At 51.7% G+C, this 57,671-nt stretch carries 54 protein-coding genes, 1 pseudogene and 1 other annotated feature (2 of these 56 only partly in view); of the genes and pseudogenes, 25 read left to right on the forward strand and 30 right to left on the reverse strand.

The window, feature by feature from the left end; translation table 11 throughout:
* The 5 genes in view from EC843_RS10760 to EC843_RS10780 are tightly spaced (at most 12 nt apart) and all read left to right on the forward strand, a layout consistent with a single transcriptional unit that may run on beyond the window.
* A protein-coding gene (locus tag EC843_RS10760) for a class I mannose-6-phosphate isomerase (RefSeq protein ID WP_133522236.1) crosses the window boundary here: on the forward strand, window positions 1-1,406 show its 3' portion. Its footprint begins 343 nt before the window's first position; 1,406 of the gene's 1,749 nt are visible here — the last part of the coding sequence; its start codon lies off the left edge, out of view; its stop codon occupies window positions 1,404-1,406.
* 4 nt (window positions 1,407-1,410) lie between these two features.
* On the forward strand, window positions 1,411-1,839 hold the full coding sequence (locus EC843_RS10765) for a PTS fructose transporter subunit IIA (protein ID WP_064543444.1): 429 nt from the start codon (window positions 1,411-1,413) through the stop codon (window positions 1,837-1,839).
* A gap of 9 nt (window positions 1,840-1,848) precedes the next feature.
* Window positions 1,849-2,343: a PTS sugar transporter subunit IIB gene (locus EC843_RS10770; protein WP_064543442.1), complete on the forward strand. Its 495-nt coding sequence runs from the start codon at window positions 1,849-1,851 to the stop codon at window positions 2,341-2,343.
* A 12-nt stretch (window positions 2,344-2,355) separates the two neighbouring features.
* Complete coding sequence (locus tag EC843_RS10775) at window positions 2,356-3,153, forward strand: PTS sugar transporter subunit IIC (protein ID WP_064513773.1); 798 nt, start codon at window positions 2,356-2,358, stop codon at window positions 3,151-3,153.
* Window positions 3,153-3,968 (forward strand): PTS system mannose/fructose/sorbose family transporter subunit IID, encoded by an 816-nt coding sequence (locus EC843_RS10780; protein ID WP_064543441.1) that lies wholly within the window; start codon window positions 3,153-3,155, stop codon window positions 3,966-3,968. Before EC843_RS10775 ends, EC843_RS10780 begins: the two co-directional genes overlap by 1 nt.
* An 80-nt stretch (window positions 3,969-4,048) precedes the next feature.
* Here the strand turns inward: EC843_RS10780 and EC843_RS10785 are convergent, their stop codons facing one another.
* Together EC843_RS10785 and EC843_RS10790 are read right to left on the reverse strand one after the other, a co-directional pair.
* Entirely contained in the window at window positions 4,049-4,831 is a 783-nt protein-coding gene (locus tag EC843_RS10785) for a glucose-6-phosphate isomerase family protein (protein ID WP_133522237.1), read from the reverse strand.
* A complete protein-coding gene (locus EC843_RS10790; RefSeq protein ID WP_064543439.1) occupies window positions 4,824-5,387 on the reverse strand; it encodes a glucose-6-phosphate isomerase family protein in 564 nt (187 codons plus the stop codon). The genes EC843_RS10785 and EC843_RS10790 overlap by 8 nt, the downstream gene beginning before the upstream one ends.
* Window positions 5,388-5,598: 211 nt before the next feature.
* Here EC843_RS10790 and EC843_RS10795 point away from each other — a divergent pair, with 211 nt between their 5' ends.
* From EC843_RS10795 to EC843_RS10835, 9 genes are all read left to right on the forward strand, one after another.
* Entirely contained in the window at window positions 5,599-6,330 is a 732-nt protein-coding gene (locus tag EC843_RS10795; protein WP_121814883.1) for a FadR/GntR family transcriptional regulator, read from the forward strand.
* 97 nt (window positions 6,331-6,427) lie between these two features.
* Entirely contained in the window at window positions 6,428-7,330 is a 903-nt protein-coding gene (locus EC843_RS10800) for a 2-dehydro-3-deoxygalactonokinase (protein ID WP_133522238.1), read from the forward strand.
* Window positions 7,327-7,974 (forward strand): 2-dehydro-3-deoxy-6-phosphogalactonate aldolase, encoded by a 648-nt coding sequence (locus tag EC843_RS10805; protein WP_133522239.1) that lies wholly within the window; start codon window positions 7,327-7,329, stop codon window positions 7,972-7,974. Before EC843_RS10800 ends, EC843_RS10805 begins: the two co-directional genes overlap by 4 nt.
* Window positions 7,975-7,977: 3 nt before the next feature.
* Entirely contained in the window at window positions 7,978-8,847 is an 870-nt protein-coding gene (locus EC843_RS10810; protein ID WP_133522240.1) for an SMP-30/gluconolactonase/LRE family protein, read from the forward strand.
* Between the two features lie 26 nt (window positions 8,848-8,873).
* On the forward strand, window positions 8,874-10,298 hold the full coding sequence (locus EC843_RS10815; protein ID WP_241939525.1) for a sugar porter family MFS transporter: 1,425 nt from the start codon (window positions 8,874-8,876) through the stop codon (window positions 10,296-10,298).
* A gap of 47 nt (window positions 10,299-10,345) precedes the next feature.
* Complete coding sequence (locus tag EC843_RS10820) at window positions 10,346-11,752, forward strand: MFS transporter (RefSeq protein WP_208111316.1); 1,407 nt, start codon at window positions 10,346-10,348, stop codon at window positions 11,750-11,752.
* Window positions 11,753-11,774: 22 nt separating this feature from the next.
* Window positions 11,775-13,481 carry a dihydroxy-acid dehydratase gene (ilvD, locus tag EC843_RS10825; protein ID WP_133522298.1) on the forward strand — a complete coding sequence of 569 codons (1,707 nt, stop codon included), beginning with the start codon at window positions 11,775-11,777 and terminating at the stop codon, window positions 13,479-13,481.
* Window positions 13,481-14,386 carry a dihydrodipicolinate synthase family protein gene (locus EC843_RS10830; protein ID WP_064543426.1) on the forward strand — a complete coding sequence of 302 codons (906 nt, stop codon included), beginning with the start codon at window positions 13,481-13,483 and terminating at the stop codon, window positions 14,384-14,386. Before ilvD ends, EC843_RS10830 begins: the two co-directional genes overlap by 1 nt.
* A 24-nt stretch (window positions 14,387-14,410) precedes the next feature.
* Entirely contained in the window at window positions 14,411-15,193 is a 783-nt protein-coding gene (locus EC843_RS10835; protein ID WP_133522241.1) for an SDR family oxidoreductase, read from the forward strand.
* Between the two features lie 133 nt (window positions 15,194-15,326).
* On the opposite strand, the gene ispH is transcribed toward EC843_RS10835, so the two are convergent.
* From ispH to ribF, 5 genes are read right to left on the reverse strand one after another with little or no spacing between them, the layout of a single operon-like run.
* On the reverse strand, window positions 15,327-16,274 hold the full coding sequence (gene ispH / locus EC843_RS10840) for a 4-hydroxy-3-methylbut-2-enyl diphosphate reductase (protein WP_133522242.1): 948 nt from the start codon (window positions 16,272-16,274) through the stop codon (window positions 15,327-15,329).
* Window positions 16,255-16,725 carry an FKBP-type peptidyl-prolyl cis-trans isomerase gene (gene fkpB / locus EC843_RS10845; RefSeq protein WP_064513795.1) on the reverse strand — a complete coding sequence of 157 codons (471 nt, stop codon included), beginning with the start codon at window positions 16,723-16,725 and terminating at the stop codon, window positions 16,255-16,257. Before fkpB ends, ispH begins: the two co-directional genes overlap by 20 nt.
* 3 nt (window positions 16,726-16,728) lie before the next feature.
* Complete coding sequence (lspA, locus tag EC843_RS10850) at window positions 16,729-17,235, reverse strand: signal peptidase II (protein ID WP_064543410.1); 507 nt, start codon at window positions 17,233-17,235, stop codon at window positions 16,729-16,731.
* Entirely contained in the window at window positions 17,235-20,051 is a 2,817-nt protein-coding gene (gene ileS, locus EC843_RS10855) for an isoleucine--tRNA ligase (protein ID WP_064543408.1), read from the reverse strand. The genes lspA and ileS overlap by 1 nt, the downstream gene beginning before the upstream one ends.
* A 28-nt stretch (window positions 20,052-20,079) precedes the next feature.
* A complete protein-coding gene (gene ribF / locus EC843_RS10860) occupies window positions 20,080-21,012 on the reverse strand; it encodes a bifunctional riboflavin kinase/FAD synthetase (RefSeq protein WP_133522243.1) in 933 nt (310 codons plus the stop codon).
* A 326-nt stretch (window positions 21,013-21,338) separates the two neighbouring features.
* Between ribF and rpsT the strand changes: the two genes are divergently transcribed.
* Entirely contained in the window at window positions 21,339-21,602 is a 264-nt protein-coding gene (rpsT, locus tag EC843_RS10865; RefSeq protein ID WP_034459390.1) for a 30S ribosomal protein S20, read from the forward strand.
* A 61-nt stretch (window positions 21,603-21,663) separates the two neighbouring features.
* Here the strand turns inward: rpsT and nhaR are convergent, their stop codons facing one another.
* The 4 genes from nhaR to dnaK all read right to left on the reverse strand — a co-directional run bounded on the left by nhaR (window position 21,664) and on the right by dnaK (window position 27,296).
* Window positions 21,664-22,557 carry a transcriptional activator NhaR gene (gene nhaR / locus EC843_RS10870; RefSeq protein WP_064543405.1) on the reverse strand — a complete coding sequence of 298 codons (894 nt, stop codon included), beginning with the start codon at window positions 22,555-22,557 and terminating at the stop codon, window positions 21,664-21,666.
* 66 nt (window positions 22,558-22,623) lie between these two features.
* Window positions 22,624-23,802, reverse strand: coding sequence for a Na+/H+ antiporter NhaA (gene nhaA, locus EC843_RS10875; RefSeq protein WP_064543403.1), 1,179 nt, complete (start codon window positions 23,800-23,802; stop codon window positions 22,624-22,626).
* 220 nt (window positions 23,803-24,022) lie between these two features.
* Window positions 24,023-25,162 (reverse strand): molecular chaperone DnaJ, encoded by a 1,140-nt coding sequence (gene dnaJ / locus EC843_RS10880; protein WP_064543401.1) that lies wholly within the window; start codon window positions 25,160-25,162, stop codon window positions 24,023-24,025.
* 214 nt (window positions 25,163-25,376) lie between these two features.
* The gene (gene dnaK / locus EC843_RS10885; protein WP_064543399.1) at window positions 25,377-27,296 is read right to left on the reverse strand and encodes a molecular chaperone DnaK; all 1,920 of its coding nucleotides are present in this window, start codon (window positions 27,294-27,296) and stop codon (window positions 25,377-25,379) included.
* 298 nt (window positions 27,297-27,594) lie between these two features.
* Between dnaK and satP the strand changes: the two genes are divergently transcribed.
* Window positions 27,595-28,161 carry an acetate uptake transporter gene (gene satP / locus EC843_RS10890; protein ID WP_064543398.1) on the forward strand — a complete coding sequence of 189 codons (567 nt, stop codon included), beginning with the start codon at window positions 27,595-27,597 and terminating at the stop codon, window positions 28,159-28,161.
* Between the two features lie 55 nt (window positions 28,162-28,216).
* Here the strand turns inward: satP and EC843_RS10895 are convergent, their stop codons facing one another.
* The 3 genes from EC843_RS10895 to tal form a co-directional block, all read right to left on the reverse strand.
* Window positions 28,217-29,542, reverse strand: a complete 1,326-nt coding sequence (locus EC843_RS10895) for an MFS transporter (RefSeq protein WP_064543560.1) — start codon at window positions 29,540-29,542, stop codon at window positions 28,217-28,219.
* A gap of 125 nt (window positions 29,543-29,667) precedes the next feature.
* Window positions 29,668-30,255, reverse strand: a complete 588-nt coding sequence (mog, locus tag EC843_RS10900; RefSeq protein ID WP_133522244.1) for a molybdopterin adenylyltransferase — start codon at window positions 30,253-30,255, stop codon at window positions 29,668-29,670.
* Window positions 30,256-30,365: 110 nt separating this feature from the next.
* Complete coding sequence (gene tal / locus EC843_RS10905) at window positions 30,366-31,319, reverse strand: transaldolase (RefSeq protein ID WP_133522245.1); 954 nt, start codon at window positions 31,317-31,319, stop codon at window positions 30,366-30,368.
* A gap of 216 nt (window positions 31,320-31,535) precedes the next feature.
* On the opposite strand from tal, the gene EC843_RS10910 reads away from it, so the two are divergent.
* Together EC843_RS10910 and yaaA are read left to right on the forward strand one after the other, a co-directional pair.
* Complete coding sequence (locus tag EC843_RS10910) at window positions 31,536-32,981, forward strand: alanine/glycine:cation symporter family protein (protein WP_064543394.1); 1,446 nt, start codon at window positions 31,536-31,538, stop codon at window positions 32,979-32,981.
* Between the two features lie 86 nt (window positions 32,982-33,067).
* On the forward strand, window positions 33,068-33,841 hold the full coding sequence (yaaA, locus tag EC843_RS10915; protein ID WP_064543393.1) for a peroxide stress protein YaaA: 774 nt from the start codon (window positions 33,068-33,070) through the stop codon (window positions 33,839-33,841).
* 92 nt (window positions 33,842-33,933) lie between these two features.
* Here yaaA and EC843_RS10920 read toward each other — a convergent pair whose 3' ends face one another.
* Window positions 33,934-34,224, reverse strand: a complete 291-nt coding sequence (locus EC843_RS10920) for a DUF2502 domain-containing protein (protein ID WP_121814875.1) — start codon at window positions 34,222-34,224, stop codon at window positions 33,934-33,936.
* 215 nt (window positions 34,225-34,439) lie between these two features.
* On the opposite strand from EC843_RS10920, the gene EC843_RS10925 reads away from it, so the two are divergent.
* The 3 genes from EC843_RS10925 to EC843_RS10935 all read left to right on the forward strand — a co-directional run bounded on the left by EC843_RS10925 (window position 34,440) and on the right by EC843_RS10935 (window position 37,996).
* Window positions 34,440-35,420, forward strand: a complete 981-nt coding sequence (locus EC843_RS10925) for a helix-turn-helix domain-containing protein (RefSeq protein WP_133522246.1) — start codon at window positions 34,440-34,442, stop codon at window positions 35,418-35,420.
* 78 nt (window positions 35,421-35,498) lie between these two features.
* Window positions 35,499-36,509: a type I glyceraldehyde-3-phosphate dehydrogenase gene (gap, locus tag EC843_RS10930; RefSeq protein WP_121814873.1), complete on the forward strand. Its 1,011-nt coding sequence runs from the start codon at window positions 35,499-35,501 to the stop codon at window positions 36,507-36,509.
* Window positions 36,510-36,655: 146 nt separating this feature from the next.
* Window positions 36,656-37,996: an AppA family phytase/histidine-type acid phosphatase gene (locus EC843_RS10935; RefSeq protein WP_133522247.1), complete on the forward strand. Its 1,341-nt coding sequence runs from the start codon at window positions 36,656-36,658 to the stop codon at window positions 37,994-37,996.
* A gap of 92 nt (window positions 37,997-38,088) precedes the next feature.
* Here the strand turns inward: EC843_RS10935 and thrC are convergent, their stop codons facing one another.
* The 6 genes and pseudogenes from thrC to yjjY all read right to left on the reverse strand — a co-directional run bounded on the left by thrC (window position 38,089) and on the right by yjjY (window position 44,352).
* Window positions 38,089-39,375, reverse strand: coding sequence for a threonine synthase (gene thrC, locus EC843_RS10940; protein WP_133522248.1), 1,287 nt, complete (start codon window positions 39,373-39,375; stop codon window positions 38,089-38,091).
* A gap of 3 nt (window positions 39,376-39,378) precedes the next feature.
* Complete coding sequence (gene thrB, locus EC843_RS10945) at window positions 39,379-40,308, reverse strand: homoserine kinase (RefSeq protein ID WP_133522249.1); 930 nt, start codon at window positions 40,306-40,308, stop codon at window positions 39,379-39,381.
* Window position 40,309: 1 nt separating this feature from the next.
* On the reverse strand, window positions 40,310-42,772 hold the full coding sequence (gene thrA / locus EC843_RS10950) for a bifunctional aspartate kinase/homoserine dehydrogenase I (RefSeq protein ID WP_064543385.1): 2,463 nt from the start codon (window positions 42,770-42,772) through the stop codon (window positions 40,310-40,312).
* Window positions 42,773-42,798: 26 nt separating this feature from the next.
* Window positions 42,799-42,915: a sequence feature (Thr leader region), on the reverse strand.
* Window positions 42,854-42,922, reverse strand: a complete 69-nt coding sequence (thrL, locus tag EC843_RS10955) for a thr operon leader peptide (protein WP_072009468.1) — start codon at window positions 42,920-42,922, stop codon at window positions 42,854-42,856. (Overlaps the previous feature by 62 nt.)
* A gap of 184 nt (window positions 42,923-43,106) precedes the next feature.
* Entirely contained in the window at window positions 43,107-43,808 is a 702-nt protein-coding gene (locus EC843_RS10960) for a tRNA/rRNA methyltransferase (protein ID WP_133522250.1), read from the reverse strand.
* Window positions 43,809-44,209: 401 nt separating this feature from the next.
* A pseudogene (gene yjjY / locus EC843_RS10965) lies at window positions 44,210-44,352 on the reverse strand (protein YjjY).
* 96 nt (window positions 44,353-44,448) lie between these two features.
* On the opposite strand from yjjY, the gene arcA reads away from it, so the two are divergent.
* Entirely contained in the window at window positions 44,449-45,165 is a 717-nt protein-coding gene (gene arcA / locus EC843_RS10970; RefSeq protein ID WP_034459438.1) for a two-component system response regulator ArcA, read from the forward strand.
* Between the two features lie 71 nt (window positions 45,166-45,236).
* Here the strand turns inward: arcA and creD are convergent, their stop codons facing one another.
* The 4 genes from creD to creA all read right to left on the reverse strand — a co-directional run bounded on the left by creD (window position 45,237) and on the right by creA (window position 49,292).
* Window positions 45,237-46,595: a cell envelope integrity protein CreD gene (creD, locus tag EC843_RS10975; RefSeq protein WP_133522251.1), complete on the reverse strand. Its 1,359-nt coding sequence runs from the start codon at window positions 46,593-46,595 to the stop codon at window positions 45,237-45,239.
* Window positions 46,596-46,685: 90 nt separating this feature from the next.
* Window positions 46,686-48,113, reverse strand: coding sequence for a two-component system sensor histidine kinase CreC (creC, locus tag EC843_RS10980; protein WP_133522252.1), 1,428 nt, complete (start codon window positions 48,111-48,113; stop codon window positions 46,686-46,688).
* The gene (gene creB, locus EC843_RS10985; RefSeq protein ID WP_064543377.1) at window positions 48,113-48,808 is read right to left on the reverse strand and encodes a two-component system response regulator CreB; all 696 of its coding nucleotides are present in this window, start codon (window positions 48,806-48,808) and stop codon (window positions 48,113-48,115) included. The genes creC and creB overlap by 1 nt, the downstream gene beginning before the upstream one ends.
* Window positions 48,809-48,821: 13 nt before the next feature.
* A complete protein-coding gene (gene creA / locus EC843_RS10990) occupies window positions 48,822-49,292 on the reverse strand; it encodes a protein CreA (RefSeq protein WP_064543375.1) in 471 nt (156 codons plus the stop codon).
* A gap of 207 nt (window positions 49,293-49,499) precedes the next feature.
* On the opposite strand from creA, the gene robA reads away from it, so the two are divergent.
* Entirely contained in the window at window positions 49,500-50,369 is an 870-nt protein-coding gene (robA, locus tag EC843_RS10995; RefSeq protein ID WP_064543373.1) for an MDR efflux pump AcrAB transcriptional activator RobA, read from the forward strand.
* Here robA and gpmB read toward each other — a convergent pair whose 3' ends face one another.
* Window positions 50,370-51,017, reverse strand: a complete 648-nt coding sequence (gene gpmB, locus EC843_RS11000) for a 2,3-diphosphoglycerate-dependent phosphoglycerate mutase GpmB (protein ID WP_133522253.1) — start codon at window positions 51,015-51,017, stop codon at window positions 50,370-50,372. It lies immediately after the preceding gene.
* A 51-nt stretch (window positions 51,018-51,068) separates the two neighbouring features.
* On the opposite strand from gpmB, the gene yjjX reads away from it, so the two are divergent.
* On the forward strand, window positions 51,069-51,584 hold the full coding sequence (yjjX, locus tag EC843_RS11005) for an inosine/xanthosine triphosphatase (protein WP_064543369.1): 516 nt from the start codon (window positions 51,069-51,071) through the stop codon (window positions 51,582-51,584).
* Here the strand turns inward: yjjX and trpR are convergent.
* The gene (trpR, locus tag EC843_RS11010; protein WP_133522254.1) at window positions 51,581-51,910 is read right to left on the reverse strand and encodes a trp operon repressor; all 330 of its coding nucleotides are present in this window, start codon (window positions 51,908-51,910) and stop codon (window positions 51,581-51,583) included. The two genes, yjjX and trpR, sit on opposite strands and share 4 nt — an antisense overlap.
* Before the next feature lie 53 nt (window positions 51,911-51,963).
* Window positions 51,964-53,898, reverse strand: coding sequence for a murein transglycosylase (sltY, locus tag EC843_RS11015; RefSeq protein WP_064543365.1), 1,935 nt, complete (start codon window positions 53,896-53,898; stop codon window positions 51,964-51,966).
* A 231-nt stretch (window positions 53,899-54,129) separates the two neighbouring features.
* On the opposite strand from sltY, the gene ettA reads away from it, so the two are divergent.
* Window positions 54,130-55,797: an energy-dependent translational throttle protein EttA gene (gene ettA, locus EC843_RS11020; protein WP_064543363.1), complete on the forward strand. Its 1,668-nt coding sequence runs from the start codon at window positions 54,130-54,132 to the stop codon at window positions 55,795-55,797.
* A gap of 91 nt (window positions 55,798-55,888) precedes the next feature.
* Here the strand turns inward: ettA and nadR are convergent, their stop codons facing one another.
* Together nadR and radA are read right to left on the reverse strand one after the other, a co-directional pair.
* The gene (gene nadR, locus EC843_RS11025) at window positions 55,889-57,121 is read right to left on the reverse strand and encodes a multifunctional transcriptional regulator/nicotinamide-nucleotide adenylyltransferase/ribosylnicotinamide kinase NadR (protein WP_064543361.1); all 1,233 of its coding nucleotides are present in this window, start codon (window positions 57,119-57,121) and stop codon (window positions 55,889-55,891) included.
* 31 nt (window positions 57,122-57,152) lie between these two features.
* A protein-coding gene (gene radA, locus EC843_RS11030; RefSeq protein WP_064543359.1) for a DNA repair protein RadA crosses the window boundary here: on the reverse strand, window positions 57,153-57,671 show its end. The gene runs 864 nt beyond the window's last position; the window shows 519 of its 1,383 coding nt (coding positions 865-1,383); the start codon falls outside the window, past its right edge — the gene reads right to left on this strand; it ends in the stop codon at window positions 57,153-57,155.

Here is a 57,671-nt window from a genome sequence, read left to right on the forward strand (position 1 = left end):
CACAAGCGCAGCGTGAAGTCGCTGACATCACATCAGGCCTGGTGGTGGTTTACGGCCCAGGAGCCGCACTAATTCATAGCGGTGATGTGCTGGTGTATGCGGACCTGGCGCGCTGGGAAATCCAGCAGCGTTTTCGCCGTGGCGAACTCGGCAACTGGGGTGCGAATAACACCGATGAAGATATTCTGCGCCGTTACAAGCGTGCCTTTTTCATTGAATGGCGCGTGTTTGACCGCCATAAAACACCGTTGCTGAAGCGTGCGGATTTCCTGCTCGATACCAATAACGCCGAACAACCGGCGATGGTCAGCGGCGAAGCGCTGCGCTGCGCGCTGCAACAAACCACGCAACAACCGTTCCGCGTGGTGCCATTCTTCGACCCAGGCGTCTGGGGCGGGCAATGGATGAAAGATAAATTCGATCTCGATCCCTCAAAACCAAATTACGCATGGTGTTTTGACTGTGTGCCCGAGGAGAACAGCCTGTTACTGCGTTTTGGTGATGTGCGGATCGAGATCCCCTCTCAGGATCTGGTGTTGCTTTACCCGCGTCCGCTGCTTGGCGAGCGCGTCCATGCCCGTTTTGGTGCGGAGTTCCCGATCCGTTTCGATTTCCTCGATACCATCGGCGGGCAGAATTTAAGCTTCCAGGTTCATCCGGTAACCGAATATATCCAGCAGCATTTCGGCATGCACTACACCCAGGATGAGAGCTATTACATGCTGGAAGCCGAACCGGGTGCCGAAGTGTATCTGGGGACCAAAACAGGTATCAGTCCACAAGAAATGCTCGACGATCTCGCGGCGGCCCAGCGTGGCGAAAAAGTGTTTGATGACGAGAAATTTGTGAATCGTTTTCCGGCGCGTAAACACGATCACTTCCTGATCCCGGCAGGTACCGTGCACTGTTCCGGATCCGGCGCGATGGTGCTGGAAATCAGCGCCACGCCGTACATTTTCACCTTCAAATTGTGGGACTGGGGGCGTTTGGGTCTGGATGGCCTGCCGCGCCCGGTGCATCTGGAACACGGCGCACAAGTGATTGACTGGCAACGCGATACGCAATGGGTGTCCGAACATCTGGTCAACCATTTTGAGTCGATTGCCGCAGGCGATGGCTGGAGTGAAGAACGCACCGGCCTGCATGAACGTGAATTTATCGAAACCCGTCGCCACTGGTTTACTCAACCGGTCACCCACCACACCCACGGCGGCGTCAACGTATTGAATCTGGTTGAAGGCGATGCCGCTCTGGTTGAAAGCCCGCACGGCGCATTCGAACCCTTTGTGGTGCATTACGCCGAAACCTTCATTGTGCCGGCGGCTGTCGGCGAATATCGCATTTCCCCATACGGTTGTGCTGCGGGTCAGCAACTCGCCACCATGAAAGCCTGGGTAAGAGGATAACAAGATGATCAACGTGATTCTGGCAACACATGGCTCGCTTGCCGAAGCATTACTGGCTGGCGGCAAAATGGTCTACGGCGAACTGCCGCATGTTTTCCCCGTGATGCTGACGGAAAACAAGGGCATCAATAGTTTTGGCGATGAGTTTGCCGAAGTGCTGAAACAGGCCGGTAAAGGTGCTGACGGCGTGCTGGTGTTATGCGATTTGCAAAGCGGCACGCCGTGGAATATCGCCTGCCATCATGCATTCGACCCGCAAACGCAGCCACCTATGGCGGTGTTAGGCGGGGTGAATTTCCCGATGGTATTGCTGAGCGATGAAATAAAAGACCTGACCGATGTCGCACAGGCGGCAGAGGTTTTACTGGCAGAAACACACGACACGCTGGTTCAGGCGCAACTGACTGAAACCACACAATCTGATGATTTCTAAGGGGCAACGATGAGTATTTCTTTTGTGCGCATTGACGATCGAGTGATCCACGGCCAGCTGATCACCCGCTGGGCAAAAGAGTTGCCGTGCGATGGGATCGTCGCCATTGATGATGCCGTTGCCGCCGATCCGCTGTTGTCATCGGTGATGAAAGGCGCTGTGCAGGACACCAAAGTCTGGCTGTTTGATACCGCCACCGCGATTGAAAAACTGCCAAAGATCATCGCCAGTGAGAAGCACTATTTTGTGATTGGTAAATCTCCGGTAACGCTAAAACGCATTGAGGAAGCGGGTATCAGCCTGCAAAACAGCAATAAGAAAATCAACGTTGGCCCGATGAGCGCGCGAGCCACCACCACCACCATTGGCCCGAATCAATCTGTGAACCCCGAAGAGATAGCGGCGTTCGACTATCTGCTGCTGCGCGGGCATCAGATTGAATTTCGACTGGTACCTGATGCCAGCAGTTACAGCTGGCAGGATGCTCGACAAAAACTCAAATAAAGGAGTGCATTTATGGCTTTCGAAGCAGCTCTAATCGGCATTCTCTGTTACCTCGGTGCACTTAGCAGCCCATGGCTGCTGGGGTTGACCGGCGGCTGGTATTTAATTACCCGCCCACTGGTTTCAGGGATGCTGGTAGGTTTTATTCTCGGCGATGTGCAAACCGGGATTATCATCGGCGTGGCGGTTCAGGCCGTGTATATCGCGATGGTCACTCCCGGCGGTTCGATGCCTGCGGATCTCAACTTTGTTGCTTTCCCGGCAATCGCACTCGGCATTCTTTCCAATAAAGGCCCGGAAGTGGCTGTGGCGCTGGCTGCGACCATCGGCATTGCGGGTACGGTGTTGTTTAACGCCATGATGGTGCTCAATTCCTGGTGGAACCACCGCGCGGATATCGCACTGGAGAAAGGCGACGAACGCGGCGTGTATCTCAACAGTGCTATCTGGCCGCAAGCCACCAATTTCCTGATGCGTTTTATTCCGACGTTTATCGCAGTCTATTTCGGCGCGCAGTACATCAACGCCTTTATGGACAGCCTGCCGCACATCGTTCTTTCCACCATGAACGTGTTGGGCGGGATTCTGCCTGCGGTAGGTATCGCGATTTTGCTTAAGCAAATTATCAAGAATTACAGCATGTTGATTTACTTTCTGGTGGGGTTTATCTGCATTGTTTTCCTGAAGCTAAACATGGTGGCGCTGGTGATTGTCGGCGCGTTGCTGGCACTGATTCACTACAACTACAAACCTGAGCCGCAGGCTGAACGCACAGCCTCCACGCCCGCTGATGATGAGGATGAATTCTGATGGAAGAACGTAAACTCACTCGCCAGGATTTGCGCCGTTGCTGGCGCAGTTGGATGATGTACAACCTTTCGTCCATGAGCTTTGAGCGCCTTGAGTCATTCGGCTTTTGTTTGAGTATGTTGCCGGTGGCGAAAAAGCTCTATCCCGATGACGAACAACGCAAAGAGATGCTCAAACGCCATGCGTCGTTCTACAACACCGAGCCGCAGCTGGGGGCGATTGTCAACGGCATGGTGCTGGGTCTTGAGGAGAAACGCGCCAACGGCGAGCCGATAGACGGCGAAACCATCAACACGCTGAAAGTTGGCCTGATGGGGCCAGTGGCGGGGATTGGTGATTCGATGATACCGGGCATGCTGATCCCGATTCTGCTCAGTATCGGCATGGCGCTGGCAGCGGGCGGCAACATTCTCGGGCCACTGTTTTATTGCGTGGCGTGGCTGGCGATTATTATTCCCGGCTCGTGGTTCCTGTTCCTGAAAGGCTACCGCATGGGGTCAACCTCGGTTGAGATGCTGGTAAGCAGCAAATCAACCCGCCTGCGTGAAGCGCTATCGTTATTAGGCGTGTTCGTGATGGGCGGCGTGGCGGCAAGTTACGTGAAACTCGGCACTGGGCTGGAGTTTGTCACCAAAGATGGCGTGAATATCCATGTGCAGCAGATGCTGGACGGAATTTTCCCTAATCTGCTGCCGCTGTTGGTGGTGATTGGCACCTGGTATTTGATGGCGAAACGCGGTGTGTCACCGGTGAAAGCAATGTTGTTGTTATTGGTGTTGGCGGCGGCGGGTGTGGCGGTGGGGCTGTTCTCGTAAAACATGGTGGATGACGCTGCGCTTATCCCCCTACGACACCAAACTCGTAGGTCGGGTAAGCGCAGCGTCACCCGACTTTTTTAAGGATGGAACCCCACCCACTTCCCGCTCACCATTCCCGGCTTTGAAATAAACTGAAAACGCGCCGGATCATCAATAAATTGTTGATACAGCGGCGCATCGGTAATCCCAAACTCGGTATATTGGCGCGGCGAGGTCACCTGTAAACGCCCCGGCATATAACGGCGATTATGCTGCCAGGCAATATGCTCATCCTGCAAAAGCGGATACCACGCCAGCCCCTTGTATGCCCGCACCGCATCGTATTCGAAACCATATTCCCGGTCGCACCAGGCACCAAACGTCAGCGGTTCATCCGGCGAGGCAGAAATCGTCGCGTGTGCCCAACCCGGTGGCACCAGCACTTTCTCACCAGGCCCCGCGCAAACCGCAAAACAGCGCCCTGGGTCGTCAGCTACATATTCCTGCATGTAGATAATCGCTTTGCCCTGCCAGATTTCATACAGCTCAGGCGGCGACCAACCGCTGTGTTCACTGATGCGGTGAATATGTCCCTGGCTGCGAATCGGCTCATCGCCCAGGCGGCCAGAAGCGTAAGTCACCACGCCAAACAGCAGCATGCGTTTTTTAAGCTCATCGGTGTCCTGCAAACGCGCCACATCCATCACGATGGCATACACGTCTTCCGGGCCATTGCATGCCGGATCGCGCAACGAGGCGCGGATCTGATCGAGTTTACGGATCTCCGGTACGGGGCCAATCACCTCTTCGCCATAGCTAAAGCCCATCGGCTGGTGGTGGATCACCATATCCAGCCCAAAATTCAGGTGCTGTTCAGCCATTTTGCACCTCTTTGCCGTGAATTTTTCCGCCTTGCAACACCACGCGCAGCGCAAAGCCTTGTGCCAGCGCCGCGTAATCATGCCCGGCGATAGTTGGCCAAACGGCAAGTGCGGAGAGAACTTCAGTTCCGGTGTTAATCAAACGGTGCGCTGTCGCACCTGGAATAATATGCACTGAACCAGGCGAAACCTGCTCAAAGCGCGCTTTTCCCTGCTCATCTTGCAGCAGCAATAAGCCCGTTCCGCGCAGGCCAAAATAGACTTCGCCCTGTTCGCGCCGCTGATGGAAATGCCCGCGCGTCATGTAAAACTCGTCGCCGATTCGCCCCGGATTCAGGTGCGTGGTGCCAGCATAAAGCTCACCTTCGCCCTGCGGAGATTTCAGCATTTCGACCTGATAGATTGCCGTTTCCGGCGGCAATGCTCGCCAGGCGTCGGTATCGTAAAAAACGCCAGCCAGATCGCCGCTACGGGTAACCTTAGTGATGAGATCTTCAGCCGTAAAATGGCCGTTGTGGAATGCCACGCAAGGCGGCATGTTGACAGAAATGTTCATTTTGTTTCTCCGGCCCAAGGAGAACTGCTTAATCAGCATAGCAAGGTTAATCGATTAACCCTAAGCCCAGGCCGGAGAATGTCGATCTGCGTCGCGTTAATTCATTACGGAGCCATGCTCTCTTATCTTTTAAGTACATACAGTGCGATCAAAGTGCGATTAGCTTATTATGTCGCTCATTACCAGGTTCAGACTTGATCGAGAAAGTGTAATGAAACTCCCACAGGCCAGCATTTCAGAATCCGTCACCCAGCATCTTGCGCGGCGAATTATGCACGGCGATCTTGCGCCAGGACTGTCATTGCCTGGCGAGAACGAATTGGCCGTTGAATACGAAGTCTCCCGGACTTCAGTGCGCAACGCACTTCAGGTATTAGCCGCCAAGGGGCTTATCTCGATTCAGGCCAAGAAACGCAGCACGGTGAATAGCCGCGAACTGTGGAGCCTGTTGGATATTGATGTGTTGGGCTGGCTGGCTGAAGGTGAACTTGACCTTAAACTGGTTGAGCAACTGATTGTGACGCGCCTGATTTTCGAGCCTAATGTGGCAACGCTTGCGGCGTTAAACGCCAACGGACACGATCTGGCGGCGATGGAAGATGCGCTCCAGTTAATGCGCAATGGCCAACTCGAAGCACAAAGATCGTTATTCGAAGAAGGCGATATGGCGTTTCACCATGCGTTATTACGCGCCACACATAATCCCTTTCTTTTAGCCCTTGGCAACGCGCTTTCCGCCGCCATGGCGCTCTCCTTTAAGCAAACGCTGGAAAAAGACGTGCGCCAGACCAAAGCCGCCGTCGACGAACACTACCTGCTATTCGATGCTATCCGCCTGAAAGAAGTCGATAAAGCCCGCCTGCAAATGCGTAATATTTTGCTCAATGCCGCTAAAAAACGCATCTGGCAGGATCGACCGGAAATGTTCGACCACATTATTTGATCCTCATCTGACGTAATTTCGATCTCCCTCACACACTGTGGGTGCTTTTTGTTCTAGCATTCTTGTATTACAAGATTGCATGGTTTGTATTACTTGAATGAAAACTCACTGGATTGCCATCGACTGGGGAACCACCAACTTCCGTGCATTTTTAATGTCCGGTTCGCAGCCTGTTTCCCGAATTAGCCAGCCTTGCGGGTTGTTATCCGTTGAAAAGGGGCAATTTGCCTCGACGCTGCAAACGTTGCTGCACGCGTGGTTAGAAGAGCTCGGCAACCTGCCGATTGTAATGGCAGGAATGGTTGGTTCGCAGCAAGGCTGGCATGAAGTGCCTTATGCACCGCTCCCCTGTCTTGCCGAAGATCTGGCTGCTCGTACGCTGGCTTTCACCACCGACTGGGGCAGCCCGGCGTGGATTATTCCCGGCGCGAACGGCAACAGTCGGTTCTCTCAGCCAGACGTAATGCGCGGTGAAGAAGTACAACTATTAGGCCTGGCGTTGCTGCATCCTGCCAGCCAGCACACCGCCTTGTTGCCCGGCACGCACAGCAAACATGCGCAAATGGTGAATGGTGAAATTACCTCGTTCGCCACCTTTATGAGCGGCGAAATATTCTCGCTGCTCAGTCAGCATTCCATTCTCGGGCGTGCGCTGCCAGAACAGCAGGAAGATACCGACGCTTTCTTGTCAGGTGTGAAAGCCGCCCGGCAAGGCGCGCCATTTACCCACTTAATCTTCTCAGCCCGCACCCGCCGCCTGGCCGGCGAAATTGCTGAAACTGGTGTTCACAGCTATTTGTCCGGCTTAACCATTGGCTACGAATTGCAGGCCGTACCCGCCGGGCAACAGGCGTGGCTGGTCGGCAGCCCGTCACTAACCGCCCGCTATCAGCTTGCCGCAGGCGAGTTGGGCCTGAATCTCTCCGCAATTAACGGCGATGACTGTTTTATTCATGGCCTGTGGCACCTCTTTACCCAGCTTCAAGGAAACCCATCATGAGCCCGGAAAATTTCATTGCCCAATGGCAACAAGAGCCGTTACCGCTGGTCGCCATTTTGCGCGGCATCACGCCTGAAGATGCCGTCGAAGCGGCAGAAATCCTGCTCGAGTGCGGTTTTCACTATCTTGAAGTGCCGCTGAATAGCCCGTCACCGCTGGAGTCGATTGCTTTGATGCGCAGCGTGGTGGGCGAGCGTGGCTATGTGGGTGCCGGAACGGTGCTGACGGTTGAACAAGTTGATGCGGTAGCCGAATGCGGCGGGCAACTGATTATTTCCCCAAGTTGCTGCCCTGAAGTGATTCGCCGCACGCGCCTGCTCAAGTTGATCAGCATGCCGGGGATCATGACGCCCAGCGAGGCGTTCATCGCGATCGAGGCCGGAGCCAGCGCACTGAAGTTGTTCCCGGCGGAGCATGTCAGCCCGGTCGTTACCAAAGCTTTCCGCGCGGTGGTTCCACGCAGTGTCGCCATGCTGCCGGTTGGCGGTATCCAGCCAGACGCCGCACAAATGCGCAGTTACATCCAGGCAGGCGCTAACGGTTTTGGTCTTGGCGGCGGTTTGTATCAGGCCGGTTTGAGCATGCCGACCCTTCGTGAACGTGCCCAGGCTTATCAACACGCCTGGCGCCAGTGCGCGGGCTAAATCATGAATCAGGGTATCGGCGGCAATATCGAGGCAATCGGTGAATATCGTGCGCAGTTGGGTGAAACGCCGGTGTGGTGTCGCCAGAGCGGTTCGCTGTTGTGGGTCGATATCTTGCAAAATCGCCTGTTGCGTTACTGGCCGAATCAAGCCGGAAGCGTTGATGTTCGCCCGATGCCGGTTTTCACCAGCGCGGTGCTGCTGACCTCTGAGCCAGAGATTTTCCTGGTGGTCAGCCAGAGTGGTATCTCGCTGTACAACTACCAAAACCAACAGTCGAGTGCGGTTTGTGCGTGGCCGAATGATGCCCACGGAACACGCCCAAATGAAGCCGCCATTGCGCCTGATGGTTCGCTGTGGTTTAGCACCATGGACCCAACCGCTCAGAAGGCGATTGGCAGCTGGTATCGAGTCTGCGCGGATTCCCCCACGCCTCAGCATTTGCTGGGCGGTTTGGTAGTCCCGAATACCCTGCAATGGATCGGCGAAAACGTCTGGTTTGCCGATTCGTTACGTCACCGTTTTTACCGTGCGACGTCGCAGCCACACGGGCTGCACATCGAACAGGAATACCAGGTCAACGGCATTCCCGATGGCTCGACGCTGACCGACGATGGCGAACTGATTAACGCTTGCTGGGGAAGTTCCTGCCTGGCGCGCTACCGAATAGACAATCTCCAACTGGTTGAATCTGGCCGCATAGCCTTGCCCGTCAGCCAGCCCAGCAGTTGCACGTTCGGTGGCCCAAATTTATCCGATCTTTACATCACTTCTGCACGAGATGGACTTGCCCGACCCGTCGCCCTGGATGGCGCGGTTTTAAAAATAACAACAACAATTGCAGGCACACCCGCCCGCAAATTCAGGATCTAAAAATCCATAACTTTGAGGCGTTATTAATGAATACGATCTCTTCCCCTACACAGACTAATCGGCAGACTTTACTGGTCTGCTTCCTTGCCGCACTCGCCGGGCTGCTATTTGGCCTCGATATGGGCGTCATCGCCGGCGCACTGCCGTTTATCGCTAGCGAATTTAATCTCAGCAGCCATCACCAGGAAATTGTCGTCAGTATCATGATGTTAGGTGCGGCGCTCGGCGCACTGTGCAGCGGCCCGATGTCATCAACCCTTGGGCGCAAGAAAAGCCTGTTGCTCGGTGCAGTGCTGTTTATCGTCGGTTCTCTGGGTTGTGCCGTCGCGCACAGCATGGAAGTGCTCGCGGTATCGCGCTTTATTCTCGGCCTGGCCGTGGGCGTTGCATCGTTTACCGCGCCGCTGTATCTGTCTGAAATCGCACCGGAACGTATTCGTGGCAGCATGATTTCTCTTTATCAGTTGATGATTACGATCGGCATTCTGGCGGCGTTTTTGTCTGATGCGGCATTGAGCGAAGGCGGCCACTGGCGCTGGATGCTGGGCGTTATTACATTCCCGGCGATCATCCTGTTTGTCGGCGTGCTGACACTGCCTGAAAGCCCGCGCTGGCTGGCAATGAAAAACAAGCATGAACTGGCTGGAAAAGTGCTGAAGCTGCTGCGTAACTCCGATAAAGAAGCGCAGGACGAGCTGAATCAAATTCGCGAAAGCGTGAAGATGAAGCAACGCGGTTTGCAGCTTTTCTTGCACAACCCACACTTCCGCCGTTCCACTTACCTCGGTGTACTACTCCAGTTTATGCAGCAATTCACCGGTATGACGGTGATCATGTACTACGCCCCGAAGATCTTTGAGATCGCCGGTTTTGCCACCACCCGCGAACAAATGTGGGGCACGGTAATTGCAGGCTTAACCAACGTGCTGGCAACGTTCATCGCGATTGCTCTGGTTGACCGTTGGGGACGCAAACCTATCCTGAAATTAGGCTTCTCAGGCATGGCCATCTGCATGGGCATTCTCGGTTATATGTTCCATAGCGGTATTTCTAACCCGACCGAGCAATACACCGCCGTTATCGTGTTGCTGGTTTTCATCACCGGTTTTGCGATGAGTGCTGGCCCGTTGATTTGGGTGCTGTGTTCGGAGATCCAACCGCTCGCCGGGCGCGATTTTGGCGTCACCTGTTCCACGATGGCGAACTGGATCGCCAATATGATCATCGGTGCTACTTTCCTGACGCTGATCGACACCATCGGCAGCCCGAATACCTTCTGGCTGTATGGCGCACTGAACGTGGTGTGTATTGTGCTGACCCTTCTGTTCATTCCTGAAACCAAAAATATTTCTCTGGAACATATCGAACGCAACTTAATGCGCGGTAATGCGCTGCGCCATATCGGCCAGCCGCAACAGAGCAAGACCAGTAACCCAATCACCACCGAATAAAACAACAACAGGCCTGAGCTCAGAATTCAGGCCCCCTACCTCTGGAGATGACAATGAGTAACATAATCGAGAGTACATCAGCGAATTCAGCCGCTGAATCGCGGGTTTACAGCAAGATAACCCGGCGACTGATTCCGTTTTTGATTTTGTGTTATTTCTTCGCCTATCTGGACCGCGTTAACGTCGGCTTCGCCAAACTGCATATGCAGGATGCGCTGAATTTCAGTGACACGGTGTATGGCCTGGGTGCCGGTATTTTCTTTATCGGCTACTTCCTGTTTGAGATGCCAAGCAACTTGCTGATGCAGAAGTTTGGGCCACGTTTCTGGATTGCCCGCATTATGGCAACCTGGGCGGTGCTCTCAGCAGGCATGATGTTCGTCACCACGCCGACCCAATTCTACGTGGTGCGGTTTTTACTCGGCGTGGCCGAAGCAGGTTTCTTCCCTGGCATCGTGTTTTATCTCACGCTGTGGTTCCCGTCGTGGCGTTCTGCGCGCACCCTGGGGCTGTTTATTCTGGTCACCCCACTTTCAACGATTATCGGTAGCCCGCTGTCCGGACTGATCCTCAAACTTTTTGAAGGCGTTGGCAGCCTGCATAACTGGCAATGGCTGTTTTTGGTTGAAGCGATCCCCTCTTTCCTGCTCGCTTTTGTGGTGCTGCGTTATCTCGATAACGACGTGAAGTCAGCGAAATGGCTGAGTGATGCCGAAAAGCAGGTGGTCATTAACGATCTGGCAAAAGATGAAGCCAACCGCGCGCTGCTCAATAAAGGCAAAGTGGATAGCAGCCTGAAAGGGATGCTGAAAAACGGTTATGTCTGGCTGCTGGCACTGGTGTTTTTCAGCTTCAACATCGGCTATTACGGCATCAACTTCTGGCTGCCTTCGATCATCAAAAGCTCCGGCGTGAATGACGATTTGTATATCGGCCTGCTGGCGGCGCTGCCGTATGTCTTCGGCGCGGCATTTATGGTGTGGAACAGCCGCCACTCTGACCTCAAGCAAGAGCGCCGCTGGCATATCGCCATCCCTGCGCTGGTTGGCTGTATCGGCCTGACGTTAAGCGCGTATTGCAGCGGCTCTACCTTCTGGATGATGGCGTGGATTTGCGTGGCGATGTCCGGCACCCTGGCGCTAATTCCAACCTATATCAGTCTGCCTGGCGCGCTGTTGTCTGGCACTGCCGCCGCTGCGGGTATCGCTTTCGTGAACTCGATTGGCAACCTGGCCGGTTTCTTCGGCCCGACTGTGCTGGGCTGGCTGAAAGATACCACCGGGCGTACAGATATCGGCTTATACATTCTGGCGGGTTTCCTGCTGCTTTGTGTGCCGCTCATCCTGCTTCTGCCTGCACGCCTGGCAAACCCTAAAAAAGTGATAGTTCAACCTGAACAAAGCGGTGTGCAGCCTAATACTGCCCATCAAATCAATGCGGCACCTCGTCGTTAACGAACAAAAAGAGATTGTGAATATGAGCGGATGTGGCGGATGTGCCAGCTGTGGCACGCATTTCAACCCGATCCTCGAAGGTGATGATGGCGCATTGAAACGTGCGCTATACAAATCCATGGGGCATACCGATGAGCAACTGCGCAAACCGGTAATTGCCGTGGTGAACAGTTATACCAATGCTACGGCGGGCCATGCCAACCTGAATGAGCTGACGGCAAAAGTGCTGGAAGGTATCGACGAAGCCGGTGGCGTGGGCATGGTGTTTGGCACCATCGCGCCGTGTGACGGTATCGCCGAAGGGCATTTGGGGATGCGTTATATCCTCGCCGCCCGCGAAGTGATTACCGCGTCTATCGAAGTGATGATGCGCGCTCACCGTTTTGACGGCATGGTGCTGCTTGGCTCATGCGACAAAATCGTTCCGGCGATGTTAATGGCGGCGGCGCGTTTAGATATACCGGCGATTATGGTTAACGGCGGGCCAATGTATCCGGCTGAATATAAAGGTAAACACTGGGACGGCAATATCGTCACTGAAGCCATCGGCTGGAAGATGCGCGGTGAAATCAGCGAAGAAGAGTTTGCCCATATCGAGAATATTGCCGAGCCAGGCCCTGGCTCCTGCACCATGTACGGCACCGCGAATACCATGTGCTGCATTGGTGAAGTATTGGGTATGAGTTTGCCGGGCAGCAGTACGCTGCCTGCGGTATCGCAAGAACGCCGCGATTGCGCCGTAGAAACCGGCCGTCAGGCGGTGGAACTGGTGCTCAATGGCGTGAATGCGCGCCAGATTATTACCGCGCAATCCATTCATAACGCGATGGTTTATTTGCTGGCAACCGGCGGTTCAACCAATGCAATTTTGCATCTACAAGCCATTTATTACGAAGCCGAGCTAGGCCATCTGCCGCTGTCCGCTTTTGATGAGCTCAGCCACCGTGTGCCGCTGGTCGCCTCGCTGTATCCGGCCTCCGAGCACGACATGATCGACTTCTGGGAAGCCGGTGGTGTGCAGGCGGTAGAAGTTGAAATCAGCAAACTGATGCACCTGGATGCGCTGACAGTTGCCGGTAAAACTAAAGCCCAGTTGCTTGCCGACACTAAACGCAGTTGCCGCCCGGAAGTGATTCACACGCTGGCTATTCCGGTGCGTAACGAAGCGGGTGTCGCCGTGCTGCATGGCAACCTTTCGCCGCTGGGTTGCGTAGTCAAACCGGCTGCCGTTCCGGAAAACCTGATGGTGTTCCGTGGCCCTGCGGTGGTGTTCAACAGCGAGCAGGAATCTGTGGATGCGATTATGTCCGGCCAGATTCAGCCCGGCAGCGTGCTGGTGCTGCGCTACGAAGGCCCGAAAGGCGGGCCGGGGATGCCGGAAATGTATAAGCCGATGAAATCGCTGGAAGGCATGGGGCTTTCTGATACTTGCGCGTTGATTACCGACGGGCGTTTTTCTGGCTCCAACCGTGGGCTGTTCGTCGGCCATATCTCGCCGGAAGCGGTAGATGGCGGTGAGTTAGGGCTGGTGGAAAACGGCGATGAAATCTCAATTGATATTCCATCACGCTTGCTGACGCTGCATGTGGCGGAAGAAGTGCTGGCAACACGCCGTGAAAACTGGCAGCCGGTGAACAAAGAAGTGCCTCGTGGCTTCTTACGTTTGTATCGCCGCTGGGCGCTGCCTGCCGCGCAAGGCGCGGTGCTGGCTGACCGGGAGGACAACTGATGACTAAGCACTATACGGCGCAAGACATCGGTGGCGTGAATCCCATTACCGCGATGCCGTTTACGCCTGCGGGTGAAATTGACGAACACAGTTTTGTGCGCCTGCTGGAGCATCTTTCCACCAGCGGAGCGCAAGGCACCACGCTGTTTGGCATCGCCAGTGAATTCCCGAAATTGCACGATCAGGAACGCGATCGGCTGGCACAAATGTTTGTCTCGACGCTGGCAGGAAGCCCGCTTTATCGGGCGATGTCGGTGACCGATCACAGCACTGAGCTGGCGATAAAACGTGCGCGTGACTACGCCAAATTAGGTGTGGATGCGCTGATGCTACTGCCACCGTTCTTCCTTAGCCCTAATCCACAGGCCATTCAGGAACATATTTTTGCCGTGCTGGAAGCGGTGGATATTCCGGTCATGGTTCAGTACGCGCCGGGTGAAACCGGCCTGCCGATTACGCCGGAACAACTGGCAACTGTCGCGGCTCGTTATCCGCATGCGGTATTCAAAATCGAGTGTAACCCGCCCGTAGACTACACCCGCGAGTTTCTGAAACTGGCACCACAGGCCAGCGTGCTGAACGGTTATGCCGGGCTGTATATGCTGCAAATGCTGGCGGCAGGCGGAAAAGGTGTGATGCCGGGTTGTTCGTTTACCGAGGTTTATGTGCGGATTTACCAGCACTGGCAACGGGGCGAAACGGCGCAAGCCGAGGCGTTACATCAGGCGTTGTTGCCGTATATCCAGCGCTGGATGACGCACTGCGAATACATCATTCAGGTTGAGAAAACCCTGCTGCAACGACGTGGGATTATTGCCAGCGATTATTGCCGCAAGCCGGGCTGGCAGCTTTCTACGGAAGACCATCAGACCCTTGATCGCTTCCTGAACGAATTCCAACTCTAAGCTTAGCTTTTTGAGGTTAACGAAATGAGCAGTCAAAAATCAGCACGCGTTGTGATTGTTACCGGAACCAGCCAGGGTATCGGCCAGGCCATTGCACAGACCTTTCTGAGCAATGGCGATATTGTTATCGGTTGTGCTTTTTCAGCGCTGGAAAGAGCGCCAAATGCCCAAAAAATGCTGGCTGAATATCCCGAACGCTATTTCTATTTTTCCGTCGACGTGACCAAAACGGAGTCTATTAAGCAATTCGTTATTGATGCCGAAAAGCTTTTTGGGCGCATTGATGTGGTGGTGTCTAACGCCGGTAAAAACGTCTTTAAAGGGATCGATTGTGAAGAGAGCGATTGGGCGCATAACTTCGATCTGAACTTGCGATCGCACTGGTATCTGGCGAAATGCGCCCGCCCGGCGCTGCAAAAAAGCAAAGGGACGATCCTGGTGATCACCTCGAATCATGCGTTTTCAACCATGCCTGGCTGCGCGCCGTATAACATCAGCAAGCGCGCCCTGCTTTCACTGGTGCAAAGCCTGACTATCGAATGGGGGCCAGAAATTCGCACCGTGGGTATCGCGCCTGGTTTTATCGACACCGACGGCAATCAGGTCTGGTTTGACTCGCATGCCGATGGCAAAGCCGCCCGCGACAAAACTATTCGCAAACACCCGGTAGGCCGCATTGGGCGTGCCGAGGAAGTCGGCGATTTGTGCCTGTTCTTATCCAGCGATAAAGCCGGGTTTATTGCCGGAACGACAATTGTGATGGATGGCGGGCGCAGTGCGATTATGCAGGATGAGGGCGACGCGTAGGGAAAAAGGGGAGCAAATGCTCCCCCGAAACTGATGACAAACTTCTTCGTAGGTCGGATAAGCGCAGCGTCATCCGACACTTTTATCTGCAATAACAGGCGTAAATGGTGGATGACGCTAGCGCTTATCCACCCTACACTTCTTTGATATCCACACGCAGCTCACGCGGAACTTCGAAAACGATGTTTTCTTCGCGCCCTACCAGTTCACGGGTGTCGCTACCGCCGAGTTCACGCAGGCGAGCCAGAACGTTTTGCACCAGAATGTCAGGGGCTGATGCCCCTGCCGTCACCCCAACACAAATAGCGTCTTTTACCCACTCTTCCTGGATGTCCGCTGCGTCGTCAATGAGGTACGCCGCTTTGCCCATGCGTTGCGCCAGTTCAGCAAGACGGTTGGAGTTGGACGAGTTTTTCGAGCCAACTACCAGCACCACATCTGCTTCGTCAGCCAACGCACGGACCGCTTCCTGGCGGTTGGTGGTGGCGTAGCAAATGTCGTCTTTACGCGGACCGATAATATTCGGGAAGCGGGTACGCAGCGCGTCAATCACGTCAGAAGTGTCATCTACAGAGAGTGTGGTCTGGGTCATAAACGAAAGTTTATTTTCGTTTTTCACATCCAGCTTGCTGACATCTTCCGGCGATTCAACCAGGTACATGCCCCCTTTCGGGTTACTGTACTGGCCCATGGTGCCCTCCACTTCCGGATGGCCAGCATGGCCAATCAGAATGGATTCCTCACCACGACGGCTGGCGCGAGCCACTTCCATATGCACTTTGGTCACCAACGGGCAGGTCGCATCAAACACCGTTAAATCACGGCCTTTGGCTTCACTGCGTACTGCTTGAGAAACACCATGTGCGGAGAAAATCAGGATTGCGCCATCAGGCACTTCACTGATCTGCTCGATGAAAATCGCCCCGCGTTCCCGCAGGCTATCAACCACGTAACGGTTGTGCACCACTTCATGACGGACATAAATCGGCGCGCCGTATATGGCCAGCGCGTTTTCAACAATGCTGATAGCGCGGTCTACCCCGGCACAAAAGCCACGAGGGTTAGCCAACAGGATCTGCATTCAACGCCTCCAGTACCGGGTCAATTTCCAGTACTTCGATATCAAAATGAATGGTTTGCCCGGCGAGTGGGTGGTTAAAGTCAACGGTGATGGAATCGCCGTTAACTTCACGTACTACACCTGGCATCTCGCTGCCATCCATTGCAGTAAACAACATAATGGCACCCGGTACCGGCTCACCCGCGTCAATAAATTCACGACGAGAGAAATACTGGATCATGTCCGGGCTTGGAATACCAAACGCCGATTCCGGTGCCAGAGAGAACGCTTTTTTGTCCCCTGCTTTCAAACCGACTAGCTGGTCTTCCATGCCTGGCGACAGTGTTTCGTCACCCAGCGTGAAGAGTGCCGGTTTGCCGTTGTTGCGGGTCGACTCGGCGGTGGAGCCATCTTCGAGTTTCAGCGTGAAATGCACGAAAACTCTGCTATTAGCCTGGATAGACTCAGCCATGGGTTACCCTTTTTGCTTAGCGGGCTTGTCGGAGGAGACAAAGAACCCCTCCAGAACAATCAGCGCCGCACCGATACAGATAGCCGTATCGGCCAGATTAAACGTGGCGAAGTGCCAGTCGCCGACATAGAAATCGATCATGTCGACCACAAAGCCATGCCATAAACGGTCAAACAAGTTGCCGAGTGCGCCGCCGATGATTAAAGCATAGGCGATGTTATGCAGCTTCTGCGTCGCTTTTGAGCGATACATCATTACCGCTAAAATCACGCATATGCCGATAGCAATACCCGCAAAGAACCAGCGCTGCCAGCCGCCTTTATCCGCAAGGAAACTAAACGCAGCGCCGTAGTTACGGGCGTAGTGCAGATTCAGCGATGGGAACAGGGATACGGTGTCCCCCAGCATGAAATGCTGGAGGATCAGGTATTTGCTGCCAAGATCGATGATCAGTACCACCACCACAAGCCACAGCCAGCTCAGGCCGGTCGAACAAATCGATTTACTCATCAGGCAAATTTACGCTTTTCGCCGTCACCGGCTACGTTAGTTACACAGCGGCCACAGATTTCTGCGTGTTCCGCCACCAGGCCGACGTCGGTGGTGTAATGCCAGCAACGCGGGCATTTTTCACCGTCAGCTTTACGCAGAGCAACTTTCAATCCTTTGAGGATTTCGCTTTGCTGCGCGTCTTCAGTTGCCTGTGCATAATCGGCAACTGCTGCACCCGAGGTCAACAAGACAAATCGTAATTCATCACCGAGGCTGTTGAGCTTCGCTGCCAGTTCGCTGTCGGCAAACAGAGTCACATCAGCTTCCAGAGAACCGCCCACACGCTTATCAGCACGTGCTTGTTCGATAACTTTGTTCACTTCGCCACGCACGGTTAACAGCGTGTCCCAGTAATCATTGTTCATCGTTTCGCTGTCAGCCAGACCGAACAGACCTTCGTACCATTCACCGGTGAAGACATATTTCTCACGGTTGCCTGGCAGGAACGCCCAGATTTCATCGGCGGTGAAGGACATGATGGGTGCCATCCAGCGAACCAGCGCTTCTGCAATGTGGAACAGAGCGGTCTGGCAGCTACGACGCGCTACGCTGTCGGACTTCGCAGTGTACTGGCGGTCTTTGATAATATCGAGATAGAACGAGCCCATTTCGATGGAGCAGAAACGCATCAGGCGTTGCACCACTTCGTGGAAATCGTAGTTTTCATAAGCGGCAAGGATATCGGCTTGTGCTTCTTGCGCACAGCTGACGGCCCAGCGATCCAGTACAACCATTTCTTCCGGTTTCACCATATCGGTTTCTGGATTGAAACCATTAAGGTTCGCCAGCAGGAAACGCGCGGTGTTACGGATACGACGATAAGAGTCGGCAGCACGTTTCAGGATCTCATCGGACACAGCAATTTCGCCGGTGTAATCCGTTGATGCTACCCACAGACGCAGAATATCGGCGCCCAATTTGTTCATCACGTCCTGCGGAGAAACGGTGTTACCGATGGATTTAGACATTTTGCGGCCCTGACCATCAACGGTGAAACCGTGAGTCAGTACCTGGCGGTAAGGCGCTTTGCCTTTCATCGCTGTCGAAATCATCAGTGAAGACATGAACCAGCCGCGATGCTGATCCGAACCTTCCAGATACATGTCTGCCGCGTGGCCGCTGAATTCAGGGCGCACATCAACAACCGATGAATGCGTTGAACCGGAGTCGAACCACACATCTAAAGTGTCTGGCACTTTGGTGTAGTTATCAGCGTCGTCACCAAGGATGTCGCGCGGGTCGAGATCCCACCACGCCTGGATGCCGTCTTGTTCAACACGCTTCGCCACTTCTTCCATCAGCTCCAGCGTGCGCGGGTGCAGCTCTTCTGTGTCTTTGTGTACAAACATCGACATTGGCACGCCCCAGGTACGCTGGCGAGAGATACACCAGTCCGGGCGGTTAGCGACCATTGATTCAATACGCGCCTGACCCCAGTCTGGGATCCACTGCACGCCTTTGATCTCTTTCAGAGACTGCGCGCGCAGGCCTTTTTGATCCATGCTGATGAACCACTGCGGAGTGGCACGGAAGATGATTGGCGTTTTGTGACGCCAGCAGTGCGGGTAGCTGTGCAGCAGTTTTTCAACGTGCAGCAAGACGCCTTTATCGCGCAGGATGTTAACGATCAGGTCGTTAGCTTTAAACACCTGAACGCCATCCAGACCTTCATAGGTACCTGGCAGATAGCAACCATCTGGGCCAACCGGGTTGGCAATTTCCAGATTGTATTTCTGGCTGATAACGTAGTCGTCAGGACCGTGACCACCAGCTGTGTGCACCGCACCAGTACCGGCTTCAAGGGTTACGTGCTCACCCAGAATAGCTGGCACGTCGAAATCTAAGAACGGATGCTTGAAGCGCAATAATTCCAGGTCTGCGCCTTTGGCAGTACCCAGAACTGTCCACTCGACGATTGCCGCGCTCTTCATTACGCTTTCGAGCAAGTCTTTGGCGACGATCAGCGCCTGGCCATCAACCTGCACCAGCACATATTCGAATTCTGCGTTCAGAGAAACTGCGCGGTTAGCAGGCAGCGTCCACGGAGTGGTGGTCCAGATAACCATCGAAACTGGGCCATTAACTTGCGTGGCACCGAATTTCGCTTTCACGGCATCAGCATCGACAGCCTGGAAGTTAACGAAGATAGAAGGAGAGGTTTTGTCGTAATACTCAACTTCCGCTTCAGCCAGGGCCGAACGACAGTCGACGCACCAGTGCACAGGTTTAGCCCCTTTATGCAGGTGGCCGTTACCGACGATTTTACCCAGCGCACGAATGATGTTCGCTTCGGTTTTGAAATCCATGGTCAGGTAAGGACGTGACCAGTCGCCCAGCACACCCAGACGGATGAAGTCGGCACGTTGGCCATCAACCTGCTCTGCGGCGTATTTGCGGCACGCCGCACGGAATTCAGCGGCGGAGACTTTCTCACCTGGTTTGCCAATCAGCTGTTCTACTTTCAGTTCGATTGGCAGACCGTGGCAGTCCCAACCTGGAACATACGGCGAGTCAAAACCAGAAAGCCCTTTGGACTTAACGATAATGTCTTTCAGAATCTTGTTAACGGAGTGACCAATGTGAATGCTGCCGTTCGCGTATGGAGGGCCATCATGCAGAATGAAGGATTTTTTGCCTTTCTTTGCATTACGGATGATGCCGTACAGGTCATCATCATTCCAGCGAGCCAGCATGCCCGGTTCACGTTTAGCGAGATCGCCACGCATCGGGAACCCTGTTTCCGGCAAATTCAGGGTAGATTTAAAGTCACTCATTAGATTCTCGGTTCCGTAGTTAGCTTGCTCAGGTCTTAGACCCAAAAAATTCGCGGGTGGTTACCACATCTTTGGCGATTTGCGCTTTCAGTTCATCAAGTGAAGCAAACCGTTGTTCATTGCGTATTTTTTTACGCAGCACCACATCTATATGGTGCCCATATAAGTCCATTGCAACGTCCAGCAAATGGACTTCCAGCTGTTGGCGCAGACCCGCCACCGTTGGCCGCGTGCCTATATTGGCAACGCCCGGCAGCAGTTTATCGCCAAGGCCTGCGACTTCTACCGCAAACACCCCTTTTACCGGGGAAACCTGACGACGCAACGGTAAATTCGCCGTTGGGAAACCAATGGTTCTTCCCAGTTCATCACCGTGAACAACTCGCCCGGAGATGCTAAACGGATGACCCAGTAAACTTTCGGCAAGTGCTAAGTCGTCTTCAGCCAGAGCCTGACGCACCGCTGTGCTGCTGATGCGCACACCGCCTTCACAGAAAGTTTGCGTACTGGTGACGTCAAAGCCATATTCAACGCCTGCCTTCTGTAATAACAAGAAATCCCCCTGGCGACCAGCACCAAAGCGGAAATCATCCCCCACCGCGAGAAATTTTACCCCGAGGAGGTTGACCAACAGATCGCTGACGAAGTTTTGCGCAGTGAAGGCAGCAAAACGACGATCGAAGCGCACGCACAGCACGTAGTCCACACCACATTCGGCCAGATAACGCAGCTTTTCGCGCAGACGTGTCAGGCGCGCAGGAGCCTTATCGCCCGCGAACAACTCAAGCGGTTGCGGTTCAAAGATCATGACCATCACCGGCAGATTGCGCGCACGCCCTTGGGCACATAGCCCTTTTAACAGGGACTTGTGGCCTCGATGAACACCATCAAAATTACCAATGGTGAGGACACACCCGTGGTGGTTCTGGCGTAGATTATGTATGCCGCGTATCAGCTTCATGGCTGGCTCAAGACAGTGGAAATCGGCGGATTATATCAATTACCGCGGTGAAGGTTAACCGGCGATTGTACCCTTAGACATAAAGCATTAAGGATTTCATCGAACTGGCACTGAGTTTCTACATAGATGCGCATCACTGGACGATTTTTGTTGCTTAAAGCTGTATTCATGACCATGAAGCTGTTAGAATCCGCGCCATCACAACGTAAGAGGCACCGGAAATTTAACGGCGCTTATTTGCACAAATCCATTGACAAAAGAAGGCTAAGAGGGCATATTCCTCGGCCTTTGAATTGTCTACACAGATCATATTTGGGAGTTGGACCTTGGCTAATATCAAATCAGCTAAGAAACGTGCTGTACAGTCTGAAAAGGCTCGTAAGCACAACGCAAGCCGTCGCTCTATGATGCGTACTTTCATCAAGAAAGTATACGCAGCGATTGAAACTGGCGACAAAGCTGCTGCACAGAAAGCATTTAACGAAATGCAACCAATCGTGGATCGTCAGGCTAGCAAAGGTCTGATCCACAAAAACAAAGCTGCGCGCCATAAGGCTAACCTTGTAGCGCAAATCAACAAACTGGCTTAATTGCCAACTTGTTGTTAGCTTAAAAAAAACCGGCTTATGCCGGTTTTTTTATGTCTGCAATTCAGGCCTCTTTGAACAGGGCTGAGTAATCCCGGTTACACACACGCTGTACCGCGGGATGCTGAATCATACGTTCGGCAAATATCGCGTGATATTCTTCCATCACATTCTCAACGCGCCCGATTTCAACAATGCTCTCATCTTTGTAGGTGTCTTCACCGTAAAGCGTCGGTGCGACAAATATCGCATTGTGTGCCGCACCAAAGGCTTTCATTAGCGCCGCATCATCAAACTCACCCAGAATTTCGACGTTCAGTCCTTGAGTGTTAATCCAGTTCAGGATCTTGCGCCCTAACATTGAACGACGGCCAGGAATCAGCAACCGTCGGGTTTCAAGGCATGCAGGGAAAGGTAAATCGGGTACTGGATTCTGGCTCCAGAAGCTAATGCCGCATTCGCCAATTTTCACCGAGAACAGCCCTTCTTGCTGAGTTGAGTCAATCGGGCAGTCAGAGATGATCATATCGAGTTTATGCTGGCTGAGTTGCTCAAGCAGCATTTCGTGAGTTGATTCGAAACAGCGCAGGTGGATTTGCTCATCTTCAACGACAGCCGCATCAAGCACACCACTCACCAGGCGTTTTGACAACGCATCCGCAATACCCACATCAAACAACAAGCTGGACTCTTTGCGATAGTTAACGATATCCAGCATTTCCTGGCTTAAAGTAAACATACGATCCGCATAACGGAAAACGAGCTGCCCCAATTCAGAAGGCACCAGGCCACGGCCCTGACGGCGGAAGAGTTTACCTTGCAGGCGTTCTTCTAATGCTTTGATCTGACCGGTGATGGTCTGCGGCGTTAAATAAAGTGCTTCCGCAGCTCCAACAACTGAACCTTCTTTGCAAACATGCCAGAAGTAGTAGAGATGATTGTAATTGATGTGTGACATACGGTTTTCGCTCCCTGATCAACAGTCCATGAGATAACGGCTCCTGAGGAGCCGTTAGTGGAAATATTAATTGTGTTGGTGTTGTGGGCTGAAGCGGCTTCTCAACATCCAGTAGCCAACCACAGCCGAGAACAGCGACCCCAACAGAATACCCAGTTTCGCCCAGGTAATGAGTGCCGGGTCAGCGCCATCAAACGCCAGTGAAGCGATGAAGATAGACATCGTGAAACCAATGCCACACAGTACGCCCACCGCCATAATTTCCTTGCACGTCGTCCCTTCTGGCAAGGTCGCCAACTTCAATTTGAGAGCCGCCCAGCAAAACAGGCTAATACCCAGCGGCTTACCGATAAACAGACCCGCCATAATTCCCATTGGCAGCAGTGAGGTCAACCCTGCAAATGTGACTCCACTTAACGACACACCGGCATTGGCGAAAGCAAACAGCGGCAGAATCAAGAACGCGACCCAAGGATGAAGCACATGCTCGAGTTCTTTTGCTGGGGAACGGCCTTTTTCGTCTTTGAGCGGAATAAGGAAACCAATAATTACCCCAGCAAGCGTTGCGTGTACGCCCGATTTTAACACCGCCGTCCATAACACTACGCCGACCAAAATGTACAGCCCGGTGCGACGTACGTTGAAGATATTCAGTAATGCCAGAACTGCGATAGCACCTGCTGCAACAGCCAACGAAAGCATAGAAAGATCATTGGTGTAGAACAGGGCAATGATAACAATCGCGCCCAGGTCATCGATGATAGCCAGTGCCATCAGGAATACTTTCAATGCTACCGGCACTCGATTGCCCAGCAACGCCAGAATACCCAGCGCGAAGGCAATATCTGTTGCTGCGGGAATCGCCCAACCTTCACGAGTGATTGGGTCCTGGAAGTTGAACAACAGGTAAATTGCCGCAGGGACAACCATCCCCCCCAGAGCAGCAATGACCGGGAATGACGCCTGGCGCATGCTGGCAAGCGATCCACTCACCATTTCGCGTTTTACTTCAAGGCCAATCATCAGAAAGAAGATCGCCATCAACGCATCATTCACCCACAACAACAGGTTTTTACTGATATCCAGTGAACCGATGCGAACTTCAACCGGTGTATTCAGAAATGATTGATACAACTCGCTGGTGGAACCCAGATTAGCAAGAACCATTGCCAGAACTGCTGCAAGGATTAAAAAGATACCGCTTGAGGCATCGCTATGGAAAAAGCGTTTTAGTTTTTTTGTCATTATTTCACCCAACTTATTTTTACTGCCTTAAACATTTAGGGCATTAATATGTATTAAGCATAACCCAACCAACACCTCGATAAAAGTAGATTATATGGCGCGAATAACTCGAAAAAATCGAATTGGAATGTTAATTGAGCTAATCAAATTCGGCGCATAAAAAAGCCTGAATCAAAAATATTCGATTCAGGCTTTGGCGCTACACAAAGGAGTGTGAAGTTTAGCGGGTTAAGTCATCAAAGAATTTCTTCACGCCATCAAAGAAATTCTTTGAACGCGGACTGTTCTTTTCACCGCTTGGCCCACCAAAACTTTCAGCCAGATCGCGCAGCAACTGCTTCTGCTTTTCGTTCAGGCTGACAGGTGTTTCCACCACAACGCGGCATAACAGGTCGCCCTGAGCCCCGCCACGTACGGATTTCACCCCTTTGCCACGCATTCTGAACAATTTGCCAGTTTGCGTTTCACCAGGTACTTTCAGGTTCACACGACCATCCAGGGTTGGCACTTCAATCTCACCACCCAACGCCGCCATTGCAAAGTTAATTGGCACTTCGCAATACAGGTTATTGCCTTCACGCTCAAAGATTGGGTGCTGTTTGACCTGAACCTGAACGTACAAATCACCTGATGGTGCTCCGTGTTCGCCTGCTTCACCTTCACCAGCAAGACGAATACGATCGCCGGTATCCACGCCCGCCGGGATCTTCACGGACAGGGTTTTGGTTTTTTCTACACGACCATGGCCATGGCAGGTATTGCACGGATCTTTAATAATCGAGCCACGACCCTGGCAGTGCGGGCAGCTTTGCTGCACTGTGAAGAAGCCCTGGCGCATCTGCACCTGGCCTTGCCCATGACAAGTCGGGCAAGTCTGCGGTTTAGATCCCGCTTTCGCGCCGCTACCGTGGCAAACGCCACACTCTTCGAGTGTTGGAATGCGGATCTCTTTGGTGACGCCACGAACCGCTTCTTCCAGCGTTAAGTCCATGTTGTAGCGTAAATCGGCACCACGGGAAGCGCGTTGACGACGGCCACCACCGAAGATATCGCCGAATACGTCGCCAAAGATATCGCCGAAGTCAGCACCACCGCCACCAAATCCGCCGTGACCGCCGCCACCCATACCACCCTGTTCAAACGCGGCATGACCATACTGGTCGTAGGCTGCACGTTTTTGTTCGTCGGTAAGGATTTCGTAGGCTTCTTTAATTTCTTTAAACTTCGCCTCGGACTCTTTGTCACCCTGATTACGATCCGGGTGGAACTTCATTGCCAGGCGTTTATAGGCTTTCTTGATTTCACGCTCTTCCGCGTTTTTCGGAACGCCTAAAACCTCGTAATAGTCTCTCTTCGCCATCTTTTTTGTCTGCCCCTAACATGCGGGCACGGGCGCAGAGGAAAACCTCAACGCCCGTGCCAGTTACCAACCGCTCTATTCATCATTCTTCGAGCTGCAGGGGTGTTGGCTGCGCTCATTCACCCCAGTCACTTACTTTAGTAAGCTCCTGGGGATTCACTCCCTTGCCGCCTACCTGCAACTCGAATTATTTCGAATATGAATAAAAGGGCGATTATTTTTTGTCTTTAACTTCTTCGAACTCAGCGTCAACAACATCGTCGTCTTTGCCAGCTGCGTTGCCAGCATCAGTCGCGTTACCCGCTTGTTGTTCAGCGTGCTGTGCCTGAGCCAGTTCCATCAGTTTCTGAGAAACTTGCGCCAGTGCCTGCATTTTCGCTTCGATGTCAGCTTTGTCTTCGCCTTTCAAAGAAGTTTCCAGCGCGCTCAATGCAGACTCAATAGCAGTTTTGTCGTCAGCTGGCAGTTTGTCGCCCGCTTCTTCAACTTGCTTACGAGTGCTGTGCATCAGGTGGTCACCCTGGTTGCGAGTCTGAACCAGTTCTTCGAACTTACGGTCAGCTTCGGCGTTAGCTTCTGCATCACGCACCATTTTCTGGATTTCTTCTTCGTTCAGACCAGAAGATGCCTTGATAGTAATCTTCTGCTCTTTACCGCTGTTTTTGTCTTTCGCAGACACGTGCAGAATACCATCCGCATCGATGTCGAAGGTGACTTCGACTTGCGGCATACCACGTGGTGCCGGGCTGATACCATCCAGGTTGAACTGACCCAGAGATTTGTTATCAGCTGCACGTTTACGCTCACCCTGAATCACATGGATGGTCACCGCAGACTGGTTGTCTTCAGCGGTAGAGAACACCTGGCTGTGCTTAGTCGGGATTGTGGTGTTTTTGTTGATCAGTGAAGTCATCACACCGCCCATGGTTTCGATACCCAGAGACAACGGGGTAACGTCCAGCAGCAGTACGTCAGTCACGTCACCAGCAAGCACACCACCCTGAACAGCAGCACCGATTGCAACAGCTTCGTCCGGGTTAACGTCTTTACGTGGTTCTTTACCGAAGAACTCAGTCACTTTCTTCTGCACCATTGGCATACGAGTCTGACCACCGACCAGGATAACGTCCTGGATATCGGATACAGACAGGCCAGCATCTTGCAGCGCAACTTTCAGCGGCTCGATAGAACGGTTTACCAGGTCTTCGACCAGGGATTCCAGTTTTGCACGAGTCACTTTGATGTTCATGTGTTTTGGACCAGTTGCATCTGCAGTGATGTACGGCAGATTCACGTCGGTCTGCTGAGCAGAAGACAGCTCAATTTTCGCTTTTTCAGCAGCTTCTTTCAGACGCTGCATAGCCAGTGGATCGTTACGCAGATCGATACCTTGATCTTTCTTGAACTCTTCCACTAAGTAGTTGATCAGACGGCTATCGAAGTCTTCACCACCCAGGTGGGTATCACCGTTGGTTGCCAGAACTTCGAAGGTTTTCTCGCCATCAACTTCGTCGATTTCGATAATAGAGATATCGAAAGTACCACCACCCAAGTCGTAAACCGCGATAGTACGGTTGCCAACTTCTTTATCCAGACCGTAAGCCAGAGCGGCTGCGGTTGGTTCGTTGATGATACGTTTTACTTCCAGACCTGCGATACGGCCAGCATCTTTCGTTGCCTGACGCTGTGCATCGTTGAAGTACGCAGGAACGGTGATAACAGCTTCAGTTACTGGTTCGCCCAGGTAATCTTCAGCGGTTTTCTTCATTTTCTTCAACACTTCAGCAGAGATCTGCGGAGGTGCCATTTTCTGGCCTTTAACGTCAATCCATGCATCGCCGTTATCAGCGCCAATAATTTTGTACGGCATGATGGCTTCATCACGCTGCACTTCTTCATCCTGGAAGCGACGGCCAATCAGGCGTTTGATCGCGAACAGAGTGTTCTGCGGGTTAGTCACTGCCTGACGTTTAGCCGGCTGACCTACCAGAATCTCACCATCCTGCGTATAAGCAATAATAGAAGGAGTGGTGCGGTCGCCCTCGGCGTTCTCCAGCACACGTGCAGTAGTACCATCCATAATTGCTACACAAGAGTTGGTAGTACCCAGGTCGATGCCAATAATTTTACCCATCTAAACGTCTCCACTTAAAATTTGTTCGTCATGTGGTTGTGAACCTGTTATGCGGGCAAACAAGAGTCTTTCAACTGCCCAAACGTGCTTTTTTTGCAGGCTCATCAACTGCGGTTGGATACAAGATGGGGTCACTAAGCTCGCCATCAAGGGGCAAGGTAAAAAAAATTTTCATCTTCACACCTGTTTAGATCATAGACTCGCGCCCTTCACCTGATTATGATGCCGCGCCCCGCTGCCCTTTAGCGGTTATGCGGCGCTCACATATATCCATTTTCAGACGAATTTTAGAGGAACTATGGGCAACACTAAGTTGGCTAATCCAGCTCCCCTGGGCTTGATGGGCTTCGGCATGACCACCATCCTGCTCAACCTGCATAACACCGGCATCTTCCCTATGGATGTCAACATTCTTGCAATGGGTATTTTTTACGGTGGTATCGCGCAAATTTTTGCCGGCCTGCTGGAATTCAAGAAAGGTAATACTTTCGGCCTGACAGCATTCACTTCTTATGGCTCTTTCTGGCTGACTCTGGTCGCCATTCTGATCATGCCTAAGATGGGTCTTGCAGACGCGGCAAACGCACACTTCCTTGGCGCGTATCTCGGCCTGTGGGGTGTCTTCACTCTGTTCATGTTCTTCGGCACCCTGCAAGCTAACCGCATGCTGCAGTTCGTGTTTGCTAGCCTGACAGTTCTGTTTGCCCTGCTGGCTATTGGCCACCTGGTTGATAACGAAAGCATCGTGCGCGTTGCGGGTTGGATCGGTCTGGTTTGTGGTGCTAGCGCCATTTACCTGGCGATGGGCGAAGTGCTCAACGAGCAGTTTGGCCGTACCGTACTGCCAATTGGTGAAAAACACTAATTACGGCAAGCAACGAGTCAGAAGACAAAAACGCGGAGCCAGGCTCCGCGTTTTTTTATGAATGTTGCAGCGGTCTTTCAACCACCTTCCCTTCATGCGTTAAATCATTTCTCAGCCAAATTCCCAGTGCCAGGCCAACCATTGCCAGTGCCAGCACATACCAGGCAGGCGCCATCGGTGATACCGCCGACAACATGGTGACAAAAATAGGTGTCAGACCACCAAAAATGGCATAAGACATATTATAAGAGAACGAAATCCCACTAAACCGCACTTCTGCCGGGAATGCCCTGACCATTACGTATGGCACCGCACCTACCACGCCAACGCTCAAACCAACCAGGCCATATAAGAAGAACAAATATTCAGGATGGCTCGCCGTCAGGTGATAGAACATCCAGCTACAAACCGCCAGCAACACACTACCGATGATAAAGGTCTTGCTGGCACCAATACGGTCGATAATCATCCCGGCTAAGATACACCCGATACACAACATCACAATCGCAATACTGTTTGCCTGAAGCGTCAGTGCTGGCGCGATGCCCAACTGTTTTTGCAACCAGGTTGGCGCCATCAAAATAACCACAACAATTCCTGCAGACAGCAACCAGGTCAGCAGCATCGAAACCACGACAGCCTTTTTATGGTTCACGATGACGGATTTCAACGGCAACTCTTCTGCCAGTGCTTTACGTTGCTGCATCTCAATAAAAATCGGCGTCTCTTGCAACCAGCGGCGCAAGTACATCGCCACCAGCCCGAAAATACCGCCTAAGAAGAACGGAATACGCCAGCCGCCATCATGAATCGCCTGCTGCGTCATCGAAGTATTAATAATGGTGGCGACAACGGAACCCAGCAAAATCCCGGCAGTTAAGCCAGCAGTTAACGTGCCACAGGCGATGCCGATACGTTTATAAGGTACGTGCTCGGCAACAAACACCCAGGCGCCTGGCACTTCACCGCCGATTGCCGCCCCTTGAAGAACGCGCATCAACAGCAGTAATACCGGAGCGGCAATGCCGAGAGTTTCGTAGGTCGGCAACATACCAATCGCCAGAGTCGGCAACGCCATCAGCAAAATGCTCAGGGTGAACATTTTTTTGCGTCCCACCAGATCACCAAAGTGCGCCATGATGATGCCACCTAGCGGGCGCGCCAGATAACCCGCAGCAAAGATGCCGAACGTTTGTAGCTGACGTAGCCATTCAGGAATATCCGCGGGGAAGAACAGTGCCCCGACGACGGTGGCAAAGAAGACGAAGATGATGAAGTCGTAGAATTCGAGCGCGCCACCAAGGGCGGCAAGGGTCAGGGTTTTGTAATCCTGACGATTCAGAGGTCTTGTGTGTGGTGTTGACGGCAATTGTTGTGACATAAGAACCTGCGCATAAAGATGAGTGTGGTTTTTAGTTTCCATTTTGCTGTAAAGCAAAACTTACTATAACGTTCCCCACACGACATACCAGAGCCACTACATCTTATGTCACAAACAACCTATTTTTAGATATTTACTTCACGAATTGCACTTTTTGGACGAAAAGATGCTACGACAGTCGTATCTGTTTCAATGTAAGGACCATCCAGCAGCTGTATACAATACGGTACACTTGCAAAAATACCCGGTACCACAACTTTGCCATCAGCATCTTTAACGCCTTCAAGCGTTTCTTGAATCGATTTTGGCTGGCCAGGTAAATTGAGGATTAGCGCCTGCTTACGGATAACGCCCACCTGGCGCGAAAGAATCGCCGTTGGCACAAACTGCAGGCTGATCTGGCGCATCTGCTCGCCGAAGCCCGGCATCACACGGTCAGCAATGGCAAGCGTTGCGTCAGGAGTGACATCGCGACGCGCCGGCCCCGTACCACCCGTGGTAAGCACCAAATGACAGGCCATTTCATCCACCAACTCACACAGCGCTTGTTCAATCAGCGGCTGTTCATCAGGGATTAAGCGGGTTTCTATTTGAAAAGGAGTGGTTAAGGTTTTCTCCAGCCAGGCAACGAGCGCCGGAATGCCTTTATCTTGATAAACGCCGCTTGAAGCGCGGTCAGAGATCGAAACTAAGCCAATGCGTAAGGTATTCATATCATTCCCGGGAAATCAGCAAACTTAACGGAATGATACACGGCGAAGGGAATTGCAGACAGGGTGAAACACTAAAAAGCGTGACCGGAACACTCCGGCCACGCCAATGATTACAGCAGGTCGCCGATCATTTTTTCCAGTTTTTCCTGGTCGATAGCAAACTTACGGATGCCGTCAGCCAGTTTATCAACTGCCATTGGATCCTGGTTATGGCTCCACAGGAACTCGGATTCAGTCATACGCTCAGGGCGTGCTTTAACTTCACCGGTGTAAGCCAGTTTACGCTCAACCGCACCTTCGCTTTCAGCCAGCTCTTTGAGCAGAGCAGGCGCGATGGTCAGACGGTCACAACCAGCCAGTTCGATAATCTCGCCCAGGTTACGGAAGCTTGCGCCCATAACGACGGTTTCGTAACCGTGTTGTTTGTAGTACAGGTAGATTTCAGAAACAGAAACCACACCTGGATCTTCGTGCGCAGCGTACTCTTTCTTATCGGTATTGGTTTTGTACCAGTCGAGGATACGGCCCACGAATGGAGAAATCAGGAACACGCCAGCTTCAGCACAAGCACGAGCCTGAGCGAAGGAGAACAGCAGCGTCAGGTTACAGTTGATACCTTCTTGCTCCAGCTGTTCAGCAGCACGAATGCCCTGCCAGGTAGAAGCCAGTTTGATCAGGATACGGTCATTGCTGATGCCCGCATCGTTATACATTTTGATCAGACGTTTTGCTTTGGTGATGCTGGCATCGGTGTCGTAAGACAGACGCGCATCAACTTCAGTAGAAATGCGACCAGGGATCAGTTTGAGGATTTCCAGACCAATATTCACCGCAAGCTTGTCAGTTGCATCCACAACTTGTTGTGCACGATCGCTGCTTTGCTCACGCGCCCATGCAACCGCATCATCAATCAGTTTGCGGTATTCAGGAATTTGCGCAGCGTTCAGGATCAGAGATGGGTTGGTGGTAGCATCTTGCGGTTGATACAGCTTCATTGCCGCAATATCCCCGGTGTCCGCCACAACTGTGGTTAGCTGACGCAGGGAGGTCAATTTATCCGTCATGATAGTGTTTCTCGTTAGGTGTAACTTGTTAGGGGGATGTAACCGGTCTGGCTTGATGATATCACGACGTCATTCAGGCGCAACCGCAGCAACACATCGTCAGGAACTGAACGCGAAACTGATATATTCTGTGTATTATTCGCCTGCAATCTAATGGAACATGCGCAACCACCGCGCATTAGTCGTGCTCGCAGTGCATGTAAACGAGGGATGTTAATGGCCGATTTTTTTATGTTCATCAATGAGATACTGTGGGGTTCTATTCTCATTTATTTATTAGTCGGGGCCGGTATTTGGTTTACCTGGCAATGTGGCTTTGTCCAGTTTCGCTATCTGACCCAGCTTCGCGGTCTAATCCTTACCAATAAAAACGAAGATTCTTCCGGACTTTCCTCATTTCAGGCGCTGTGTACAAGCCTTGCCGCACGCATCGGCAGCGGTAATCTTTCCGGCGTCGCAATTGCACTAACTCTCGGTGGCCCTGGCGCTATTTTTTGGATGTGGGTAGTCGCCATGCTTGGAATGGCAACATCCTTTGCCGAATGTACCCTCGCCCAGCTCTATAAAACCCGTGATAGTGAAGGTAATTACCGTGGTGGCCCCGCCTGGTACATGGAACGCGGGCTTGGAATGCGCTGGATGGGGGTGATGTTTTCCGTCTTCCTGATGGTCGCCTTTGGATTGATTTTCAACGCGGTACAAGCCAACTCCATCGCCAGCGCAGTTAACCATGCTTTCGGGATCCCTAAAACCTGGATTGGCATCGCACTTGTTGTTTTGACGGCTGGCGTGATTTGGGGCGGAATGCGTGGCACTGCGCGTGTCTCCCAATGGCTAGTGCCGTTCATGGCATTTATCTGGGTGTTGATGAGCCTCGTGGTTGTAGCAATGAACATCGAACGCCTGCCTGAAGTCGTTTCACTGGTATTCAGAAGCGCGTTTGGTTGGCAAGAAGCGGCATCGGGTGCGATTGGATTTAGCATCAGCCAGGCCATTACCACCGGTTTTCAGCGAGGAATGTTCTCCAACGAAGCAGGAATGGGTTCATCACCCAACGCCGCAGCCGCAGCAGCCACCTGGCCTCCACACCCCGCCTCGCAAGGGCTGGTGCAAATGTTCGGCGTGTTGATCGATACCATGATCATCTGTACCGCCACCGCGGGAATCATCCTTTTTTCAGGAATTCTGGATACCGCAAATCCACAGATGAATGGTGTTACGCTGGTGCAACAGGGGCTGAGTAATGTGGTCGGTTCATGGGGGGCGGGGTTTATCGCGCTAATTGTGTTGCTGTTTGCCTTCACGTCGATTATCGCCAACTATGCCTACGCAGAAAACAACCTTTTGTTTCTACAAAATAAAAGTCCATTTTCCATCGTGTTATTTCGCTGCATGGCGCTGGTGATGGTGATGTTTGGTACTTTATCTCCGTTGCCGATAGTCTGGCAGATGGCAGATGTGGCAATGGCGTTTATGGCGGTCACTAATCTCACGGCGATTTTATTGCTATCGCCTATCGCACGTGATTTGAGCGCCGATTACCTGCGCCAGTTGCGCCTCGGTATGACGCCGGTTTTCGATCCGAATCGTTTTCCCGAAATTAAAAGCCAACTGGAACCCGGTATTTGGGACAATCACAAGCCACCTGAAACCAGGCGCTAATCGCAACCATTGGCAGATACTTTCAGTAAATTTGCTACCATGTAGCCAAAATATGTCGAGTTACATCGCGGCGGCAAGGAACAGAGATGCTCATACTAATTTCACCTGCAAAAACACTGGATTATCAAAGTGATCTTCCTACCGATCGTTATACTCAGCCAGAACTGCTGGACCATTCGCAGCAGTTGATTGCGGTGGCGCGCAAGCTTAGCGCACCGCAAATTTCGTCATTGATGCACATCAGTGACAAGCTGGCGTCATTGAACGAAACCCGTTTTCATGAATGGCAGCCTGATTTCACACCGCAAAATGCGCGTCAGGCGATTCTGGCGTTCAAAGGCGATGTGTATACCGGATTACAAGCTGAAGAGTTTAGCGACGCAGATTTCGATTTTGCCCAGCAGCATTTACGCATGCTTTCAGGGCTATATGGCGTGTTACGCCCGCTGGATCTGATGCAACCTTATCGTCTGGAGATGGGCATTAAGCTTGAAAACCCGAAGGGTAAAGATCTGTATCATTTCTGGGGCGACACCATCACCGAAAAGCTGAACCAGGCGCTGGCAGCTCAGGGCGACAATGTGGTGATTAACCTGGCATCAGACGAGTATTACAAGTCGGTAAAACCGAAAAAGCTCAATGCAGAAATCATCAAGCCGGTATTCCTGGATGAGAAGAATGGCAAGTTTAAAGTCATCAGCTTCTATGCCAAGAAAGCGCGTGGTTTGATGAGTCGCTACATCATTGAGAATCGACTCACTAAACCTGAACAACTCACTGGTTTTAACACCGATGGCTACTTCTTTGATGAAGCTGCATCGGGCAAACATGAGTTAGTGTTTAAGCGTCACGAACAGTAAACCTCTTCCCAGGTCGGATAAGCTTGTGTCATCCGACACCACTGGCGTAAATGGTGGATGACGCTAACGCTCATCCACCCTACAAACCCCGTTTAGTGATTTTTGTGTTGGCCGTAGTGATTACCGTTGTCATGTTTATCTTTTTTATAATGGCCATTTTTCTTACCGTGATTATCATGCGGATGCCATCTATTATCACGCCACTCATAGTGGTCGTCCCACCAGCCACGGTCGCGCCAGTGTTCACCGTCCCAGTAGTTACCGCCCCGGTCCTGCTCGCCAATTTGCAGTTTGACTGACGGGACAAGCGTAATTTCAGAAGCTTGCGCTGCCAGCGGAGTCACCACCAGAATCGATAAAGCCAACATTATTGATTTCAACATAAGTCACTCCTTACTACATTCACACCCGCTATGGGTCGTTAAGGAAAGCATAAGCCGAACAACGCGGAGTTGTTATACTGTGCAATCCTAATCTCTGAACGCCCGCATTTAATGGGAATTCCTACATTTTCCCTCCTTGTTTCCTGCATATTTCCTCCATGATTCAGACTCACACCCACCTTGACTTATTTTGTTAAAAGCGTACTTTTCAGGACATGAAAACCTTTCTGATTATTGTTCCCGATGGCGGGGTGCTGTTCGAAGCCGCCGGAATTGCCGACATACTGATGCAAGCCAACCGCTTACAGGCGGAAGGTTTGTCTCAACCTCGCTACCAGATAAGACTTGCGACCACTCAGCCTCATCAGGTGATCCACGGTCAATCCGGGCTGAACTTGCTGGCCGACTATCGCCTGCACGAACTTGATCCTTATGAACCTCGGGATACCATTATGATCACGGGGAGAGGATCAGATGAGTTAGAAGGTACCGCGGTGGTCGATTGGTTAAAGCTTGCCGCACCTCACGCTCAGCGCATTGTTTCCATTTGCGGCGGAGCAATGTTGTTGGCACAGGCTGGGTTACTTAACGGTCGTCGTGCGACAACCCACTGGCATCTACTGGAAAAGATGCAATCCACTTACCCGCACGTCAAAGTCGAAAGTGGTCCGCTCTATCTTCAGGATGGCCCTATCTGGACTTCTGGCGGAGTAAGCTCAGGTTTTGATCTGACCCTCGCACTGGTCGAAGAAGATTATGGCTTTACGCTTGCTCGCGACGTGGCACAGGATCTGGTGATGTATCTGCGTCGTCCCGGTGGGCAAATGCAATTTAGTCGATACCACCTCCAGCAAAGCGACATCTCCAGTCCGATAGGTCAATTGCAAAACTGGCTTCTGGAAAATCTATCCGCCGATTTGTCGGTTGAGAAACTGGCAGACCGGGTCGCGATGAGTCCTCGTAACTTCACGCGTGTTTTCAGCAAAGAAACTGGCATCACACCAGCGCGCTATGTTGAAGAAGCCCGCCTTGCAGCAGCCCGACATTGCCTTGAGCAAACGCGGGAAACGCTCGAGCAGATTGCGAGTAAAGTGGGCTTCGGCAATACCATCACTTTGCGCCGCGCCTTCGAGCGTCAACTACACCTCACACCGGGCGAATACCGCGAGCGTTTTCATTGTCGAAAAATGGCGTGAATTGATCCTTTTTTGTCATTTACGCCACTTTGCCTGAAGCCTACAGTGATTCCAGACATTTCAAAGAAGGAGTCAATCATGGTTAAGGTCGGTATTAATGGTTTCGGCAGAATTGGTCGTAACGTATTACGCGCCACGCTGGGTAACGCAGACGTAGAAATTGTAGCAATCAACGATCTGACAAACAGCAAAACCCTTGCTCACCTGCTGAAACACGATTCACTGATGGGAAGATTGCCTGTTCCGGTTGAAGCGGCTGACGGGCATTTGCATGTGGACGGCAAACTTGTTCGCGTGTTTAGCGAAAGAGATCCGGCAAATATCCCGTGGCATGATGTGGGCGTCGATATTGTTATTGAGGCCACGGGTTTCTTTACCAGTCGCGAGCAGGCCGCAGTACACATCAATAGCGGCGGAGCAAAACGCGTCATCATCTCGGCACCGGGCAAAGATGACGACCTGACGATAGTGATGGGCGTTAACCACCAGCAGTACGATCCGGAACGCCATTATGTCGTGAGCAATGGCAGCTGTACCACGAACGGCCTTGCGCCTGCCGCACAGGTTTTGCATCAGCAGTTTGGTATTGAACACGGTTTGATGAACACCACTCACGCTTACACCAACAGTCAGGCGTTACACGATCAGCCGGAAAAAGACCTGCGTGGCGCGCGAGCTGCCGCCCTCTCCATCGTTCCTTACTCCAGCGGCGCGGCAAAAGCGTTAGGCAAAGTCATTCCTGAACTGGACGGACGCCTGACCGGTTACTCATTGCGAGTGCCTGTACCCGTCGTTTCTATCGTTGATTTAACGGTAACCTTAAAACGCCCGGTCACCGTCGCGCAGGTGAATGCGGCATTCCTGGAAGCAGCAACAAGCGGCCCGCTGAAAGGCATTTTGGGCTACAGCGATGAACCGCTGGTATCGAGTGATTATCAGGGTGATCCACGTTCTTCTATCATCGACGGGCTTTCGACGCTGGTGATTGGCGGTAATCTGGTCAAGATATTGGCCTGGTACGATAATGAATGGGGCTTCTCTAACCGCCTGGTCGACCTTGCAGCAATGATGGCTAAACGCGGGCTCTAAAAATGCTCCCGCAAGCCTTTTAAGATCCACGCACCTGCGTGGATCTTTTTCACATACCAAACAACAACGAGACGAACTCGACGTTACCGCTTTGCTTCTGGAGTATATTTATCAGACTCAAACACCCCAAAGAAAAGAGGCTGTAAATGACGATCTCTGCGTTTAATCGCAAAAAACTGACGCTTCGCCCTGGTCTGTTCGTAGCACTGAGCGCCATATTTTCATTAGGCTCTACGGCCTATGCCAACGACACTCCCGCTTCAGGCTACCAGGTTGAAAAAGTGGTAATCCTCAGCCGCCACGGTGTGCGAGCACCAACCAAAATGACACAGACCATGCGCGACGTAACACCCAATACCTGGCCCGAATGGCCAGTAAAATTGGGTTATATCACGCCACGCGGTGAGCATCTGATTAGCCTGATGGGCGGGTTTTATCGCGAGAAGTTTCAACAACAGGGCATTTTATCGCAGGGCAGTTGCCCCACACCAAACTCAATTTATGTCTGGGCAGACGTTGATCAGCGCACGCTTAAAACTGGCGAAGCTTTCCTGGCAGGGCTTGCTCCGCAATGTGGTTTAACTATTCACCACCAGCAAAATCTTGAAAAAGCCGATCCGCTGTTCCATCCGGTGAAAGCGGGCACCTGTTCAATGGATAAAACTCAGGTCCAACAGGCCGTTGAAAAAGAAGCTCAAACCCCCATTGAGAATCTGAACCAGCACTATATTCCCTCTCTGGCCTTGATGAGCACGACTCTCAACTTTTCGACGTCAGCCTGGTGTCAGAAACACAGCGCGGATAAAAGCTGTGATTTAGCGCAATCCATGCCGAGCAAGCTGTCGATAAAAGATAATGGCAACAAAGTCGCTCTCGACGGGGCTATTGGCCTTTCGTCTACGCTTGCTGAAATTTTCCTGCTGGAATATGCGCAAGGGATGCCGCAAGCGGCGTGGGGGAATATTCATTCAGAGCAAGAGTGGGCGTCGCTACTGAAACTGCATAACGCCCAGTTTGATTTGATGGCGCGCACACCTTACATCGCCAGACATAACGGCACGCCTTTATTGCAGACCATCAGCAACGCGCTGGAGCCGAAAGCCGACGTAAGCAAACTGCCTGGTATCTCACCTGACAATAAGATCCTGTTTCTTGCCGGGCACGATACCAATATTGCCAATATCGCAGGCATGCTCAACATGCGCTGGACGCTACCAGGGCAACCCGATAACACCCCTCCGGGCGGCGCTTTAGTCTTTGAGCGTTTGGCCGATAAGTCAGGGAAACAATACGTTAGCGTGAGCATGGTGTATCAGACTCTCGAGCAGTTGCGATCCCAGACACCACTTAGCCTTAATCAACCTGCGGGAAGCGTACAGCTAAAAATTCCTGGCTGTAACGACCAGACGGCTGAAGGATACTGCCCGCTGTCGACGTTCACTCGCGTGGTTAGCCAAAGCGTGGAACCAGGCTGCCAGCTACAGTAAATATCAGACAAAAAAAATGCCGCTCGCGATTAAACGAACGGCATTACTTTATAGCTTCCCAGCTCGGATTAGCATGGCGAGAGCCGAAAAACTTACGCTTTGGCCATCATCAATTTACGCAGCTCAGCAAAATCGGCAGGTAGATTGTGGGAAAGCAGCGGTAAATCAGCGCGTTCGGCAAGCTCAGCAGGAAGTGGCAGAGTTTCACCGAGGATCTCCTCCACGCTTTCTTTGAATTTCGCCGGATGCGCAGTGCCGAGGAACAAACCGTATTCGCCGGGCTTGAGCTGGTCACGCAGCGCACGATAGGCGATCGCCGCGTGTGGCTCGGAAACATAACCCACCGCTTTCAGCTCTTTCATGGTGGCTTTGGTGGTTTCGTCAGTTACCGTCGCATAACCCAGATCGGTCAGGCGCCAAATCTTACGGCGGAACAACTCTTCCACACGCGGCCAGTTGTTTGGCTGGCTAACATCCATAGCGTTAGAAAGTGTCGCCACCGTAGTTTTCGGTGCCCATTCGCCGTTGGTCAGGAAACGTGGAACGGTGTCGTTGGCATTGGTCGCCGCAATAAAGCGCTTGATAGGCAGACCGAGCGATTTAGCCAGCAGGCCCGCTGTCAAATCGCCAAAGTTGCCGCTTGGCACGGAAACCACCAGCTGGTTACGAGCTTCCTGTGGCAACTGCGCCACCGCTTCAAAGTAATAGCAAATCTGTGCCAGCAAACGACTGATGTTGATAGAGTTGGCCGAGTTTAACCCCAGCGCCAATTTCAACTCTTCATCATCAAACGCTTGTTTCACCAGCGCCTGGCAGGCATCAAAATCACCGTCAATCGCGACAGTTTCAATATTACCGCCAAGCGTGCAGAACAGTTTTTCCTGCAGCGGGCTGATTTTGCCACGCGGATACAGGATAACGACGCGCACGTTTTTCAGGCCGTAGAATGCATGCGCTACCGCAGCCCCGGTATCGCCAGAAGTCGCGGTCAAAATAGTGACCGGTTTGTCGCCGCTGATATGCGTCAGCATCTGCGCCATAAAGCGGCCGCCGAAGTCTTTAAACGCCAGCGTCGGGCCGTGGAACAGCTCAAGGCAGCCGATATCTGGCTCGACGCTTTTCACCGGTGCAGGGAAAGCAAACGCCGCACGCACACGTTCTTCGAGAATTTCTTGCGGGATTTCATCACCGATAAAAGCAGACAGAATTTTGCTGCTGCGGGTGACAAAATCCATCTTCAACATTTCGTCGATTTCGGTCAGTTCAAATTCCGGTAAATCGTGTGGAAAAAACAGCCCTTGCTGTTTACCCAACCCCTGCACAATCGCCTGGGCAAAGTTGACCTGCTCGTTATGATCTTTAAGGTTATACAGTTTCATGCGTTATCCCAGAACTCGTGCGCCCGCCGTGTCCAGACGGCAAATATGTACAAAACCTTCCTGGTTCTGCAAATAATGTTGGCTGAGCCAGTCAGCCACACGTTGTGCGGTATCAGTGTTATCGCACAACGCAAACAAAGTTGGGCCGGAGCCCGAAATACCACTCGCCACTGCCCCGATATCTGCTGCGGCCTGGCGCGCTTCATTAAAGCGCGGCAGTAATTTAGCCCGGTAAGGCTCGGCAATCACATCACGCATCAGTTTTGCCGCCAGCTGTGGCTGGCGAGTGTGGCAGGCGTGAATAAAGCCCGCCAGATGGCGACCGTGGCTGATGCAATCCTGACGGCGATATTGTGCAGGAAGAATAGCGCGAGCTTCAGCGGTAGAAACTTTAATGCCCGGATATGCCAGAACCCACAGCCATTCATCAAAGCCCGGAACAGACTGGCTGATGATGCCATTTTCTTCAATCATCAACTGCATACCGCCCAGGAAACACGGCGCTACGTTGTCGTAGTGAACGCTGCCTGAAATGCGCCCTTCTAGTTCACCCATCAGGCTGAGCAAACGAGTATCGCTCAACGGTTTGCCGCAGTATTCGTTCATCGCCATTAAACCGGCGACCACGGAACACGCGCTCGACCCCAAGCCGGAGCCAATCGGCATGCTTTTTTCTAGCGTCATTGCCACTGGAATATTTTTGCCAATTTCCTGGCAGAAACGCTCCCAGCACTGATAGACGATGTTTTCGCGTGGCTCAGCGGGTAATTTGCTGGCAAAACGGCCGATGTTATTCAAACTAAAGGTGTCTGCCGCTTCAACAGTGACATAATCACCGAGCAGCGAGCCATCAATAGGCGAAACGGCCGCGCCCAGCACATCAAACCCGACACTCATATTGGCACTGGAAGCCGGGGCGTATACTTTAACCATCTTAAACTCCTAACTTCCATGACAAAGTGCGCAATAAGTCGGCGAATACACCGGCCGCAGTCACATCATTTCCTGCTCCGTAGCCGCGAAGCACCAGCGGTAACGGCTGATAGTAATGGCTGTAGAATGCCAGAGCATTTTCGCCGTTTTTAACTTTATACAGTGGGTCGTTACCATCGACCGCATCAATTTTAACTTTGCAGCTGCCATCAGCTTCAATCACGCCAACGTAGCGCAGCACTTTGCCTTCGTCGCGGGCTTGTGACACACGCGCTGAAAACTCATCATCCAGCTGCGGTATGCGCGCCATGAATGATTCAACATCACCACTGGAATCAAACGACGGCGGTAATACTGGCTCAATGACAATGTCGGACAGCTCCAGATTGCTGCCTGTTTCACGAGCCAAAATCAGCAATTTGCGCGCGACATCCATACCAGAAAGATCATCACGCGGATCAGGTTCGGTGTAGCCCATGTCGCGGGCAACGATGGTGGCTTCTGACAAGCTCATACCTTCCTCAAGTTTGCCAAAGATAAACGACAGCGAACCTGAAAGAATGCCAGAGAAACGCTGCAATTCGTCACCGGCATTGAGCAAGTTTTGCAGGTTTTCGATAACCGGCAGACCCGCCCCCACGTTGGTGTCGTAGAGGAATTTACGACGCGATTTCGCTGCTGCGTTGCGCATCTGGTGGTAGTAATTCATGGTGGAAGTGTTCGCCTTTTTGTTCGGCGTCACCACGTGGAAACCTTCGCCGAGGAAATCAGCATACTGATCCGCCACCGCCTGGCTGGAGGTACAGTCAACAATCACTGGATTGAGCAGGTGATACTCTTTCACCAGACGAATTAAACGACCCAAATTGAATGGCTCTTTCGCCACCGCCAGCTCTGCCTGCCAGTTATCCAGATTCAGGCCATGAATATTGGTTAACAACGCTTTCGAGTTCGCGATACCACAGACGCGCAGGTCAATATGCTTTTGCTTCAGCCACGCCTGCTGGCGTTTCACCTGCTCAACCAATGCCGCACCCACACCGCCGACACCAATCAGGAACACTTCGATAACCTGGTCGGTATTGAACAACATCTGATGAGTCACGCGCACGCCGGTGGTGGCCTCGTCATTGCTGACCACAACAGAGATAGAGCGCTCGGAAGAGCCCTGGGCAATCGCCACGATATTAATGTTGGCGCGAGCCAGCGCTGCAAAGAACTTGGCAGAAATACCACGCAGGGTACGCATGCCATCACCCACCACGGAGATGATCGCCAGATGCTCCATGATAGACAGCGGCTCCAGTAGCCCCTCTTTGAGCTCCAGATAAAACTCATCATCCATCGCACGACGTGCACGTACGCTATCCGCCTGCGGCACACAGAAACTGATGCTGTATTCAGAAGATGATTGAGTAATCAGCACCACAGAAATTCCGGCGCGTGACATCGCCGCAAAAACGCGGGCCGCCATGCCAACCATGCCTTTCATGCCAGGACCTGAAACGTTGAACATCGCCATGTTATTCAGGTTGGTGATGCCTTTGACCGGAAGTTCATCATCATCGCTTTCCGCGCCGATGAGGGTGCCAGGCGCTTGTGGGTTTCCGGTGTTTTTAATCAGGCAAGGAATTTGGAACTGAGCGATGGGGGAAATGGTACGTGGATGAAGAACTTTAGCGCCGAAATAAGAAAGCTCCATGGCTTCCTGATACGACATAGATTTCAATAATCTGGCATCAGGAACCTGGCGCGGGTCACAGGTATAAACACCATCTACATCCGTCCAGATCTCACAACAATCCGCACGTAAGCAGGCAGCCAGCACGGCAGCAGAATAATCAGAACCGTTGCGTCCCAGAACAACTAACTCACCTTTGTCGTTCCCGGCAGTAAAGCCTGCCATCAGGATCATATGGTCCGCCGGAATGCGGCTTGCGGCGATGCGGCGAGTGGATTCGGAGATATCGACAGTGGACTCAAGGTAGTGACCAACGGCAAGAAGTTTCTCTACCGGATTGATGACTGTCACATTGTGTCCACGAGCTTTGAGCAATTCAGCCATGATCGCGATAGAGAGCTTTTCACCACGGCAGATGATTGCCGCATTGATGCTGTCCGGGCATTGTCCCAGCAAGCTGATACCATGCAAAACATGTTTCAGCTGAGCAAACTCCTGGTCAACCGTAGCTTTGAGTTGTTCGAGTGGAAAACCAGGTTGTGCATCAGCAAGGCCTTTCAAAAGCTCACTAAAAATACGCTCTGCGTCGCTGATATTCGGTACTGCATCCTGGCCGCCGATGGTTTTTTCAATCATGGCAACGAGGTGATTGGTAATTTTCGCCGGGGCAGACAGCACGGTTGCCACCTGCCCCTGTTTGGCATTGCTTTCCAGGATATCGGCAACACGCAGAAAACGTTCTGCATTTGCCACTGAAGTACCACCGAATTTCAACACTCGCATTTATTATTACCTTTGAGTTTTTGGTCCAAAAAAAAGCCCGCACTGTTTAGGTGCGGGCTTTTTTCGTTTTTCCTGTATGCGTCAGCCCGCACCGTTACCTGTGGTAATGGTGGTTGTAATAATTGTTGTCATTGGGCTGATGCGAATCATGGATGTTGTGTGCTCGTAATATGATTTACCTATATTGACTAAAGTATCCGGTAGGCTAAGTCAATTTATTTTTAATTTTGCCACAAAGAGCAAGACTATGACTGAACGCTGATAAACCATCAAAAAACGTACTTATTGCGCTGAAAAAGCAGGGGCATTACACCCCATTTTCACTGATATTAATTCAGCTATCAGCATTTTTCACTGGCAGTTTTTTTTCAATATCATGCAGCAAACGGTGCAACATTGCCGTGTCACGCTGAGCTAATAGACCAATCCGCTGTTGCAGCCAGTCGACCATTTTTTGGTCGTCGCTGGCTTCTACACGCTCAAGGAGCGTTGCCATTCTGGAACGCAGTGCACTCAGTTGCTGAGCGTCAACCACATCATGCTCTGGTACATTTTGCTGCATCAGTGCTGATAACTGATAGCAGTAAACCATTACAGCCTGCCCGAGATTAAGCGATGGATAATCTGCCACCATCGGTACGCCAGTTAGCACATCGGCCAGTTCAAGCTCTTCGTTGGTCAACCCTGAATCTTCACGCCCAAATACCAACGCGGCAGTGCCCACCCAATTACGCTTTTCTTCGAGTAACGGAACCAGTTGCTGCGGTGTGGCGTAGTAATGGAATTTTGCGCGACTACGAGCGGTAGTCGCAATGGTAAAGTCGACGTCATGCAAAGCTTCCTCCAGCGTATTGAAATGCTGAGCATTATCCAGCACATCACCAGAACCATGCGCGACCCAACGGGCTTCTGGTTGACGGTCAGCTTCACTAGCCACAACACGCAACTCAGCAAATCCCATGGTCTTCATTGCGCGGGCTGCTGCACCAACATTTTCAGCTCTGGCAGGAGCGACCAAAATAATTAGAAAACGCATTAAAACTCTCTTAAAAAAGTATCCAAATATGGATAGTCACAAAATTAAAATGATAATACGCGGCAAAAATTTACATTAGCGCAACATTCATCTATAAAATACATTCAATTGGAATCATAAACACACTGAATGCTTTTTCGTAGTTAGACCAGTATTACAAGATGTATTGATGCTCATTATCATTCTGTTTTATATGATAAATAATACATAAGCTTGCTATCAATAATCAGATTTGCATTGTTTAATAATCAATACGCGTAACTATATTGATTATTGGAAAAATGTGACGCATGCTCGCAAAACGCGACGATGATTTCATCAAACTGTTAACGTGCTACAATTGAATTTGATATATGTCAACGAAGCGTAGTTTTATCAGATGTCTAAAGCGGTCCTGCCTGTTATGTTGCTGTTAAAATGGTATAGGATAACAACCGTTTTTGACACCGTCGGGTCCAGAGGGAAAAGTACCCACGACCAAGCTAATGATGTTGTTGACGTTGATGGAAAGTGCATCAAGAACGCAATTACGTACTTTAGTCATGTTACGCCAGACATGTTAATTTATGGCATGTATTAGGCAGGTCAGGGACTTTTGTACTTCCTGTTTTGATTTAGTTGGCAATTTTAGGTAGCAAACATGCAGACCCCGCACATTCTTATCGTCGAAGACGAATTAGTAACACGCAACACGTTAAAGAGCATTTTTGAAGCTGAAGGTTATGATGTTTTTGAAGCGACCGATGGCGCTGAAATGCATCAGATTCTTTCCGATAATGACATCAACCTGGTCATTATGGATATTAACTTGCCTGGCAAAAATGGCCTGCTGCTGGCGCGTGAATTGCGTGAGCAAGCCAATGTCGCATTGATGTTCTTGACTGGCCGCGACAACGAAGTGGATAAAATCCTGGGCCTTGAAATCGGTGCAGATGATTACATCACTAAGCCATTCAATCCACGTGAATTAACCATCCGCGCGCGCAACCTGTTGTCTCGCACAATGAACCTCGGTGCAATCAGCGAAGAACGTCGTTCCGTTGAAAGCTACAAGTTCAATGGTTGGGAACTGGATATCAACAGTCGTTCATTGGTCAGCCCAAATGGCGAGCAGTACAAGTTGCCGCGTAGCGAATTCCGCGCCATGCTGCACTTCTGTGAAAACCCTGGGAAAATTCAGTCTCGTGCTGAATTGCTGAAGAAGATGACTGGCCGTGAGCTGAAACCACACGACCGTACTGTTGACGTCACGATTCGTCGCATTCGTAAGCACTTTGAATCGACCCCAGATACACCTGAAATCATCGCCACGATTCACGGCGAAGGTTATCGCTTCTGCGGCGATTTACAGGAATAAACCTGTAATCAAACATGATTGCGAAAGGGCGGATTTTTAATCCGCCCTTTTCTTTTGCCAGAATTAAACCGCTATTTCCACAGCCTGAACCGCTCTGGATCTTTCTGGGCATCGTCTGTTGCCAGCGCCTGCACTTTTTGCCCCATCCCATACCAATCGATATGTCGGGTTAGCAGCATAATGGAGGAAAGAGCAACGAACAGTACCCCAGTGCCAAGCAACAAAGCACTGTCTTCAGACTGAAGCAGTTGCCAGAGCACCGCATCAAGAGTCAGTAACCCAAGCGTAAACATCGCACTCGCTTTCCAGCTATTCAGCACCGCTTTGAGATAGAAACCGTTAATTCCCGCGCAGACCAAACTTGCCAGCAGCCAGGCCAGGTTAAACCCTGTGTGTTCAGAAACGGCTAACAGAACGAGATAGAACATCACCAGCGAAAGGCCGACCAGTAAATACTGCATTGGGTGAACGCGTAAACCGGTCAATGTTTCCAGCAGGAAGAAACACATAAACGTCAGACCAATCAGCAAGATGGCATATTTTACTGCGCGATCTGTCAGTTGATACTGGTCTACCGGATTCGCTACGGTGACGCTAAACGCAGGAAGGCGATTAACATCAATTAACTGAGCATCACTGAAATTGGCATTAAGATTGTTGGCAAACCAGGTACTTTGCCAGTTCGCGGTAAACCCGGTTTCCGTCACGGTACGCCCACGTGGCAGGAAATCGCCCATAAAATTAGGATGCGGCCAGTTACTGGTTAAGCTGAACTGGCTATTACGCCCGATTGGCACGACAGCGAGCTGCTTCGTGCCCATCAAATCCAGATTAAAACGCAGTGTTAGCTTTTCATCCTGAAGGCGTTCGATGGGGAGAATGGCATGTAAACCCTGCTCAACGCCGGGCAGATTGCTACCGGGTTCAATAGGATAGGTTTTTCCGTTGATTTCCAGTTCACCTACTTTGCCGATACCGCGCGAATCACCGACCGCCAGCACCACGTATGGCGTACCAAAACGAGTATTTTCATCCATATCGTGATTGAGCAACTGGCGATTAAACGTGGCATCCACAGTCACCGCCGTGCGCCAGATTTGCCCCTCATAAATGCCGATATGACGTGGTTCAACGGTCTGCTTTCCCACAATATCCAGGTTTTCCGGGAGGTAATAGCGAATGAAGCGGCGCTCTTTTTTGACCTCTTTATTATCTTCCATAACAGTCGTCAGCTCCGCGACAGGAATGGCGATAAGCGGCCCGGTAAGGGTTTGCGGCCCACTGGCACTTTGGCGTAGCGACTGCTCAACATCATCCCGGTAACTGCTGCGTTCATTAATCAGCGAACTCAGCATACTCAACGGAATCAACAACACAGCCATACATCCCAACAAAGTCATCACTTTCCAGAACAACGCAGATTTAAACATAATCCCCTCCATTTTTGATTTGGCGAGGATAGCGAGCGTTTGTGGGGACGATATGAAGTTATGTGAAGAGACAGTGAAGTGAAGAAATTATTATTTCCCGGGCAAAATCAGACGAGCGACCGCACCACCCTCAGGGCGATTCTCAAGAGAAATCGTTCCGCGGTGCAAACGCGCCACCTCCTGAACAAAAGCCAGCCCCAGGCCACTGCTCTTTTGCCCGTTGCTACGCGGCAATGAGTAAAAGCGTTCGAACAAACGGCCTTGAGCGTAATCTGGAATCCCACTTCCGGTGTCTGAAACAACAATGACGGTCTGCCCAATGTTTTGCTCAACACTCAACACAATCTCACCACCTGGCGGGGTAAAATCGAGCGCGTTATCCAGCAAATTACCGATCGATTGTTCAAGTAAGGCGGCGTCACCTTCTACGACAGTGCCGTCAGGGATGTTTTCATCGATTCTTAACGTTATCTGTTTACTGCTAGCGACCACTTCACGGCTATCGCATAACGTGGAAAAAAGTGTGGGCAGATTTATCGCCTGTGCCGTAATTTCAGCGCGGCTTTCTAACTTAGCCTGGCGTAATAAATTATCGACCAACTGCTGCATGCGTAGATTTTGCTGAAGAATGTTAGCCGAAAACTTCTCCACCACTTCTGGCGGTGGGCCTTCACGTAATATTTCTGCCGCACCACGAATCGCCGCCATCGGGCTTTTCAACTCGTGAGTCAGAGCATGAACGTACTGCTCAATGTAGGTTTTCCCTTCGAGTTTCAGCCGCATACTTTCCAGGGCTAACGCCAACTTACGTAATTCACTACTGGCAGGTTTAGGCAGCGGTAAAGGGTGTTCCGTAGTGACCGAATCGGCATAGCGAACCAGTTTCCCGATAGCCCGGTTAATCCACAGCACAAACCCGAAACCAATCATCAAAGCAATGCCAAGCAGCGCAACACCCGCCCACAAAATACGCCGCTCGCTGCGACGTATTACCGGGTCCATTGCGCTGTTTGGTTTGCCTACGCTCAACACGCCGATAATGTTTTGTCCGTCGCGGACGGGTGCAGCCACATACATTACGGTGCTTTCAGGATTGTTTGCATTAACTGGCGTACTGCGTGCGCCGTATTTTCCTTTCAGCGTGAGCCAAACATCGTTCCATTGCGAGTAATCCTGGCCTGTCGCTTTTCCAGTGGAATCAAAAAGCACTATGCCTTTGTCATTGGTCAGATAAACACGGTATTCATTTTTAGACTTGGTAATGCCGCTGATATTGGCACTAAGCTTGTGTTGATTGAGATGGGAAAAAGCCTGGGCCAGCTCACCATTTTGCGCGTTACCCGCCAGCATATCTGCACGCGCAAATTCAGCAAGCAATGTAGCTGTATCAATTAACGTGCCTTCCGTTGCACGCCGGACGCCTGGTTTCACCTCTTGCAAAAATATAGAGAGAACAAACCAGGCCGCAATCGCCACAATCAAAAAATAGCCCAGCAACAGACGCATCCCAATACGCATCAACTCACTCCAAGGCTGTAGCCTAAGCCACGGTGCGTATTGATCGGTGAAAGATCGGGGTTAATTGCACGCAGTTTGGCGCGCAAGGTTTTGATGTGTGTATCAACCGTTCGATCAAAACTATCCTCGGCTGTACTCCACACTAAATCCATGAGTTGCTGGCGTGAAAACACACGCCCAGGCCATTGCAAAAAAGTCTTCAGTAACAAGTACTCATAGCGGGTGAGCAGCAATGGCTGCTGGCACCAGGTAATATGCGCCGCCATTTCATTGACTTCGAACTGACCAATGCGCTGTACACTTATCGTCAGACCTTGCCGTTGTTTTTGCAAACGACGTAGCACTGTTCGCACCCGCGCACACACTTCACGAGGTGAAAACGGCTTCGCGATATAATCATCAGCACCGATCTCCAGGCCAATCAGCCGATCAACCTCCTCACTGCGAGCAGTCAGAAACAGCAACGGGAGATCTGGATAATCCGCGAGTAAACGGCGACAAAGCTCGAAGCCATTAATATCTGGCAAGCCGACATCAAGAATCGCCAGATCAGGACGTTCTTCTCGCACGGCATCCAGCACAGGCAAACCCCGTTCGAAAGCACGCACAGAAAACCCCTCCTGCTGCAACGTATAGATCAACGTATCCGCAATACTGGTTTCATCTTCAACTAACCAGATAGTGGCCTGGCTCATCACGAACTCCCTGTTATTTCCACGGCATAATCGGCACGGCGCTTATCGCGTTTTTAGGCGAACCGTCGACCACTTTATCGGAGTAAGCCAGATACGCCAGCGTGTTGCGTTTAGCATCGTAGAAACGTACTACTTGCAGCTTCTTGAAGACCAGTGATGTCCGCTTCTGGAAAACAACATCACCCTCTGTTTTACCTGCTTTTATCTTTTCGTTTAGCTCAACTGGCCCCACTTGCTGGCAAGAAATCGCCGCATCGGAAGTATCTTCTGCCAGACCCAGTCCGCCTTTAATGCCACCCGTTTTTGCACGGCTAACATAGCAAGTCACGTTTTGTACATCCGGGTCATCAAATGCTTCAACAACAATTTTATGGTCCGGGCCAATCATCTTAAAAACAGTGTCTACTGAACCAATTTGTTCGGCTTTGACGCCCAACGAAACAAGCAGTAATAAACTGAGGGGAGCTAAAACTTTATATTTCATATTGTTACCATTAGTTAAGGTTGCCTTTAGAGACTATTAACTCTTTGTGCTAAAAAATCGTTTAATATCACGTTATTAATAAAATTTTCCGAATGAGTAGCTGATTTTGGCACGTCTTGTTAAAAAAAACTCTGAATGTCAAAACAACAAAAAGTGCTATCATCGCCCACATTAACGGCACTCACCGTGTCAGGATGAGGATATTATATGGATCAGGCAGGGATCATTCGTGATCTATTAACCTGGCTAGAGGGCCATTTGGATCAACCTCTGTCACTGGATAATGTGGCGGCAAAAGCAGGTTATTCCAAGTGGCATCTACAACGGATGTTTAAAGAGGTCACGGGTCACGCCATTGGCGCATACATCCGTGCTCGCCGACTTTCAAAATCTGCTGTGGCACTGCGCCTGACTGCGCGACCGATTCTCGATATTGCGTTGCAGTATCGTTTTGACTCACAGCAAACCTTTACTCGTGCATTCAAAAAGCAGTTTGCTCAAACGCCAGCGCTCTATCGCCGTTCTCCCGACTGGAGCTCGTTCGGTATGCGTCCACCGCTGCGTTTAGATGCGTTTACACTGCCGCAAGCGCAATTTGTCACGCTGCCGGAAACCCATTTAGTGGGTGTCACGCAAAGCTACAGCTGTACGCTTGAGCAAATATCTGATTTCCGTAATGAAATGCGTATTCAGTTCTGGACACAATTCCTCGGCAATGCGCCAACGTTGCCACGTGTGTTATACGGCCTGCATGAGCCACGTCCAAGCATTGAGAAAGATGACGAACAGGAAGTCTTCTATACCACTGCGCTGACACCAGAAATGGCGAATGGATTCTTACCAGACTCTCATCCGGTCAGGTTGGAAGGTGGTGATTACGTGCAATTCGACTACGAAGGCCCGGGCACCGGTTTGCAGGAGTTCATCCTGACAATTTATGGCACCTGCATGCCATCGCTTAATCTGACGCGCCGTAAAGGTCAGGATATTGAACGCTTCTTCCCGCAAGAAGAAGCGCGTGTTCAGGACCGACCAATGCAGATCAGATGTGAATATCTGATCCCAGTACGTCGTTAATTAGCGCTGTAATTCATCCAACGCAGGGGCGTCTAAATGTGAGATGTCCCCTGCTGTTTCTACCACCCAGCCAGAAGCTAACCACGGGCTGTGCTGGTGATCGACACGGGAAATCGAACAGTTTCTTAAACGTAAGCGACGTTCAGCCCAGGCCGGTAATCCCAGAATGGTACTCACCAGGCAACCTAACGCCATACCGTGGCTAACCAGCAATGGGCGGCTACCAGATGGTAAATCCAGGCAAGCATTTAAAGCCGCGTGCATACGCTCGCTCATCTCCAGCATGCTTTCCCCATCGGGAATTCGCCCATTGGTCGTGCCATTCACCAGTTGGCGACGCCAGCCTTCTTCTTCTTCGTTTAGCGTGTCCAGATTGCGGCGTTCTAACACCCCCATATCCAGTTCACGTAAACGCGAATCCAGCGTGACATCTACACCACATGCAAGAGCGATAATCTCAGCAGTGTGGCGGGTACGCCCTAAATCACTGGAGATGACGTGTGTAATGCCTAACGTTTTGGCACGCTCGGCCACCTGCTCGGCCTGACGTTCCCCTTTTTCAGTCAGCGCACTGTCTGACTGGCCCTGAATGCGACGTTCTGCATTCCACTGCGTTTCGCCGTGGCGAACAAGGTATACCTGTAACATGCGATTTATCCGTTATACTGCGGCAACAATTTCTAGAGAGTTTCACTGATTATGTACCATGTCGTCTGCGCAACAACCAATCCAGCTAAAATTCAGGCAATTCACCAGGCATTCGACGACATCTTTGGTGAAGGATGCTGCCATATTGAACCCGTTGCCGTCGATAGCGGAGTGCCAGAACAACCCTTCGGAAACCATGAAACGCGAACTGGCGCACGATGCCGGGTAATGAATGCCCGTCAGGTTCGCCCTGAAGCCGATTTTTGGGTTGCGGTTGAAGCGGGAATTGATGACGACAGTACTTTTAGCTGGGTGGTTATTGAAAACCAAAACCAGCGCGGCGAAGCCCGTTCGGCCACACTGCCTCTACCGTCGATTATTCTTGAAAAAGTCCGCGCGGGAGAAGCTTTAGGGCCGGTGATGTCGGCATATACCGGCATCGATAAAATTGGCAATAAAGAAGGCGCGATTGGGGTATTTACCGCCGGGAAGCTCACGCGCAGCAGCGTTTACCAGCAGGCGGTGATTCTGGCGCTTAGCCCGTTCCACAACGCGATTTATAGCTAACTTTTATTGCCTAATAATTCCTGCTCCAGCCAGGCACGCAATGCCGGTGGAGCAGATTTCAGGCTATTTGAACCGCGCGTAATGGTGGCAATTCCCGCGCCAAGTTCATTTTTGAGTTCCCGCTGGCTCATCTCACCCCGCAATAACTCTTCGATAATTCTGACCCGTGTTCCGAGGGCGGTACGTTCGTCTGGGGTCAGCAACAACATTAACAACGGCATATGCAGCTGTTTATCGAACGATTGCTGGAGCAGCTCCACAAAACGGAGCCACTCCTGATTGCTTTGCTCGGCGTGCTCTGCCGAGTATTGAGAATGCTGAGTCATGTCGCCACCATACTATTCAACTAGTACGATACAATATCATAGACACTGCAAAATCAATAACGGCGTTGCCATTCAGCCTCTGTCAGCAATGGTGCAGATTTACCCATGAAGTACTTATAGTACGCATCATATGCCAGCACGTTTTTCACATATCCACGAGTTTCCGAGAAAGGAATACTCTCAACAAACGCCACCGCGTCAATGCGTCCGGCACTGTTGCCAAGCCAGGTTCTGACTCGCCCAGGCCCCGCGTTATAAGCAGCGGATGAGAAAATCCGGTTGTTCTCAAATTGCTGAGAGACGGACTGCAAATAAGTCGTACCAATATTGATATTGGTTTCTGGCTCAAGCAGTTGCGATGGGCTGCTGTAACCCGGAATACCAAAAACCTTCACCGTATGTGCGGCTGTAGCCGGCATAACCTGCATCAGACCACTCGCCCCCACCGGTGACCTGACTTTCGGGTTCCAGGCACTTTCCTGACGCGCAATCGCCATGGCATAACTTTGCGAGATGTCTTTGCCGCTCACGTAGCGGGCGAAAATATCTTTGTAAGCCAGTGGGAATCGCTCTTCCAGATGATCCCAAAGCTTCCCGGCGATCGTCGCCTGCACGCTGAGATCCCACCAATTTTGATCAAACGCGTAACGTGCTAATCCTTCCTGTTCTGGTTTGCTGCGACTGGAGATCAAATTAGCCCATTCGCTGCGTGCAGTGTTATCCAAATTCCAGTACATCAGCTCGCGAACACGCGCCATTTCTGGCCCCTGAACTAACGCCGGATTCACCGCCACCGCTTTGTCGACGCGTAACGGATATTCTTCCCCCAGGCGTTGAGCCGCCACCATTGGATAAAATCCGCGTTGTTGCATCAGCGAGAGAAGGATCTCATTTGCTTCCGAATCACGACCACGTTCCAGCAACAAATCTGCCTGCCAGTAGCGCCATTCATCTTTCTCTTTGGCTTCCATTGGCAAGCGCGCAAGCCAGGTATTCAGGCCAGTACGATCACCCGTTCCCAGCGCCATGCGCACACGCCGCTCAACCAGCGAGGTTGATTCAGAACGCATGATTGCATCATCGCGCCATGCCGCTTGCTCAGCCGTCACGTCGTTGCCCATTAACCGCCAGGCAACAGTGTCTCTGAGTTCCTGAGCCTGTGCGTCATTCAATTGCTGTGCCTGAATCAGTGAGGGGATCATCAAACGCGCATTTTCTACGTCATCGCGCGCGACACGCGTGAACGCCACCGCAGCCGCCTGGCGCGTAAAGTCAGTTGCACCAACGGTGCGGGCAAACGACAGCACTGTTTTCGGGTCGTTTTGTAGGCTGATCAGTGCGCTGGAAATGGTCTGGAATTGCGCAGGCATTTGGCTTGCGAGATTGGTCACCAGTGAAGAGTTACCTTCTTTCATCGCCAGACGAATACGTTCCAGGTAAGCCAACGGATCTTGCGTTCCCGACGATCGCCATGCTGAGAACAGACGATCGCAGCTCGATGGCAGATTTTTGCCCGTTAGCCACAGATCCTTGGCTCCGACCCATGCGGCATCTACCTGGCCGGTATTCCATTTTGCGTAGTAATAATTACATTTGGATTCGGTGGTGCCCGGTTGTTCAGGGCTAAACGCCAGCAGACCACGCCAGTCTTCGCGGCGAGCCAGTTCATTAACAAAGCGTGATTTCAGCGCGCGGGCTGGTGGTAACGTAGGGTTAGCCTCAATAAACTGACTGACGGCGAGCGTTGGCTCATTCATTAAATCATCAGTGATAAGGCGATATTCGAGATAAGGATAAAGTGGATAATCCTGCAACGTGGGCAACATGCGCTGCACCACATCCATTTGCTTGTTATCCCATGCTTGTTTGATTTGTGCATATCGGCTGCGTTGCTCGTCGAGCGAATCCGCGCGAACTGCATGAGTTATTGCCGCAAGGCTTACAACTGCGACCAGCAATTGTCCCACGACTTGTTTGGCTATCCCCACAAGTTCTCCTCACATGTTCACCGGCAGCATCGTGCCGCCATTAATTACTTCATGCTAACCCTGGTATTACAGATTCGCCACGCCAAAGGGCGTTATTTTGTCGATAAAAGCGTTAAGGCGGTTTCGGGTAACACATCCCGCTTCCCCTGCTGGGATTACCTGCTGAAAACGGCTACACTTCGCCACTAATACGCACCATCTTAAATCACGAAAAAGAGGCGAAGTCGCACTGTGGCTCAATTCGTTTATACCATGCATCGTGTCGGCAAAGTTGTTCCGCCGAAACGCCATATTCTGAAAAACATCTCGCTCAGTTTCTTCCCTGGCGCCAAAATTGGTGTACTGGGTCTGAACGGTTCCGGTAAATCCACGCTGCTGCGCATTATGGCCGGCATTGATACCGACATCGAAGGCGAAGCCCGTCCACAACCTGGTTTGAAAATTGGCTATCTGCCTCAGGAACCTCAGCTCAACCTCGAGCACACGGTTCGTGAATCCGTTGAAGAAGCGGTATCCGAAGTCGTTAACGCGCTGAAAGGTCTGGATGAAGTCTACGCAAAATATGCCGAACCAGACGCTGACTTCGATAAGCTTGCTGCACAGCAAGGCAAGTTTGAAGAAATCATCCAGGCACACGATGGCCATAACCTGAATGTTCAACTGGAGCGTGCTGCTGATGCACTGCGTCTGCCGGAGTGGGACGCTAAAATTGAAAACCTGTCTGGTGGTGAGCGCCGCCGCGTAGCACTTTGCCGCCTGCTGCTCGAAAAACCAGACATGCTGCTGCTCGACGAACCAACGAACCACCTGGATGCTGAATCCGTGGCGTGGCTCGAGCGCTTCCTGCACGATTTCGAAGGCACCGTTGTGGCGATTACCCACGACCGTTACTTCCTCGATAACGTGGCTGGCTGGATTCTGGAACTTGACCGCGGCGAAGGTATTCCGTGGGAAGGTAACTACTCCTCATGGCTTGAGCAGAAAGACGAACGTCTGGCTCAGGAAGCCTCATCGGAAGCGGCTCGCCGTAAATCCATTGAGAAAGAGCTGGAGTGGGTACGTCAGGGTGCGAAAGGCCGCCAGTCTAAAGGCAAGGCGCGTCTGGCTCGCTTTGAAGAACTTAACAGCACTGAATACCAGAAACGTAACGAAACCAACGAACTGTTTATCCCACCAGGCGCACGTCTGGGCGATAAAGTCGTTGAGGTTACCAACCTGCGTAAATCCTACGGCGACCGCCTGCTGATTGAAGACCTGACATTCGCCGTACCGAAAGGCGCGATTGTCGGGATCATCGGCCCGAACGGCGCGGGTAAATCTACCCTGTTCCGTATGATGTCAGGCCAGGAACAACCAGACAGCGGCACCATTGAACTAGGTGAAACCGTGAAACTGGCTTCTGTCGATCAGTTCCGTGACGCGATGGATAACAGCAAAACCGTGTGGGAAGAAGTTTCCGGCGGTCAGGACATCATGCGTATCGGCAACACCGAAATGCCAAGCCGCGCTTACGTTGGTCGCTTTAACTTTAAAGGCGTTGACCAGGGTAAACGTGTTGGTGAGTTGTCCGGTGGTGAACGCGGTCGTCTGCACCTGGCGAAGCTGCTGCAAGTTGGCGGCAACGTACTACTGCTCGATGAACCAACCAACGACCTGGATATCGAAACCCTGCGCGCGTTAGAAAACGCCCTGCTGGAGTTCCCAGGCTGTGCCATGGTTATCTCGCACGACCGTTGGTTCCTTGACCGTATCGCCACGCATATTCTGGATTACCAGGATGAAGGTAAAGTGGAGTTCTTTGAAGGTAACTTTACTGAGTACGAAGAGTACAAGAAACGCACCCTGGGTGCGGATGCGCTGGAACCTAAGCGTATTAAGTACAAGCGTGTAACGAAGTAATTGTTGTAACGCCCTAACCCTCTCCCTCAGGAGAGGGAATTAAGCGGTTTTCTCCCTCTCCATCAGGGAGAGGGCCGGGGTGAGGGTTGTTTTATCCACGCTCGCCAATTAAGCCCTTCACCAAATCCACACAGCGCAAGAAGCGTGAATCGTAGTCAGACTCTTCCACATGCACGTAGCTAATGTTGTTTTCATTCAGCATCGACACCAGCAAGTTCTGGAAAGATTTCCTGTCGGTATCGCTGCCAAGGCTGCGTAAACCATCCGCTACCCACGGCGTATTGTTTTCCAGCAAAATCACCAGATCAAAGCGGTACTCGTCGATCAGGGCCTGTACAAACGGGTGCTCACGCCCTTCATACTTTTTGCAGAACGCCTGAGTCGTCACAAAGTCAGTATCAATAAATGCCACTTTATTGGCGTATTTAACGGCAAAATCAACGTACTGAGCATGCCCAATAGCAATCTTGTCGTAGTCAGAATATTGCAGCGCCATCTCATCACCACCGAGGTGTGAAAAGACGTAATCACGCCCATATTCCCAGGCACTGGTGGTGTTGAAAATATTAGCGAGCTTATTCACCATCCACGATTTCCCGCTCGATTCACCACCCAGAATAGCCACGGTTCTGACAAAGAACGGTTTTACTTCGGTGGGAATATATTCCCAATAGCGGAACGGATTTTCGCGAATCTGGCCGCCGCTGATATTCATGAAGGTGCGCTTCGGGTCGATAAGCACCGTTTCAATGCCGAGCTGTTCAATAAAACGGGGCGCATCGCTCTCTTCGGAGGTATAGATGCAGTCGGGGTTAATCCCTTTGCTTTCCATGAACGCTTTGATACCGCGACTCCAGACATCCCAACCGTGCGGATACGGTTCCATCCCTTCTTCGTTAAACGAATGAATGCGGATATTTTTCTGATACTTGAAGGTCTGTAACAGCCAACGCAGGCGGTCACCGGTGGTCGGTTGCTGCGACATCGCACTGTCTTCAAACAGCAAGCGATCGCGAGTTTCGTCATAGCCCATGATGATATGCAGTTCATCAACCTGGCTTGCCGCGCGCTGAATCAGATAGATATGGCCAGTATGCAACGGATAAAACTTGCCGAATACCACGCCTACTTTTTTCTCACGCCGTGGAAATTCCAGCCCCAAAAAACGATGCAATGCTTCCAGTTTCTGCGCGCTTGGGCTTTTGATTTTGGCGTTCAGTAACTGGCTAAGATAGCCCTTGGTCATGCCGCAGGATTCTGCAACTTGCTGTAGCGTAACGCTCTGCTGACGAATAGCAGTCTTCAGATAATCAAAAGACGACATGCTGCCTCCTGCAAAATTGGGCAAATATCAATTATAAGTCGTCAAACACCGACAACGCATCAGCCAGTTTTTTCACACCGAAGACCTGCATCCCTTCCGGTAGTTTTTTCGGCACGTTGGCCTGCGGCACAATCGCACGTTTAAAGCCGTGTTTTGCAGCTTCTGAAATACGCTCCTGGCCGCTTGGCACCGGACGAATTTCCCCGGCTAACCCGACTTCACCAAACACCACCAAATCTTGCGGCAAAGCACGGTTGCGCAGGCTGGAAACCATCGCCAACAACAAGGCAAGGTCAGCACTGGTTTCGGTGACTTTCACGCCACCGACCACGTTGACAAACACATCCTGGTCAGCCATTTGCAGGCCACCGTGGCGGTGCAAAACGGCCAGCAGAATCGCCAGGCGGTTTTGCTCAAGACCCACGGCGACACGGCGCGGGTTGGACATCATGGATTGATCCACCAGCGCCTGAATCTCTACCAGCAATGGGCGCGTGCCTTCCCACACCACCATAACCGAACTGCCGGGCGTCACTTCATCTCCACGGCT

This window comes from Buttiauxella sp. JUb87, from assembly GCF_004361975.1.
In the GTDB taxonomy this organism is placed as follows: Bacteria; Pseudomonadota; Gammaproteobacteria; order Enterobacterales; family Enterobacteriaceae; genus Buttiauxella; species Buttiauxella ferragutiae.

What these genes read in the sequence shown, in the direction of transcription:
- EC843_RS10765 (WP_064543444.1), top strand. Translation starts at nt 1,411, where the DNA reads ATGATCAACGTGATTCTGGCAACACATGGCTCGCTTGCCGAAGCATTA.
- EC843_RS10770 (WP_064543442.1), top strand. Translation starts at nt 1,849, where the DNA reads ATGAGTATTTCTTTTGTGCGCATTGACGATCGAGTGATCCACGGCCAG.
- EC843_RS10775 (WP_064513773.1), top strand. Translation starts at nt 2,356, where the DNA reads ATGGCTTTCGAAGCAGCTCTAATCGGCATTCTCTGTTACCTCGGTGCA.
- EC843_RS10780 (WP_064543441.1), top strand. Translation starts at nt 3,153, where the DNA reads ATGGAAGAACGTAAACTCACTCGCCAGGATTTGCGCCGTTGCTGGCGC.
- EC843_RS10785 (WP_133522237.1), bottom strand. Translation starts at nt 4,831, where the DNA reads ATGGCTGAACAGCACCTGAATTTTGGGCTGGATATGGTGATCCACCAC.
- EC843_RS10790 (WP_064543439.1), bottom strand. Translation starts at nt 5,387, where the DNA reads ATGAACATTTCTGTCAACATGCCGCCTTGCGTGGCATTCCACAACGGC.
- EC843_RS10795 (WP_121814883.1), top strand. Translation starts at nt 5,599, where the DNA reads ATGAAACTCCCACAGGCCAGCATTTCAGAATCCGTCACCCAGCATCTT.
- EC843_RS10800 (WP_133522238.1), top strand. Translation starts at nt 6,428, where the DNA reads ATGAAAACTCACTGGATTGCCATCGACTGGGGAACCACCAACTTCCGT.
- EC843_RS10805 (WP_133522239.1), top strand. Translation starts at nt 7,327, where the DNA reads ATGAGCCCGGAAAATTTCATTGCCCAATGGCAACAAGAGCCGTTACCG.
- EC843_RS10810 (WP_133522240.1), top strand. Translation starts at nt 7,978, where the DNA reads ATGAATCAGGGTATCGGCGGCAATATCGAGGCAATCGGTGAATATCGT.
- EC843_RS10815 (WP_241939525.1), top strand. Translation starts at nt 8,874, where the DNA reads ATGAATACGATCTCTTCCCCTACACAGACTAATCGGCAGACTTTACTG.
- EC843_RS10820 (WP_208111316.1), top strand. Translation starts at nt 10,346, where the DNA reads ATGACAATGAGTAACATAATCGAGAGTACATCAGCGAATTCAGCCGCT.
- ilvD (WP_133522298.1), top strand. Translation starts at nt 11,775, where the DNA reads ATGAGCGGATGTGGCGGATGTGCCAGCTGTGGCACGCATTTCAACCCG.
- EC843_RS10830 (WP_064543426.1), top strand. Translation starts at nt 13,481, where the DNA reads ATGACTAAGCACTATACGGCGCAAGACATCGGTGGCGTGAATCCCATT.
- EC843_RS10835 (WP_133522241.1), top strand. Translation starts at nt 14,411, where the DNA reads ATGAGCAGTCAAAAATCAGCACGCGTTGTGATTGTTACCGGAACCAGC.
- ispH (WP_133522242.1), bottom strand. Translation starts at nt 16,274, where the DNA reads ATGCAGATCCTGTTGGCTAACCCTCGTGGCTTTTGTGCCGGGGTAGAC.
- fkpB (WP_064513795.1), bottom strand. Translation starts at nt 16,725, where the DNA reads ATGGCTGAGTCTATCCAGGCTAATAGCAGAGTTTTCGTGCATTTCACG.
- lspA (WP_064543410.1), bottom strand. Translation starts at nt 17,235, where the DNA reads ATGAGTAAATCGATTTGTTCGACCGGCCTGAGCTGGCTGTGGCTTGTG.
- ileS (WP_064543408.1), bottom strand. Translation starts at nt 20,051, where the DNA reads ATGAGTGACTTTAAATCTACCCTGAATTTGCCGGAAACAGGGTTCCCG.
- ribF (WP_133522243.1), bottom strand. Translation starts at nt 21,012, where the DNA reads ATGAAGCTGATACGCGGCATACATAATCTACGCCAGAACCACCACGGG.
- nhaR (WP_064543405.1), bottom strand. Translation starts at nt 22,557, where the DNA reads ATGTCACACATCAATTACAATCATCTCTACTACTTCTGGCATGTTTGC.
- nhaA (WP_064543403.1), bottom strand. Translation starts at nt 23,802, where the DNA reads ATGACAAAAAAACTAAAACGCTTTTTCCATAGCGATGCCTCAAGCGGT.
- dnaJ (WP_064543401.1), bottom strand. Translation starts at nt 25,162, where the DNA reads ATGGCGAAGAGAGACTATTACGAGGTTTTAGGCGTTCCGAAAAACGCG.
- dnaK (WP_064543399.1), bottom strand. Translation starts at nt 27,296, where the DNA reads ATGGGTAAAATTATTGGCATCGACCTGGGTACTACCAACTCTTGTGTA.
- satP (WP_064543398.1), top strand. Translation starts at nt 27,595, where the DNA reads ATGGGCAACACTAAGTTGGCTAATCCAGCTCCCCTGGGCTTGATGGGC.
- EC843_RS10895 (WP_064543560.1), bottom strand. Translation starts at nt 29,542, where the DNA reads ATGTCACAACAATTGCCGTCAACACCACACACAAGACCTCTGAATCGT.
- mog (WP_133522244.1), bottom strand. Translation starts at nt 30,255, where the DNA reads ATGAATACCTTACGCATTGGCTTAGTTTCGATCTCTGACCGCGCTTCA.
- tal (WP_133522245.1), bottom strand. Translation starts at nt 31,319, where the DNA reads ATGACGGATAAATTGACCTCCCTGCGTCAGCTAACCACAGTTGTGGCG.
- EC843_RS10910 (WP_064543394.1), top strand. Translation starts at nt 31,536, where the DNA reads ATGGCCGATTTTTTTATGTTCATCAATGAGATACTGTGGGGTTCTATT.
- yaaA (WP_064543393.1), top strand. Translation starts at nt 33,068, where the DNA reads ATGCTCATACTAATTTCACCTGCAAAAACACTGGATTATCAAAGTGAT.
- EC843_RS10920 (WP_121814875.1), bottom strand. Translation starts at nt 34,224, where the DNA reads ATGTTGAAATCAATAATGTTGGCTTTATCGATTCTGGTGGTGACTCCG.
- EC843_RS10925 (WP_133522246.1), top strand. Translation starts at nt 34,440, where the DNA reads ATGAAAACCTTTCTGATTATTGTTCCCGATGGCGGGGTGCTGTTCGAA.
- gap (WP_121814873.1), top strand. Translation starts at nt 35,499, where the DNA reads ATGGTTAAGGTCGGTATTAATGGTTTCGGCAGAATTGGTCGTAACGTA.
- EC843_RS10935 (WP_133522247.1), top strand. Translation starts at nt 36,656, where the DNA reads ATGACGATCTCTGCGTTTAATCGCAAAAAACTGACGCTTCGCCCTGGT.
- thrC (WP_133522248.1), bottom strand. Translation starts at nt 39,375, where the DNA reads ATGAAACTGTATAACCTTAAAGATCATAACGAGCAGGTCAACTTTGCC.
- thrB (WP_133522249.1), bottom strand. Translation starts at nt 40,308, where the DNA reads ATGGTTAAAGTATACGCCCCGGCTTCCAGTGCCAATATGAGTGTCGGG.
- thrA (WP_064543385.1), bottom strand. Translation starts at nt 42,772, where the DNA reads ATGCGAGTGTTGAAATTCGGTGGTACTTCAGTGGCAAATGCAGAACGT.
- EC843_RS10960 (WP_133522250.1), bottom strand. Translation starts at nt 43,808, where the DNA reads ATGCGTTTTCTAATTATTTTGGTCGCTCCTGCCAGAGCTGAAAATGTT.
- arcA (WP_034459438.1), top strand. Translation starts at nt 44,449, where the DNA reads ATGCAGACCCCGCACATTCTTATCGTCGAAGACGAATTAGTAACACGC.
- creD (WP_133522251.1), bottom strand. Translation starts at nt 46,595, where the DNA reads ATGTTTAAATCTGCGTTGTTCTGGAAAGTGATGACTTTGTTGGGATGT.
- creC (WP_133522252.1), bottom strand. Translation starts at nt 48,113, where the DNA reads ATGCGTATTGGGATGCGTCTGTTGCTGGGCTATTTTTTGATTGTGGCG.
- creB (WP_064543377.1), bottom strand. Translation starts at nt 48,808, where the DNA reads ATGAGCCAGGCCACTATCTGGTTAGTTGAAGATGAAACCAGTATTGCG.
- creA (WP_064543375.1), bottom strand. Translation starts at nt 49,292, where the DNA reads ATGAAATATAAAGTTTTAGCTCCCCTCAGTTTATTACTGCTTGTTTCG.
- robA (WP_064543373.1), top strand. Translation starts at nt 49,500, where the DNA reads ATGGATCAGGCAGGGATCATTCGTGATCTATTAACCTGGCTAGAGGGC.
- gpmB (WP_133522253.1), bottom strand. Translation starts at nt 51,017, where the DNA reads ATGTTACAGGTATACCTTGTTCGCCACGGCGAAACGCAGTGGAATGCA.
- yjjX (WP_064543369.1), top strand. Translation starts at nt 51,069, where the DNA reads ATGTACCATGTCGTCTGCGCAACAACCAATCCAGCTAAAATTCAGGCA.
- trpR (WP_133522254.1), bottom strand. Translation starts at nt 51,910, where the DNA reads ATGACTCAGCATTCTCAATACTCGGCAGAGCACGCCGAGCAAAGCAAT.
- nadR (WP_064543361.1), bottom strand. Translation starts at nt 57,121, where the DNA reads ATGTCGTCTTTTGATTATCTGAAGACTGCTATTCGTCAGCAGAGCGTT.